The following is a 57,671-nucleotide window of genomic DNA, read 5'->3' as shown; positions in this document are numbered from 1 at the left end:
ATTTATACGCCTCGCTTTGCCAGCCGTATCACTGTAGGGAACCTCGAGGATGATTTATCGAAAATCAAAGAGGTAGATTGGATCATCGAAGTCGTTGTAGAGCGACTAGATATCAAGCAATCTGTTTTTGAAAATATCGAAAAATACAGAAAACCTGGCACTTTAATTACTTCGAATACATCTGGAATTCCCATGAAACTCTTGGTAGAAGGGCGTTCGCAAGATTTCCAACAACACTTCTGCGGGACACACTTCTTTAATCCCCCGCGCTATTTGCCTTTATTTGAAATTATTCCCGGACCACATACTGCTCCTGAAGTACTTAGCTTTTTCCAGGAGTATGCGCGTTTATACTTAGGTAAAACCCCTGTATTGTGTAAAGATACTCCAGGTTTCATCGGAAACAGAATTGGGGTATACTCCATGGCGATGGTGATGCAATTGGCACAGGAAATTGGATTAACTATAGAAGAAGCAGATACACTTACGGGCTCTTTCTTGGGTCGTCCAAAAACGGGAACCTTCAAACTTGGGGATTTAGTTGGCTTAGATACAGCAATTAACGTAACCATGGGGTTAAAACAAAACTGTCCCGACGATGCGATGATTCAAGATATCAAAGACAATAAAGCGCTAAATTTCTTGCTTGAGAACAAATTCTTAGGCGATAAGACAAGAAAAGGATTTTACTACAAAGAGGTGGATAAAGAGGGAAAAACCAATCGTTTTGCCTTAGATCTAAACACCTTAACTTATAGACCGCTTGAGCGCGCGAAAATCGAAGTGATTGAAACGGCGAATCAAGCAGGTGGCACAAAAGCAAAATGGTCAGTAGTTCTTGCTGATCAAGGAAAAGCAGGTGAATTAATGCGCAAGCATTTCGCTTCTTTATTTGCTTACGTTTCTCAACGCGTTCCCGAAATTACTGATACGCTGTATTCTATTGACGACGCTATGCGTACGGGTTATGCGTGGAAATACGGTCCGTTTGAAACCTGGGATGTCTTGGGTATTCAAAAGGGAATTGATTTAGTTGAAAAAGAAGGCTACCAAGTAGCAGCCTGGGTAAAAGAACTGGCAGCTACTGGAGCAACGAATTTCTACAAATTAGAAAATGGCAAAAAACTATTCTACAACCAGCAAGCCAAAGCATATGAGGCTATTCCTGGGCAAGATGCTTTTATTGTTTTAAACAACATCCGCTCAACGAATAAAGTATGGGGCAATAGCGAGGCTACCCTACTCGATTTAGGCGACGGAATTGTAAACTTAGAATTCCACTCCAAGATGAATACGATTGGCGGTGGGGTTTTAGCAGGACTAAACAAAGCGGTTGAAATTGCAGAACAAGACTTCGAGGGATTAGTTGTTGGAAACCAAGGATCTAACTTTTCTGTCGGAGCCAACTTGATGATGATTTTTATGATGGCTGCGGAACAAGATTGGGATGAATTGAACATCGCCATCAAAATGTTCCAAGACACCATGATGAAAATGCGCTATTCAGCTATTCCTGTTGTAGCAGCTCCCCACGGCATGACCTTTGGTGGTGGATGTGAGTTGAGCTTACACGCAGACAAAGTTGTCGCAGCGGCAGAAACTTATATTGGGCTAGTTGAATTTGGAGTTGGTTTAATCCCTGGTGGCGGAGGATCGAAGGAAATGACCCTGAGAGCGTCCGACTTATACCGCAAAAACGACGTTGAACTCAACACCCTACAGGAGCACTTCTTAACGATTGGAATGGCCAAAGTAGCGACTTCAGCGGAAGAGGCCTTCGATTTCAACATTCTTCAGCGCGGCAAAGACGTGGTGGTAGTTAATAAGGACTTGCAACTGGCACAAGCGAAGCGCGAAGCGCTGGTACTTGCACAAGCAGGCTACACACAGCCGGTTAAGCGCAAAGACATCAAAGTGTTAGGTCGTCAAGCGTTGGGTATGTTCTACGTTGGAACAGACAGTATGATGGCTGGAAAGTACATCTCCGAACACGATCACAAAATTGCCAATAAACTGGCGTATGTGATGGCTGGTGGAGACTTGTCAGAAGCTACGTTTGTTTCTGAACAATACTTACTGGACCTAGAAAGAGAAGCCTTCCTATCGCTATGCGGAGAGCGCAAAACCTTAGAGCGTATTCAACATATGCTAAAAACAGGTAAACCTTTGAGAAACTAACTAACCCACTAATTACAAAAACATGAAAACTGCATATATAGTAAAAGGATATAGAACAGCTGTTGGAAAAGCTCCTCGCGGTGTCTTTCGCTTTAAAAGACCCGATGAGCTAGCCGCAGAAACCATCGAATATTTGATGAAGGCCCTGCCTGAATTTGACAAGACACGCATAGACGATGTCATGGTTGGAAATGCAATGCCCGAAGCGGAACAAGGCTTAAATATGGGGCGTTTGATCTCGCTTATGGGATTAAAAGTAGACGATGTTCCTGGGGTAACGGTTAACCGTTACTGTGCCTCTGGAATTGAAACCATCGGAATGGCGGTGGCTAAAATTCAGGCTGGTATGGCGGATTGCATCATCGCAGGTGGTGCGGAAAGCATGAGTTATATTCCCATGGGAGGATATAGACCCACACCAGATTACGGGGTAGCCAAAGCGGGGCATGAGGATTATTACTGGGGAATGGGACTTACAGCAGAAGCCGTAGCCAATCAGTTTAACGTCTCTCGTGCGGATCAGGATGAGTTTGCCTACCACTCCCATATGAAGGCATTAAAAGCAATTGCAGATGGGAAATTTGCCGATCAAATTGTACCTATTACGGTTGATGAAGTATTTGTCAATGAAAAAGGCAAAAGAGAAAGCAAATCCTATACGGTGACCCAAGATGAAGGACCGCGTATGGGAACATCAATTGAAGCACTCGCTAAATTGAGACCTGTATTCGCTGCTGACGGATCTGTAACAGCGGGGAACTCTTCCCAAATGAGTGATGGAGCCGCTTTTGTGATGGTGATGTCAGAAGAAATGGTCAAAGAACTAAATATTGAGCCTATTGCGCGCATGGTCAACTATGCGGCCGCAGGTGTTGAACCACGTATCATGGGAATTGGACCGATTAAAGCTATTCCCAAAGCGCTAAAACAAGCAGGATTACAATTGAAAGACATCGACTTGATCGAATTAAACGAGGCTTTTGCCTCTCAGTCTTTAGCTGTAATCCGAGAGCTCAACATTGATCCGGCTATCGTAAACGTCAATGGTGGTGCTATTGCACTTGGACACCCTCTAGGCTGTACGGGAGCTAAATTATCCGTTCAATTGTTTGACGAAATGAAACGCAGAGGCTCTAAATACGGTATGGTAACCATGTGTGTGGGTACAGGTCAAGGAGCCGCCGGAATATACGAATTGCTATAACCATCTATTAACCCTAAAAAAAATAAATCATGAATACAGCTATAACAAGAGGAGGTCAATACTTAATAAAAGAAACCCAAAGCGAAAATATCTTTACTCCGGAAGATTTTTCAGAAGAACAAATTATGATGCGTGACTCGGTAAAGGAATTTATCGACAAAGAAGTGTGGCCACACAAAGATCGCTTTGAAAATAAAGATTATGCCTTCACAAAAGAATGCATGCAAAAAGCGGGTGAGCTTGGTCTATTAGGCGTTGCTGTACCAGAAGCTTACGGCGGATTGGGCATGGGATTTGTTTCGACGATGCTCGTGTGTGACTATATCTCAGGCGCAACAGGTTCTTTTTCAACGGCTTTTGGGGCTCACACAGGAATTGGAACCATGCCAATTACCTTATACGGAAATGAAGAACAAAAGAAAAAATACGTCCCTAAATTAGCGAGCGGGGAATGGTTTGGCGCATACTGTTTGACAGAGCCAGACGCGGGATCTGATGCTAACTCAGGAAAAACAAAAGCCGTGCTATCACAAGACGGTACCTACTACTCTATTACAGGGCAAAAAATGTGGATTTCCAACGCGGGATTCTGTAATGTTTTCATCGTATTTGCCCGTATTGAAGACGATAAGAACATCACCGGTTTTATCGTAGAGAACGATCCGTCTAACGGGATCTCTTTGGGTGAAGAAGAACACAAGCTGGGAATTAGAGCGTCCTCTACCCGTCAAGTGTTTTTTAACGAAACCAAAGTACCTGTTGAAAATATGCTTTCTGAACGCGGCAATGGATTTAAAATTGCCATGAACGCCTTAAACGTGGGTCGTATTAAATTAGCTGCTGCTTGTTTGGACTCACAGCGTCGTTTAATAACAGAAGCTGTAAAATACGCCAATGAGCGCATTCAGTTTAAAGTGCCTATTTCTTCTTTTGGTGCAATTCGCACAAAAATTGCAGAGATGGTTACTAACGCTTATGTAGGAGAATCAGCTTCTTACCGTGCGGCTGGAAGTATCGAAAAGAGAATTCAACAGCGCATAGCCGAAGGAAATACACACCAAGAGGCTGAATTAAAAGGCGTAGAAGAGTTTGCCATTGAGTGCTCTATCCTGAAAGTAGCGGTTTCGGAAGACGTGCAAGCGTGTACGGATGAAGGAATCCAAATCTTTGGGGGAATGGGATTCTCTGAAGATACACCGATGGAAAGCGCGTGGAGAGATGCTCGTATTTCTCGTATTTACGAAGGAACAAACGAGATCAACCGCATGCTAGCTGTGGGGATGTTAATCAAAAAAGCAATGAAAGGACACGTAGACTTATTGACTCCCGCTATGCAAGTAGCCGATGAATTAATGAGTATCCCTAGTTTTGATACCCCTGATTATTCCGAACTCTTCGCCGAAGAAAAAGAAATGATTGAAAAGCTGAAAAAAGCCTTTTTGATGGTTGCAGGAAGTGCTGTTCAAAAATTTGGACCTGAGTTAGAAAAACACCAAGCCCTGATGATGGCAGCTGCAGACATGATGATCGAAATCTACATGGCAGAAAGTGCCATCCTAAGAACGGAAAAATTGGCAAAAACAAAAGGAGAACAACAAGTGAAAGAGGAAATTGCCATGGCCCAACTCTACTTATACCACGCAGTAGACATTGTTGCACAAAAAGGGAAAGAGGGAATCGCTTCTTTTGCTGAAGGTGATGAACAACGCATCATGCTCATGGGACTAAGAAGATTTACCAAATACGTTAATCTACCAAATGTAAACGCATTGCGCGAATCTATTGCTAAAAAAGTAATAGACGCTAACGAATATGTTTTCTAACGAAAACAAACGATTGGTTTAGTTTGTTAAAAAAAAAGACCGCCTCTTTCCACTTTGTGAAAGGGCGGTCTTTTTGATTTGTTTAATAAACAAACAAACTATTATACTTCATACAATAAACAAAGAATTAATTTACCCAAAAACCCATGCATTATGCATGTTTTTTATAAAAAAATACTAAAATAATCAATAAATCATCTTATTTAAAGCAATAAATTTATCTTTAGCATACTAAATAAAATAGATGAAATGTACAATGGGGTTTTAAACAATCAAGGATTATTTACGAGCAAGGGAGAAAGAAAAGATTTTATTATTAAAAAGCTGCAACACACCTTACAGCATTTGAATAATTATTCGACTAAAATGCATAAGAATGATTTTTTTCAAATTATTTACATCACAGGAGGAACGGGTATACAATACATCGATTTACAAGCGTATGAAGTAAAAAAAGGAGATATTATCTTTTTAAACACATGGCAACAACACAGCTGGACGTATAATACGACCACACAAGGATATGTGCTGAGCTTTACCCCTAGTTTTATCACACAATTTGTATCGGACCACCTCTTTGTGCACGACTTGCCTTTTTTCAGGCGTTTTACTTCCCATCATCTACTCGGCTTAGAGGAAGAACTCAGTACCTGGGTTCAATTGACCATGGATCGCATGCTGCAAGAATACGAAACGGAAAATGGAGAATACATCAATCTCCTTCGCACTTATCTCTTAGAAGTGCTCCTACTCTGCAAAAAAGAAATCGACAAGAACGCAATAGGATCAACCAACAATTTAAAATCCAATGAGCTAATCAAATCATTTGAATCCCTAATTGACAAGCATTTTTATGAATATCGATTTCCTAAGGAATACGCAAAAGTACTCTTGGTTACGCCTAATTACCTCAATGCACTTTGCCAAAAAATAAAAAATAAGTCTGCGGGAGATATGATCCGAGATCGCATCTTGATTGAGTGCAAGCGACTATTAATTCACACCAACCTCTCCGCTAGTGAGATTGCCTATCAATTGAATTTTAAAGACAACTCCTACTTTTCGAGGTTCTTTAAAAAGCATATTGGCGTTGCCCCAGATGAATTTAGAAGAAAATGATTTTAGTGAGTGGTGAGTGGTGAGTGGTGAGTGGTGAATAGTGAGTGGTGAATAGTGAGTGGTGAATAGTGAGTGGTGAATAGTGAGTGGTGAATAGTGAGTGGTGAATAGTGAGTGGTGAATAGTGAGTGGTGAATAGTGAGTGGTGAATAGTGAGTACCACTTACCACTTACCTCTTACCTCTTACCTCTTACCTCTTACCTCTTACCTCTTACCTCTTACCTCTTACCTCTTACCTCTTACCTCTTACCTCTTACCTCTTACCTCTTACCTCTTACCTCTTACCTCTTACCTCTTACCACTTACCACTTACCACTTACCACTTACCTCTTACCTCTTACCTCTTACCTCTTACCTCTTACCTCTTACCTCTTACCTCTTACCTCTTACCACTTACCTCTTACCACTTACCTCTTACCACTTACCTCTTACCACTTACCACTTACCTCTTACCACTTACCACTTACCTCTTACCACTTACCTCTTACCACTTACCACTTACCACTTACCATCCCAATTCAGGATTATACCACAGTTGACCGTTTTTAACTTCCAAAGGCGAATCAAAATTATTGGTATACAGCGCACCTGTTCCCAAACCTTGAGGCATTGGATTGCCTAGGGTAAATGTCCATTGCGCAATGGCGTTCAAACCGATATTACTTTCTAGTGCAGAGGTAATCCACCACTTAATTTGTAGCTTTTCAGCAATATCAATCCACTCTTGACTTCCTTTAAAACCACCAACTAAACTGGGTTTTAGAATAATATACTGGGGGCGTATTGCTTCCAATAGCGCTACTTTCTCTTGGTAGGAAGTCAGGCCGATCAATTCCTCATCCAAGGCAATAGGCAAAGGCGTTGTTTGGCACAAAGCTGCCATTTGTTCGACTTGTCGTTGTTTGATGGGTTGTTCGATACTGTGAAGGTCTAATTGCGCTAATTGCGCTAATTTCCCCGGTGCATCAGCTGCTGTAAATCCTCCATTGGCATCTACGCGCAGTTCGATTTGAGCTGCGGTAAAGTGCTTTCGAATATGGTGTAAAAGATTCAGTTCTGCTTGAAAGTCAATAGCGCCAATTTTTAATTTGACACAAGTAAATCCCTGTGCTATTTTTTCGTCAATTTGCTCTTTCATAAAGCTTTCTTCTCCCATCCAAACTAGGCCATTGATGGGAATTGCCGCTGTGCCATCCACAAAAGCAGAAGGGAAAAGCACAAAGGGATGTGCGCTAGACAGAGACAAAAACGCTTGTTCAAGACCGAATTGAATGGAAGGCCACTCGCGCAGTTCTTCCCAAAGAACATCTTTTCCCAAGTGGATATGCTCTACCACCCATTGCAATTTTGCTTCATAGTTGGGACGATCATCAAAACTAAGAGAGCGCAGTATCCCGCACTCTCCTATTCCGATTTTATCGTTTTCCTCTATTTTAAGCAACCAAGTCTCTTTTTCTGTCATTACCCCTCTCGATGTAGAGGAAGGTCTCTTAAAACGCAAAATATGCTTGCTGTACGTTGCTTTCATCTTTCTCTTATAACGTTAAACTCTCGCCGATTGGCAAAAGCATCAAATCTTTTCCTTTTTCAAAGAAGAGGCGCTTGGCTTCTTCATGGTCAATCTCAATATAGCCAAAGGTGTCAAAATGATACCCTAGCACTTTGTCACACTGAACAAAATCTGAGGCTACAACAGCTTCTTCTACTCCCATCGTAAAATTGCTTCCGATTGGGAATACAGCTAAATCCAAAGATGTAAACAGGGGAATTAACTTCATGTCCATCGTTAAAGAGGTATCTCCAGCGATGTAGACATTTTTGTTTTTGCTTTCAATGACAAATCCTCCAGGCTGACCGCCGTAGCTTCCATCGGGAAAGGAACTCGAATGAATAGCGGGAGTGTATTTTACTTTACCAAAGTCAAACTGCCAACTTCCACCGTGGTTCATCGGGTGTGCGTTGAATCCTTTTGCCTCATAGTGCCCTGCGATTTCCGCATTGGAAACGATAATGGCTTCTGGATTGTTTTTTACAATCAGCTCTACATCTGCAATGTGATCTCCATGGGCATGTGTCAGCAAAATGTAATCTGCTTTTATTTCTTCTACGTTAATAGCTTTTGCCTCAGGCAAAGGATTGCCTGTAATAAAAGGATCGACAACTAAGTGAATATCTTCAATTTGAATGCCTAAGCAAGCATGACCGTAATACGTTATTTTCATAATTTTTATTTTATAGGATTAAAGCTAAGGAAAAAAGTACAGATACCAAAAATGTGCTTAATGCAACAATTTTCATTTGGCTGTCCAAGGCTTTGGGATCTGTGTTGTTTTTGACAAAGACCAAGTGTTTTAGCAGGGGAATATACCCTAAGACAAACGCATATTTCCACAGGGCTATTTCGCTTTGTTGTGCATAGACGACAAAAGCGATCATCGCAAACAAAACGATGAGGTAGTGGTAGCGTTTAGCCTTTGACCGACCTAACTTAACAGCTAGTGTATTTTTACCGACCACTTTGTCCGCATCTAAGTCGCGCATATTGTTGATGTTCAAAACAGCAATACTCAAATTACCAACGGCTATTGCAGGTAAAATTACCCATGGGTTCAGCTGTTGACCATAGAGATAAAAACTGCCCAACACAGCGACCAGTCCAAAAAAGACAAAGACAAATACATCGCCTAATCCCCTATACCCATAGGCAGATTGTCCGACAGTATATTTTATCGCAGCAGCCACACAACTAATACCGAGCACAAAGAAAAACAAGGAGGTAAAAAAGTGATCCTTCCCGAAGGAGAGATAAATTAAAATCAAAGCTGAAATAAGCGATAAGCCCGAAGTAAAGACAATTCCTTTTTTCAACTCTTCTCTGCTTAACAATCCGCTCTGTAATGCACGTTGTGGACCGAGTCTATTTTCGTTATCTGTTCCCTTTACTCCATCGCCATAATCGTTGGCGAAATTAGACAAGATTTGAAACAGCAAAGTCGTCAAAATGGCAAAAGTAAAAATGAGGTAAAAATGGGGGTGATGAGCAAAGTAAGGAAATGCACAAGCAGATCCTACAATGATTCCTGAAATTGACAAAGGTAAGGTGCGCAATCTTGCGGCAGAAATCCATGTTTTCGTTTTAGACATAGGTGCAAACATTCAAAAAAATAAAACAGCCTCTACAGACTAGTTGCGCAAAATTAAGGATAATTAAATTGTAAACAGAAAGGTGATCTAATTTTTAGTTCAATCCAAAAAGCAAAGGATTCAACCAAAGAAAACACAAGCAAACTCCTCAAAATAGAAGTTGTATTATTTAGACATAGAAAATGTTTATTACAACAAAATAAGTGTTAAACTTATACTTTAAATAAAGCTACTTAAACAAGAGAAAGCCTTAAAAAACACCTCTAAAGGGTTAAAAAGTAAACAAGCAAAAAATCACTTAAAGTGATTTAATTCAACCTAAAGCATATATTCACCTAAATAGACTTATATTTTTAACAATCAATAGATTAGTTTTAAGAAATCAAACTCATAACATTTAGTTATGTATTGTTTTTTGCTATTTTAAGGGTTAAAAGGCTGTATCAATCAGGTCAATAACAATAGCGTCAATAAAAAGTTACCTATTGAAGTTAACAAGTTTGAATAGCTTAAAAAAACAACCAAATACAGCACAATAAAGACTTTTATTTTACGAACCACTCCTCTATTTATGTCCTTTGTATCCATATAAAACATCAAATACCAACCTTTTAAATGCAAAAAAAGAAGAGGTAATGGCCCTATTTATCAGGTGAACAACAGCAAAAAAAGAGAAAAAACAAGAGTACATTCCCTTGTTATTTCTCCATCAAAAGGGTCTACTTCCAACGGTATTTACAGTAAAAAATAGTTTGGCATTTGCTGTATATCGAAATGAAAAGAGGAAAAAGAAAACAAAAAACAGTAGTAGTAAAAGGGCAGTTTAGCTTGATATTCTTGGTTTAAAACAAGTGATTTTGCAGGTGAAAAAGGAGACTTATCCAGGCAATTGTAAAGGTAATTTAGCGCATAAATAAGATAAAAAGAAGGCAGTATTGAAGGTTAATTAGCCTAGAATATAGATTTAAATCCGATGAATTAGCGCTTTAAAAAAGATAAAAACTAGGGCGATATTAAAGGTATATCAGTCAAAAAACGGAGGATTAAATCCGATGAATTGGCGCATAAAAAAGATAAAAATGAAGGCGATATATAAAGGTATATCAGCCTAGAATATAGGTTTAAATCCGACGAATTGGCGCATTAATAAGATAAAAACTAGGGCCGTTTTAAAGGTAGATTAGAACAAAAATGTTAGTTTAAATCCGGTAAATTAGCGCTTTAAATAAGATAAAAACTAGGGCGATCTTAAAGGTATATCAATCAAAAAACGGAGGTTTAAATCAGTAAAAGAACACCTAATTTAACTGCTATAGGGGTAAAAAAAAAGAGCAAAACACGGTGTTTTGCTCTTTTATACAGTTTAAATCAATCGATTATTTTTTCATCAAACGGTAGTTTTCTGCTAAAGGTCCAGTAACCGTATTGCCTTCTTTATCTAAAAACAACACACTACCTTCGTGTACTTCTACAAAACTAACTTCCCCTTTTGTAGGTGTTAAAGTCAACTTACTTCCTGTTGAATCCCACTCAAATTTACCTTCCTCTGTAAACTTCTCTCCTTTTCCAACTCCTTTGTATAAACTTGTTTGCTTATACGTTCCGTCTTCTTTGATTTCAAGCGTTGTTTCGATTCCTTCACAATCTGCACAAGGAAGAACACCTGCGTAAGTTCCAGACCAATCTAGTGAAGTTCTAGAATTGTCTTGTAAAGATTCTTCCGCTCCTTCTTTAGTTACTTCTTCTGTTTTAGTCGTTGGATCTGTTGTTTCAGCAGTTCCTTTGTCTGTTTTCTTACAACTTACTAGTGTTGATACACTTAGACCAAGAATAGCTAAGGCTAATACATATTTTCTTTTCATAGCTTTTAAATTTTTAATTATTATTTTACCTCAAAATTACACTTTTTTTTTAACAGATAAACATATTTTGACAGGAAATAAAAATATAATTTAAATATTAACAAAATAGACGAAGTTATTTACTTTTCTTAAATTTTAAATATACTTTTTCGTCTTTTGAGTGTAACAAAAGCGTATCATTTTCAACTTTATACTCTTTTACTTCCCCTAGTACTTGCATGTATACGGTTTGTTTCACCCCTGAACAATACTTTAAGGTGGAGGCGACGCCTTTGTCTAGAATAAAGCGCTGCTCATCTAGCTGCTTGATCGGTCCGCGATACACATTACAACCATTGTTACCGTAAATCATCATTTCTTTGGCATCAACAACCATGAAAGGTATTTTTACTGGGAACAGATCCTCTAGTGTTTCATCAGTCATATAGTGGGATTTCATATCAATTAATACCCATTCTCCTTCGATTTCAAACGTCTTGGTAGGTGTTGTCATTTGGCTTTGATTTTGTTCGCTTTGCACAGCTTGACTCTTACATCCTGCAGTAATCAAAGCACATACTACTGCAATTCCCAATCCTAATTTTTTCATTTTTTCTTGTTATTCTATTATTTTTAATTCTTCGTCATACAGTCCGATTAACACGCTATTTCCCTCTGAATCTATACGTAATCCGCCGTATTTTGCACGGTCAAAAAGGGTATCTTTCCCTTCTTGGAAGAAATAGCTTTCTGCACCCACGGATAGAGTGAATCCGTCCCAATTGAAGTATTTTACTGGGAGGAGTGAATCACCAAGCGGCAGTTCCGCTAGGCTTTTACTGCTAATTGTCTTAAACGTTGCTCTGTGTTGTTGGTCGAGGCTGACGATAACAAAGCCGCGTTTGTTGAGGGTGGTTCGATCGATTCCTGATGCGCGCAATTGTTCGTTAATCGCATAATTAAGCTGCATATAATCGCCTTGCATTAACGATCGCGGATCAACAGGAGCCAATTCGAACAGCACTAATCGGCCTTCTTTGATGGTTTGTTCTTTCTGTTGTATTGCTCTCAAGAAGAATACACCAAACAAAACAAGGGTTACCACCACTACAATATTTCTCTTATTTTTCACGATTTAACCGATTATAAATTACAAATACACTCATAAACAACAGTCCACACCCCATAAGGATGAGGGATTTTACAAGTAAGCTTACTTGCAAATAATAGTAATAGCACACAAGGGAAGACAGCAACATCACTATAGCGACGACGACTCCTTTTTGAAAGCGAAAATGATAGGCCCATACCAATAGAAAAATACTGATGGCTAAAGACATGCCAAATCCGTGCATAAAAAAGGCAAGGCTCAAGATAAAGAGGGCGCATCCACCTGAGAGGAGATTGGGTTGTTTAAACGGAATGTTTCGTCCAATTTGCTTTATGGTAAAATACGTCAATCCCAAGAGTATCACTCCAACAAAAGCGAGGTAGAAGCGATTACCGATCAGGTTAAACTCGACGTATCTCGTGTGATTGATCCAACTTGAAGGTTGAATTAACGCTAAATTATCTAGCATTACTTCAAAAAAGAGAATACAAAACAGGGCATTGGTCAAGGCTGTGTGTTTTTGGGCGAAAAACGTCCCTTTGATTTTGAGTTGTAATTCCTTTGTAAAAAGCAGGAATACGCCAACTAGGACAACCCAAAACAAAGCAAGAGCCATATAGCCTAGGTGGTTAAATTTCAACAGGTAAATCAATCCGTAGTACCCCCCTAAAACAGATAAAAACTGAATAATCTTGCTTTTAAAGGCGACTAGTCCAACGGCACTTAATAGCAGTACAACCAGACAATTAACGGAATCGCTTGTTTGCAAATCGAAGAAAGCCGCTAGAAAACAAGCGAAAGCGCTACAATAGGTAGCTACAAAAACGCCATCTCTCAAAGCGGGTTCACTCTTTTTATTGCCTAAAAAACTAAGCGCATATAAGAGCGTACCAAAGAGGGCAAAGGCTGCAAACCCCAGCCCATCGCCAATAGTTAGAAAGAGGAATCCGAAAAAAAACCCCATAGCCAAGAGGCTACCAACAATAGCAACAATTTTGAGAAACACATATTTGATGGAGTGCTCCTCTTCTATTCGAGCGGTCAATTGTTCCTCAACGACTACGCCTTGTTCTTTTACTTGATGCATCAAGTCTCTCCACGAATTAGTTTTCATGCTTCCACTCTTTTGATTTGGTTGATACCATTTTAATAATAAAGAATATACCGCCAATTGCGTATAACATATAGACGAGGAGTCCTTCTGAACTATCTTTAAAGAGCTTCATCCACAACATGAGTCCACCGCTTATTGCTGCTATTAGGGCATAAGAAAACAAGTAAATTTGCTTTCTCATCCACCCCAACACCAATCCACCCCCGATAAGACCTAGGGAGAGCAATAAAGTCCAAAGTGCTCCTGTCAGTTCTTCTGGGCGATAACTACTGTCATTTGTAAATAGCCAACAGCCAAATCCTACAGTTGCTAAGAGGTACATAGCAACGGATTGAATCTGCGTATAGCTATTCCCTATCTCGAAATTTCGGTATAATACCTTACACAAAGGAAGGAATAATAGCACTACATTTAAGAGGAGTAAAAGGAGAATACCGACAAAAATGGAATCCACCTGTAGGCGTTGAACACAAGCTAAAATAAGAGTTGTATTGGCCAAAATACTGAAAAACAGCCATTGATAGGTCGATTGACCCACAAGAGTTAAGGGCGTTGCAACGATCAACCAGGTTAAAAACAAATCATAAGCATTGGCACCGGTTTGGTAGGTTTGTCCAAAAACAGCCAGCAATACGCCAATTAACACGGTGGTTGCCAACAGACTTATTTTGTTGACAGACTCATTCACACGGGGAGTAATAGCAAAATAGCCACTTAGCACAATGCCTAGCCCCACTAGTGAAAACTTGACTGTTACGGGCATATGATCCCAGTTAAACGCAAAGAAAAATACGATGCCACTGACTAAAAATCCGATTCCACAGACTAGTAAAGCCCAATAGATAAAGTCTTTCCACTGTTTTTCTGACGCTAGTCCATGCTGCTGATAAAGCACTTCAAAATCTTGATCTGCTATGGAGGAGTATGCTTTAAATAAGAACAACTCGCGTTTGTTTAGTTTCTTTTCTTTCATATACAATTTTAAAACAAGCAAAAAAGAGCGTTTAAGCGCTCTTTGGTTTACGACTCTAAGATTTGAGCCGCGTGATCTTTTGTTTTTACTTTTTCAATTAGTTGGACGATCACTCCATTTTCGTCTATAACAAATGTCATGCGATGAATACCGTCATAGGTTCTTCCCATGAATTTCTTAGGCCCCCAAACGCCAAAGGCGTGGAGTACTTCTTTACTTTCGTCGGCTAACAAAGGAAAAGGCAACTTGTTTTTATCAATAAACTTTTGCTGTCTTGTTGCTGAATCTGCACTTACCCCCAACAGTTCATACCCCTTTTCTTTTAGCACCTGATAGTTATCTCTTAAGTTACACACTTCCGCTGTACAACCTGGTGTACTTGCTTTTGGGTAAAAAAAGAGGATTAGCTTCTTGCCTTTGTAATCACTCAATTCATGTTTTACTCCTTCTTGATCTATACCAACAAAATTTGGCGCTTGATCGCCAACTTTTAAATGTGTCATTTTATTTCGTTTTTTGTGATTAGTAAAATTACTTTTTTTTTAGATAGCCCCATCATTTTATGCGTATGGGATTTGCATATATTGCTCAACTACCTATTTTTAAAAGATTTTTTACACGAAGATAACAATTTCGCGTTGACAAAATACTAACGATCAAGCTGTTGTAAATAATCTCAAAAATTACTTAAAATCATTCTAAATAATTCTATATTTGCGAACAATGAATATTATTTTTAATTGATCTAAATAACAATCTAACTATTATAAGCTAAAAACCCGCTATAGAAATGAAGAATCGCATCTATTTTTTATTGCTTAGTTGTTGTAGTTTGCCTGTATTTGCGCAGACAGAAGCACAATTAGACAGTATGTACAACGCAATGAGTACCGATCTTGGAGAAGTTGTGATCCGTGTGAATCGACCTGTTTTTCAACAAAAGGCAGATAAGATGGTGTTCAGTGTTGAGCACAGTGTGTTATCCGAAGGTAGTACAGTTTTAGAAGTATTGGGTCGTGCACCGGGTGTTGTTGTATCCCAGGATGGCGAATTATCGCTTCGCGGCAAGCAAGGGGTTAGTGTGATGATCAATGGTAAGTTGAGTTCGCTATCTTCCAAAGAATTAGCAAATTTACTGCGTTCGACCAATTCGGCTGTAGTAAAGAACATAGAGATTATCGCCAATCCTTCAGCCAAGTACGATGCTGCTGGTCAAGCGGGGATCATCAATATTGTACTCAAGACAAGTCTCTTAGACGGGATAAATGGCAGTGTTTTTGCCAGTGGAGGTCGAGGACGCAAGAATCGTATGAACACGGGATTTACGCTCAATTACGCTCACCAAGCTTGGCGCGTATATGGGGATTACACTCACACCTTTAGAGGAGAAGAAGAGCGCAAGACCTTTGATCAAGACTTTTTTGATGCGGCATCCCCCACTACTCCTCTTCGACATACCCACCAACAATACAAAACGAGTGAACCTTTGACGTCCAACAATTTCAAATTGGGAACCGATTATCAGCTAACGCCCAAAACCTCTATCGGCCTAGTCGTTGATGCCAAGATTGGGCGTTATGAAAACAAATCCGCCGGAATAAGTCAAATCTACGCTCCTATTTCGAGCTTGTATTCTTCGATTGGGACGGATAATTACAATCTAGAGCATTGGTATGATTACACCTACAGCCTACATGGAACCCATGCGTTTTCAGAACAAGGAACAGTGATGGATGTAGATGTGGAGTACGAGCGTTCAAAGTTTAATTCTAAACAGCGCCAGCTACAAACTCCTTTGATTTCCACAGCTGAACGTTACGCCAATCGAAAGGGAGAAATCCCTTCTACACTACGCGTTTTCAATGGGAAGCTCGATTTTACAATTCCGTTTACTGAGCAACATACGATAGAAACAGGTTGGAAATCAACGGTAAAGTCCAACAACAATCCTTCTGTATATCACGTAGAAGAAGGCGACCATTGGATTGTAGATCCCGAAACTACCAACCAGTATGAGTATAAGGAGCAAATTCACGCTGCCTATATCAACTATAAGCTAGCCACAGCACATTGGCAAATTCAAATGGGCTTGCGCAACGAGTATACTGAGCGCGATATTCATCAGAAAACAACAGGTGAACAACACCAAACCGATTACAACAACTTGTTTCCCAGTGCGTCTATCAAATATGAAACAGATCAGGGACATAGTTATTACGCCTCATACAGTAAGCGAATCAATAGACCGAGTCATTTTGACTTAAACCCCTTTCGCTTCTACAACGATCCCTTTAACTATTGGCAGGGAAATGTTCGATTAAAGCCTGAACTTACTCATGCTACAGAAGTAGGCTATATGTGGAGTAATTACCTTATTGCTACGCTTTACTTTAGTCGAACCCAAGACGTGATGACCCAAGTTTACACCTACGAGCAAAATCAAACGATTTTAGTTAAAACACTTGAAAACTTAAGTAAGTCATACCACTATGGCGCTACCCTAACAGCTACCCTAAACCCTACAGACTTTTGGACCATGAGCAGTATGTTTAACTTATTTAACAATCAATATAAAGGAACATACCAAGAAACAAGCATTGACAGCAAGCAAGTTGCATTTACACTCAATGCTCAAAATAGTTTTACGCTACCTAAAGGAATAAAAGCAGAGGTCAATGCGCAGTATTTTTCCAAATCGAATATTGGTTTATACAAAAGAGAAGGATATTTTGATTTGTCTATTGGCGCTTCTAAAACAATACTACAAGAAAAAGGAAGTGTAAAACTAGCTCTTTCTGATGTATTAAAAACAAATCACTTTACCCTGATGGGGACTAATTTTGATTCGAGGATTAAGCAAGAGTACGACTTAGATAGTCGAATTGTCACCCTGTCTTTCCACTACAAACTCTAAGGTAGATTGGGGATGATCATGACAAATTAAAAAGCCAACTCGCGGAGTTGGCTTTCTTTTTTACCATAAAATCTAGACGGGCTACTTGTCCAATTTGATTTTTATTGTTTGTTTTTTTATTTTAAGATCCCATTAGGAGTCATACTATCTAGACCATTCGTTTCGAAGTGGGGACCTCTATGTTGATTTGCGGTGCAAAATAGGTCAAATAAATTGGATGTCAAAACCTTAAAATATTTTTGCCAATTTTTCTAAACAATTACAACAAAACAATAAAACCCTTTTAACTTTAACAAATAACTAATTATAACTCATTGATTTAGTTTTATTCTAAATAATATATCAAGTCATATTCAGTAGAAAATCTTCTATTACCTAGATAAAAGCATTGAATTTCGTTTGATCGGGTTTTATTCGTTGTTCGCAAACGCTCACTTGAGGTTCAACTTCACTCTGATTTGAATTCCTAAAAGTGACATCACCCACCTTTATTTTGCGTATAGCTTCGCACGGAATGGTTTCAAAAACTAAATAGTCAAAAGTATTCTTTGTATGTGTAATCTAGAGATAGACACAGCACAAATGCGCAACAGTTCTGCTGCGCTTTTCTTCCTCCATGGCCTACTTTATGCAAGCGATCTTACTTCGTCTTAGGTTGTGTTAATTGCTTGGCTTTTTCCCAATAGACGTCCATTTGTTCGAGATTCATCTGAGGGAGTTCCTTTTGGTCTGTTTGAATGAGGTCTTCCATCAGTTGGAAACGCGATAAAAACTTTTGGTTGGTTTGAGCCAAGGCGTGTTCAGGATCGATACCTACAAATCGGGCGTAATTCACTAAAGAGAAGAGAATATCGCCAAATTCTTTTTCCATCAAGGCTTTATTTCCCGCTTGTTCTTCAACTTTAAACTCTTGTATTTCTTCTTCTACTTTGGCCCATACATCGGCTTTATCACTCCAATCAAATCCAATTCCACTTGCTTTTTCTTGCATGCGTAGGGCTTTTATGATGGCAGGTAAACTCGTGGGTACACCTTCTAGAACGGATTTTCGCCCTGCTTTTAGCTTTAGTTCTTCCCAATTTTGCAAGACTTCTTGCTCATTGGACACCTTTACATCTCCATAAATGTGCGGATGCCTATAGATTAATTTATCACAAATTCCATCTGCAATAGTTTTTACATCAAACAGCCCTTTCTCACTTCCAATTTTGGCGTAAAAGACAATGTGCATCAGCAAATCGCCTAATTCACCTTGCATTTCTTGGGTGTCTCCACTGGAAATACTATCGGCTAATTCATAAACTTCTTCAATGGTCAAGGAACGCAGTGATTCGAAAGTTTGCTTCTTATCCCACGGACATTGTACTCTTAACTCATCCATGATGGTGAGCAATCGTCCAACAGCTACTAGTTTTTCTTCTTGTGTATGCATTTGGCTTGGTTATATTTGCTTATAAAACTAAAAAAAGCCCGTTAACTAACGAGCTTTTTTATCTATTCTTTTTTCTTATTTGCTTTCTTCAACAGCTTCTTGGAAAGCTTCTTGAATTAATCCTCTTTTTTGTACGATATTATACCAGTTGATTACTTTTTTAATATCAGAGTTGTACACGCGGTCTGCGTCGTAATTAGGTAATACTTCTTGGAAGTAGGCTACTAATTCAGGATCAGAAACACGGTGTGAAATTGCTTCTCCGTTGTTTTCTTTTGTCGCTATATTTTTGAATACGTCAAAAAGTTTAACTTCTCCTTCGTGCGTGTATATTGATATTTCAGATAATAAACTAACGTTGTTTTTTAATCCTACTGTACTTCTTTTCCCGTCAACTAATGATTCTGCGATAAATCCTGTGCGTGTTTGAACAATTAACTCAAATAATCCTGGTTTACCAGAAATAGCTAATACTTTTTCTAAACTCATTTTCTAAAATTTTTCTTTTGTAACAAATATCTTAATTAGTTCTTAATTTCCAACTTTTTATCTACCTTTTTTAGCAGCAAATTTCATTTTATAGTCGGTAAACACTTTGCCTTCCATAATATTTTTTAATCGCTTTGCGATTAATTTCTTTTTTAAGCTTGAAAGCTTGTCTGTAAATAAGATTCCCTCGATGTGGTCGTATTCGTGTTGAATGACACGTGCTGCCAATCCGTTAATGGTTTCCGTGTATTTAGTAAAGGTTTCATCATAATATTCAATTACAATTTGCTCTTTACGCACAACAGCTTCGTGTACATCGGGAATACTTAAACAACCTTCGTTAAAAGACCATTCCGCTCCTTCTTCACTTATGATTTTAGCATTGATAAAGGTTCTTTTATAGGTACTTAAAAACGCTTTTTCTTCTGCTGTATTATCTTCTAATTCTGCAAATGGTGCACAATCAACTACGAATAAACGAATGGGCAATCCCACTTGAGGCGCTGCTAATCCAACTCCACTAGCGGAATACATCGTATCGTACATATTAGCAATTAATTCGTCTAGGTTTGGATAATCTTTGGTGATGTCTTCTCCTACTTTGCGCAAAACAGGATCTCCATATCCAACAATTGATAGTATCATAGTTGTTATTTTGTCTCTTTATTGTATTAAAATGACTGCAAAATTAATCAAATTTATAGTATTCTATAAGACTACAAAACTTTTTTACGTTTAACTTTTGCTGTTCTTCTCTATTCTCTCCTCATTTCTTTGGGTCAATGTATCCATTTATCATTAGTACTAATAATTAATATACTGATTCATAAACGGTTAAAACAGAAAAATAGATAATAGGATCGCTTTGCATATTTTTTGGAAAGGAATACAAATTTCCGTCCTCTTTTGATTTTTCCTTGTTTGGACTTGCCTCAAAGCCCCTTAGTCTTCTTTGTTTTTGAGAAATGCCACCAACTGTGCCACTGCTTTTCCTCTGTGGCTAACTGCATTTTTTTCTTCTAAAGTCAATTCGGCAAATGATTTGCTCATACCTTCTGCTTGAAATAGAGGATCATAACCAAATCCGCCTTCCCCTTGTTGTTCTAGCAAGATTTCACCTGGTATTACTCCTGTAAACAGGTGCTGTTCTCCGTTGTAATGCAGGGCAATTACTGTCTTAAAATTGGCTTTGCGATTTGTTTTGTCGGCTAATTCACCTAGCAACTTTTCGTTATTGGCTTGATCGTTCTTTTCTTCTCCTGCATATCGCGCTGAATACACACCAGGGGCTCCCCCTAAAGCATCGACTTCGAGTCCAGAATCATCCGCAAAACAATTGAATCCGTAATGCCTTTTGATATAATCGGCTTTGAGCAACGCATTTCCTTCTATTGTGTCCGCGGTTTCTGGAATATCAACCATACAACCAATGTCCTCTAAACTCAATATCTCGATAGACGCTGGTAGTTGATTTCTGATCTCTTTGATTTTATTCTTATTGTTTGAAGCAAAAATTAGTTTCATCTTTCTTTTCCTTATGTATTGCTTTCAAAAGTACGAAATGAAATGCAGAAATTGTTTTGAAAAACACCCAAAAAAAAAGAACAAACTCATTACAAGTTTGTTCTTCTCATTCACCTTATCAATTACTAACCTAGTAAAAGAAAATATACGTTTTTACTTAAGAAAGAGAATCAAATAAAATTTAACTCAACCATTTTATATCAAAAATGACTCTCAAACGAAACAACTTAACGTCTATTTTTATTTCCTTCACAAGTTTTAACCTACACAAGAGTACGATTTATTCTCGTACATCAGTAAAAAACAACACTCAAACGCATAAAATAAGATACTCAACCGTGCATAGGGTTGACTCAATTGAAGGGGATTAGGAACTAGGATAAATAAAAAAAGGAATGAACGGTGAGACTGTTCATTCCTTTTTTGCGCTGAGCGTGGCACTTTGTGCTACACTACTTTTTATATTCTTTTACTACTTGATTGATTCGACCGAAGATTGTTTTACCTTCTTTATCCATCATTTCAATTTCGATACGATCACCGAATTGCATGAATGGGGTACTTGGTTTTCCATCTTTTATAGTTTCTAAGCATCTTACTTCTGCTAAACAGCTTGATCCTGTAGGGCTTCCTTGATTAGCAACAGTTCCTGAACCGATAACAGTTCCCGCCATTAACGAACGTGTTTTCGCTGCATGGGCAATCAATTGTCCGAAGTTAAAGGTCATATCTACACCTGCGTTTGGCGAACCTACTAAGGCTCCATTTAGTGTAGAGTGTAAAGGCAAATGCAATTTCCCTTCTTTCCAATCACCTGCTAATTCATCTGGTGTAACAACCACTGGTGCAAAAGCTGTCCATGGTTTAGATTGGTAGAATCCAAATTGTTTACCTAGTTCGGCCGGAATTAAATTTCTCAACGATACATCATTTAAGATGGTGATTAATTTAATGTGTTGTAGAGCCGTTTGTGCATCTACTCCTGGAGGTACGTCGTCTGTGATTACAGCTACCTCAGATTCGAAGTCAATTCCCCACTCTTCTTTTTCTATTTCAATATCATCTGTAGCACCAATAAAGGCATCCGATGCTCCCATATACATCAAAGGATCTGTCCAGAACGACTCAGGCAACTCTGCATTTCTGGCTTTACGTACTAATTCTACGTGAGTTACATAGGCACTTCCATCTGCCCAGTGATAGGCTCTCGGAATTGGCGCCATTACTTTAGCGGTTGTAAAATCAATTGTATTAGATAGTTTTCCTGCATTTAGATTTTCATATACTTCCTTAAGAAGCGCTTCTTTCGTTTCCCATTGATCTAGTGCCTCTTGCATTGTAGTGGCAATATCGCTTACTGCAACTGCTTTTGTCAAATCTCTTGTTACAACGACTAATTGTCCATCTCTTGTGCCATTGTTGATACTAGCTAATTTCATGAATCTATATTTTTTAGGTTTTATAGTTTGGTTTATTGTGTTTATTTCTTCTTGTTCTCGCTTAAACAAAGAAAAGCCGAAGGTATAAAAAAAATGGGGAATAGTATAATTTCCACTACAACACTATTTCTTAGGCCATATACTTTTTTATTTATCGTTTTTCTTCACGACTAATGATGTGTTGTATGGTTTGGGCTACTCCACTTTGATCGTTAGACGGAATCACGTGAGTGGCTTGTGCTAAAATTGCGGGATGTGCGTTGCTAACGGCATAGGTATTAGCAGGTAAGGCCAACATCCCTTGATCGTTTAAATTATCGCCAAACAAGTGCAATTGCTCTGGTTTAAGGTTGTATTCTTGTATGAGGTAAGCAATTCCGTGTTCTTTTGTTGCAGTGGTACTTGAAATTTCCAAAACAAATTGATCAGGGATATATTGATCTTTAAGTAGAAGGCAATTTACTTGATTAGCGGCTTGTTCTTGTAGATATAATTTTAAGGGGACTAACGCCTCATAGCTATCAATAAACATGAGCACAAGTCCTTGAGTATCTGCTGTTATTAGCGCATCACTTATGTTTTCAACTTCCACAAAACGAGGGTCGTTGGGTCGCATGCCCATAAAATAGTGCAAGCCTTTACTTGGATTTTGTTGGTAGAAAATCCCCTCTTCGAATTTTTCGTTTAGCGTAAAAATCAAGGGAGAAAGCCCATGTGCTGAGCCTAATTCGAGGATCATTTGAATCAGTTGTGGGGCAATCCCGTTAATTTTCAGTACTTTTTGGCGTTGCCAATCGTAAATAACAGCACCATTATTCAGCAATACTGGAAAGTTCCACCCTATGTGATGAATCACTTTTTGTGCGCTAGTTAACCCACGTGCGGTTGCAAAAGCAATTTTGTGTTGGGTCAATGCCAGTTGGTTGAGTACTTCTTCGCTTTCCACACTCAAGAACCCATTACTTTGAAGTAAGGTTCCGTCTAAATCGGTAATAAAAATATGCTCCATCTTACTCTTCCTCCAGCATAGAAATGAATACATCTAACATCAATTCGTCCGTTGTCCAGGAGGTAATCAAGCGAACAGCAGCAAATTCAGCGTTGATCGGTCTCCACACATAAAAGTCAAAACGCTCTTGTAAGCGTTGAATCAAGCTAAGTGGTAAAATAGGGAAAATCTGATTGCTCATGGGTTCTACTAAAAAAGTAAATCCCCTATCTTTACATGCACGCGCTAATTTCATTGCCATTTCATTGGCTTCTTTGGCTAATTTGAAGTACAAATCATCTTGAAAGAGCGATAGAAACTGGATTCCCAATACTCTTCCTTTTGCTAAGAGGGCTCCTTTTTGTTTGAGATTATAGTCAAAGTCAACCGCACAAAGGGGGTTAGAAAAAATGATTGCTTCTCCAAAAAGGGCACCATTTTTTGTTGCACCAATATAGAATACATCCACTAAATTGGCTATTTTTTCGAGGGTCAGATCGTTATTTGTTGCGGTTAGTGCATGTCCTAATCGTGCGCCATCCATAAAGAGCGTCAATCCATTGGATTTACAGCAATCGGAAATCCCTTGTAATTCACTTTCAGAATAAATGGTTCCAAATTCAGTCGTATTGGAGATATACACCACTTTGGGTTTGACCACATGAGGGCGCAATTGAAACTGTGCCAAGGTCTGTTCAATTTGAGTAGGTGTAATTTTTCCATCCTTGCTATCTATGGGAATCACTTTGTGTCCGGTGGCTTCGATCGCTCCCGTTTCATTGGCGTAAATGTGTCCTGTACTGGCACTAATCACCGCTTCATGTGGACGTAATAGAGCAGATATAACCAATAGATTGGCTTGTGTTCCCCCCGATACAAAGTAAATTTCAGCAGCTGGTTTATTGATTTTACTGCGCAGAATGGACTGAGCTTCTAGCGTGTACTCATCTGAACCATAACCGTTTTGTTGAATAAAATTTGTTTCTAGTAATTTATCGAGAATAGCTGGATGCGCTCCTTCTGCGTAGTCTATTTTTAAGTTGTACATAGTCTTAGGCTTTACAACAAGTAAAATTAAGACTTTCTCCTTCATTTATCCGTTATCCTCGGGATAAAAAGGTAAAAAAAGTAAAGCAAATAGGTTTTATATGATCGAAAAAGTGTATTTTTAAATAAAAAAAGCAACATATGGAACACAAACAAGTATTTGCCGGAAGCGAAATTATGGTCTTAGCCGTTAGAAACTTACTAGAAGAGAACAATATAGCCTATATCATTCGCGATGATATTGAAGCTGGTCGTGGTGCGGGTTACGGCACTTTAGGCAAGGCTGTTCACGTGCTTGTCGAAGAGAAAGATCTCGATCTAGCAAAAAAATTAATCCAAGAAAATAATATTGAAGAATAATTTTTACTATCTTCATATTACTATTTGAATAGAACGCATCTCAAATTATTCAATACACAAGAATTAGGTTAGAAAGAAAAAGAGGGAAAGTAGCTGCTTTTCCTCTTTTTTGTCTGCCTAATGCAAAGGTACGCTTTGTGGTGCTAAGGGGAGTTTAAACGACTGTAAGGCATTTCTCATTTGTACAAAAAATAGTTTATCCCTGATGACTCAAGGATAAACTAGGAAATTAAAGGATTAAAATTATTTTTTTGGTTGCAGTAAGTGATGGATATTCACTTCCCTTTGTGTTGTTCAACAGTTCATACGCGAATAACTGGCCTCGCTTACCCTTTGGATTTAATTCTACTCAGTGTTTCTTGAGAGACGCCAAGGTAGGAAGCGACAATTTTGTTTGGCAATCGCTGTACAATTTGTGGACTTTGGGACAATAGATTTTGGTATCTCGTGCCTGCATCCATGGTTACCATGGCAAACAATCGACTCGTATTGTTAATATAGGCAAACTCCAAATACTTGCGATAGAATTTTTCCCATTGGGGCAGCAATTCCAAGAGCTGATAAAATTCGTGATGAGCAATGACGTAGACGTCACTGTCTTCAAGGGCTTGCATATATTCTTCCGCACTATTTCCCTGAATAAAGCTAACTAAAGTAGTAGCGAATTGGTTTTCAAAGGCAAAGAAACGCGTGGTATCTTGTCCTGCTTCATTGATATAGAAAACGCGCAAACACCCCTTACACACAAAGTACAATTTCTGTGTTTGACCCACACCCGCATTTAGTTGTTCTCCTTTTTTGAGTTTTTCATAGTTAAAAAAAGGAAAGAATCACATCCAGTTCATCTTCTGTTACTTCAATTCGCTCTTGGATATAGGCGATTAACTGCTTCATTTTCTTTATTTTTCACTTACAAAAGTACGATAATACACAATATCAGCAATGGTAAGTACCGTCATTTTATGTTCTACAGCAAAGTCAATAGCTTGTGGAAGTCGAGCCATAGTACCGTCGTCATTCATAAGTTCACAGAGCACTGCTTCAGGTGGTAAACCAGCTAATTTCATGAGGTCTACGCTGGCTTCAGTATGACCGTTTCGCTCTAATACGCCTCCATTTTTTGCACGCAAGGGGAAGATATGTCCTGGCTTGGATAAGTCCGATTGCTTTGCGTTTTTATTGCTTGCCGCACGCACAGTGGTCAGGCGGTCCGCAGCTGATAAACCAGTGGTTACTCCTTTCGCGGCTTCAATTGTTACGGTAAAAGGCGTCTGAAACTGACTGGTATTTTCGCTAACCATATAAGGCAAATCCAAGGCGTCGGCTTTTTCATTGGTTAAACACAAGCAAATAACACCGCTGCAATAGCGAATCATTAAAGCCATGTCTTGCTCCGACATCAAATGAGCTGAAAAAACAACATCAGCTTCATTTTCTCTATCTTTATCGTCTAATACTAAAACTCCTTTGCCTACTTTTAGGAAACTCAACGCGCGTTCTACTCTTTCTTGACTCGTTTTTCCAAATTCTTGTAGTGTATCTTCCATTTTATTTTTTAATTAATTGTTCTGCATATTTTCTCGCTCTGGGGATAATGACAAAAGCCGATCCATAGGCTACGGGTAACATCACACTCCAGGCTTTTAAAAACAGAAAAAACCACCCTTCTTGAAATCCATAATTTCGAATTAACCCTACAAATGCCATAATTAACGTCATCGGAATGACAACAAATAAGGTATTCACGTACTTGTAATACTTGCTATTCATATGTTGTATTTTTTACTGGAACAAAGTTCTAGTTCCCTCCGATCAAAAACATTGACTTAGGTCAAAAAATTGGTGAGTGGTAAGTGGTGAATGGTAAGTGGTGAGTGGTGAATGGTAAGTGGTGAATGGTAAGTGGTGAGTACAATGTTTATATTGGTTTTGGTGTTCGATGAATCTACGCTACGCTACGATTTGCACGGTTTGTTTAGTTTCTTCATTTGTAAGATAATTGTGCTTTACAACGAGCATCGAACGAAGAGCATCGAACGAAGAGCATCGAACGAAGAGCATCGAACGAAGAGCATCGAACGAAGAACATCGAACGAAGAACATCGAACGAAGAACATCGAACGAAGAACATCGAACGAAGAACATCGAACGAAGAACATCGAACGAAGAACATCGAACGAAGAGCAACGAGCAAAGAGCAACGAGCAAAGAGCAACGAGCAAAGAGCAACGAGCAAAGAGCAACGAGCAAAGAGCAACGAGCAAAGAGCAACGAGCAAAGAGCAACGAGCAAAGAGCAACGAGCAAAGAGCAACGAACAAAGAGCGACGAACAAAGAGCAACGAGCGACGAGCAAAGAGCAACGAACAAAGAGCAACGAACAAAGAGCATCGAACGAAGAGCAACGAGCAACGAGCAAAGAGCAACGAACAAAGAGCAACGAACAAAGAGCAAAGAGCAAAGAGCGACGAACAAAAAAAAGGTTTAATCTACAAAAGACCAAACCTTTTTATCCGAGAATTCCTCGTAAACCGTTAACTGCAAACCAATCTAACCCTCATGTAACGTTTGTGAGATTTTTTCAAGATTCAAACTATTCGCCATGGCAGAGAAGATTTCATAATAGGTTTGTTTATTGTCGTACAAGACTTCGTGAACGCCACTTTCAACGACTTGTCCTTTCTCCATAACCACAATATTGTGTGCATCAATAATTTGAGAGATGCTATGGGAAACGATGATTACGGTTCTATTTTGTTTGATGGCGTCTAAACTTCGTTTAATTTGTTCGGTTGCGATAGCGTCTAAACTAGCTGTTGGTTCATCTAAAAAGATAATGGCGGGATCTTTGAGGAATAGACGCGCAATGGCGATGCGTTGTTGTTGTCCGCCTGATAACAAACGGGCATCGGATTCATAGCCTTGTGGCAAATCGACAATTTGCTCGTGTATATATGCTTTTTTTGCAGCATCTACCACATCCTCAAAGGAAGCGTTTTCATCGCCATAGCGGATATTTTCTGCTATACTGCCTTGAAAAATATGATTTTTTTGCAAAACAAGTCCGATGTGCTTGCGCAACTCTTTGGTATCGTATTCTTTGAGATCTATGCCATCCAAGAGAATCTGCCCATGACTAGGTTCATAAAACTTGTCCAATAAATTGATCACCGTGCTCTTCCCTGCTCCACTCAAACCGACTAAAGCGGTTGTTTTATTGGGTTCGATTAGCATAGACACCTCTTTTAAAGCGCGTGTGCCATTTGGATAGTGAAAGGACACCTGTTTCAATTCGATACGACCCTTAATTTTTTGGGGAATATAGGTCCCTGAGCTTTCTACTTCGTTGGCTTCGATAATTTCAAAGAAGCTTTCAGAATAGATCATTGCATCGTTAACATCGTCGTAAATGCGGTGTAGTTGCCGGATAGGCGCCGTTACGTTGTTAAACAATAGCACGTGAAACATGATGGCTCCAACACTCATTTGTCCTTGTAGGACAAAATAAGCGGTTAGCAGAATCACAACGACAAGGCCAAATTGTTCGATAAAGCTCTTTACGGCATCAAACACAAAACTCATCCTTCGAGTATGCAATTGATTCTCAGTCATATCCACTTGAATATCCTGGTGTTTCTGCGATTCTAAAGGTTCGCGAACAAAGGATTTGATCACGGTAATGGAATTGATCAACGAGATAATACCGTTGTTTTTATTCTCGCGATAACTCCTCATTTTACGTCTGTATCCTTTTAGTTTTTTGGCTTGATTTTGACTGACATAAAAATACAGGGGAATCATTGCTGTACTGACCATTCCTACATATACATTAGCGGAATAAATGAAAAAGAGCGCAACAATCGCATTGGCAAATAAGGGTAAGATATCGATAAAGAAATTTTGTACTAAACGAGTGATACTACTAATTCCTTGATCGATACGCGTTTGCAACTTTCCACTGTCATTTTCTTCGGAGGTATAAAACGCCATTTTAAAGGTCAAAATTCGCTCCACAACAAGTTGAGAAATATCGCGTGAGGTATAAATTCGCAATTTTTCACCAAAAAAGCGCTGTCCAAATTGAATACAGCTAAAGGCGATTTCTTTGATAATCAGAATAAGGCTACACCAAAGCAAGACTTGAAATCCCCAGGCTTCTGTTTGGTCATGGTTGACCACTGCACTTAATGCATCGACCAAATGGCGCAGCACTAAGGCATTGACTTGAACGGCAATGGAACCGATGGCAGTTAACAGTAGTGTTCCAATCACTAAGCTGCGATACGGTCGTATAAAAGGTTTTATTTTTTTTAATATGGCAATTAAATTCATGTGACAAAGGTAGTGTTCTCTTCCCTTATAATTCTTGACTTGGGTCAATAAATACGGGTATGATTCTGTGGTATTCTAAATTTTACTGTACATTTAAAACAAAAATAAATCATGATTATTCGTCCAGCCGTCGTAGAAGACATGGCAGCCCTTCAATTGCTCTACCAAAAGCAATTCGCAGATTTGCAACGCCATCAGCCCTATTCTTTTAAAGCCGATTTCCCAGCGCTTTCTTTTTTACAAGAAACCATTGAGGACGATGAAAGTACGTTTATCCTTGCGGTGGACCAAGACCATCTGGTTGGCATGACAGCCCTATTTATTGAGCGCACCCTGCCCTACGAATGCTTCGTTTCCCACCGCTATCTCAACTTTGCCGATCTGTATGTGGAAGAAGCCTATCGCAATCGAGGAATAGGCAAACAACTCATACAGGCTGTAAAAGCATGGGCATCCCAGAAAAAGGTAGATTATATCGAGCTTATGGTGCTCAAACAAAACACCGAAGCACTAAAACTTTATGTGGAACAAGAATTTGAACCTGTTCATACTACCCTGCGCTACCGCTTAGACTAGATTTTATTCACTTATTTATTTAGAATAAATATAAACAATTATCTTTGCTTATTGTAACAAATAAAGATAAAGAATGAAATTATTGCTTTTGCGTATGTTGTGTGTGGGTAGCCTAGCCTTTACTTCTACTTTCACTAATGCACAAACACCTATTGTTGTAGGACAAGAGTATGAATTATCCTCTGACGTATTAGGGGAAGAACGAAAAATACAAATCTACTTACCCAAGAGCTATGCGGATAGCAGCTTAACACCACAAGCTTATCCGGTAATTTACTTACTTGATAGCGAAAGCAATTTCAACTACTTTACTGCCTATATTGAAAAACTGTCTAAATACCCCTATCCTTCTATACCGGAGATGATTGTTGTTGGGATAGTCAATACCAATCGCACGCGAGACCTAACGCCTTCAACGCGCAAGGAACATACAATGACAGCAGAACAAAAGGCCAAAATCAAAGGCGAAACTGGAGGTAATGCAGCATTCTTTCAATTCGTAGCAGAGGAATTAAAACCTTTTGTGCAACAGCAATTTAGAACAAACGGTTATGCGATACTGGTTGGGCATTCATTTGGAGGAATTACTGCCTTGCATAATTTGCTTCATTATACGGATATGTTTCAGGCTTATATTGTGCACGATCCTAGTATTTGGTGGGATGATACTTTTATACTCCAGCAGTATCAAGCGAACCAACAGCAGGATTTTAAACACCGTAAATTGTTTTTAACCCAAGTGGGCGATAGCGAGAACAAAGGTCATTTAGAGGATCACTACAGTGCTATTAAGGCTTTTAATACCTTTGTGCAAGAGCATTCCCTAAAAGGGTTGACCTACCGCTATGAACAATATGAAGGTGAAAACCATGGAAGTATTCCTATGAAGGGTAATTTGGATGGCTTGCGCTATATTTTCGAGGATTATCCGCTAAACTTTAAGGCCATTCAAAACAATCCCCAACTGGTAGAAACATCTTTTGCACAATTGAGCAAAAACCTGCATTTTGAGTTTCACCCAAGTGAGGCTTATCTCAAGTATATTGTTTCCTACTACGACAAGCAAGGAGCAAGTGAAATTGTCGATTATTTTATAGCGTATACGCTGCGCCTATACCCCAACAGTACGATAGGAAAAGCAAAGTAATTTGCTCCTTCTTAGCAACAAACCTACTGCTCACTCAAAGATTGAGAAGATTCACCCAAAAAAACTAGGTTGCTCAACCTAAATCAAAGTTATTTGTTGTCATTGCCTTTTACAAAAAGTCCCCATTTGATACACAGGTAAAGTTGTTTCCTAGTTTTATGCAGTGTCATAAGGCAAAAAAGGGTGACCTCGTTCTGGTTACCCTTTTTTTATTGTTCAAATGTAAATGATTTTTATTTCTTGAAAAGCATGTTTCTTCCTCCTTTAATTGTACCCTATTGGCAGGATAAGACAAACAGCCTATACATAATATTTTGTCGGTCGTTTATAAACGCAAGAGTAACTTTTCAGTAGCTGCGGCATCAATTCCTTCGTGGGAGGTGTGATAGACCACTTTGCCATCTGCTATGATCAGCAACTGTGGGGATTCATGTTGCACTTGAAAGCGATCCGCAATATCTAGTGAAACCAATCGATCCTTTTTCACATCCACCATATAGCAATCCACTTGTGTTGGATTAGTAAAAGAACGCTCAAAGTTTTTTAGCGCCATTTTGCTAATATAACAGGTGGGGCTACTTTTAAAAATTATATACGGTTTACTTGTTGCATGTGCTACTAATTCCGACAAAGTAGTAGTTTCTGTAAGTTCAATCCAATTCATAAGACATTTTTTCAGTTAAATTGTACGATATCCATTCTCTTTATGACTTTTTGTCACCAATTCATACAAATATAGTGTTTTTTTTGGACAGAAAGTCTTAAATTTAGAATTGGAACGCATCTTGTAAAAAGTAGAGTACAACAACTAAAAAAAAGAAATATGAACTTGAATAATTTTACAATAAAGTCGCAAGAAGCCTTACAGCGCGCACAGGTACTTGTGCAAGGTTTGGGGCAGCAACAAATCGAGAATGAGCACCTTTTCAAGGCTATTTTAGAAGTAGATGAGAATGTGACTCCATTTATTTTAAAGAAGCTCAATGTTAATTTAGATGCGTTTACTGCGGCATTGGATGCGAGTATACAGCGTTTTGCCAAAGTTGAGGGTGGTCAAATTGGGCTATCCAGAGAAACTGCAACTGCATTGACAGAGGCACAAGCTATAGGAACAAAAATGAAAGACGAGTACGTTTCTATAGAGCACTTGCTATTGGCCATCTTCAAATCGAAGAGTACGGTTGCTCAAATGCTAAAAGATCAAGGTGTTACTGAAAAACAATTGGAAGCGGCTATTCTGGAGATCCGCAATGGCGCTCGTGTGACATCAGCATCTGCAGAAGACACATACAATTCACTAAATAAATACGCCAACAACTTAACACAATTGGCGTATGAAGGAAAGTTAGACCCTGTCATTGGCCGTGACGAAGAAATACGTCGTGTGCTACAAATCTTGAGTCGACGCACCAAAAACAACCCGATGTTGATCGGTGAGCCTGGTGTGGGTAAAACCGCCATTGCTGAAGGTTTAGCTCACCGTATTATACAACAAGACGTGCCTGAAAACTTAAAGGACAAACAGATTTTCTCCTTGGATATGGGTGCATTAATTGCTGGTGCGAAATACAAAGGGGAATTTGAGGAGCGATTGAAATCGGTGGTCAAAGAAGTTACAACATCAGAGGGTCAGATTATTTTGTTTATCGATGAGATTCACACCTTAGTTGGTGCTGGAGGTGGTGATGGTGCCATGGATGCGGCAAATATCTTAAAACCAGCATTGGCACGTGGAGAGTTGCGTTCTATAGGAGCGACAACCCTGGATGAGTACCAAAAGTATTTTGAAAAGGACAAGGCATTAGAACGTCGATTCCAAAAGGTGATTGTCGATGAGCCAGATACAGAGAGTGCCATTTCGATATTACGTGGAATTAAAGAGAAATACGAAGCTCACCACAAGGTGCGCATCAAAGACGAGGCTATTATTGCAGCGGTGAATTTATCCGAACGCTATATTACCAACCGTTTCTTGCCCGATAAAGCGATTGACTTAATGGATGAGGCAGCGGCTAAATTGCGCATGGAGATTAACTCAAAGCCAGAAGAACTCGATGTATTAGATCGCAAAATCATGCAATTGGAAATTGAAATCGAGGCGATTAAACGCGAAAATGACGAGGATAAATTAAAGTTGCTTGGCTTGGAAGTGGCTAATATAAAAGAGGAGCGCAATGAGATTTTCGCTAAATGGCAATCAGAAAAAGAAGTAGTTGACCGCGTACAATTCTGTAAGCAAGAGATTGAAACCTTTAAGTTAGAAGCGGAAAAAGCGGAACGTGAGGGGGATTATGGAAAAGTAGCGGAATTGAGATACGGCAAAATAAAAGAAGCCCAAGAAGAGCTAGAAAAGGCACAAGCGCAGTTAGAGGAAAATCAGAAGGGGCATTCGTTAATTAAAGAGGAAGTAACCAGTGATGATATTGCAGAAGTAGTAGCGAAGTGGACGGGCGTACCGGTAACCAAAATGCTACAAAGTGAGCGTGAAAAACTCTTGCACTTAGAGGAGGAGTTACACAAACGCGTAGTAGGACAACAGGAGGCTATTGAAGCGATTAGCGATGCGGTACGCAGAAGTCGCGCGGGCTTACAAGATCCAAAGAAACCTATTGGTTCCTTCCTATTCTTAGGAACAACGGGGGTTGGTAAAACGGAGCTAGCCAAAGCCTTAGCGGTCTATTTGTTTGACGATGAAAATGCGATGACGCGTATAGACATGAGTGAGTATAGCGAACGCCACAGTGTGAGTCGTTTGGTTGGTGCACCTCCAGGATATGTGGGCTATAATGAAGGAGGACAGTTGACAGAGGCGGTACGTAGAAAACCCTATTCTGTTGTATTGTTAGATGAAATTGAAAAAGCCCATCCGGATACGTTTAACATTTTGCTTCAGGTATTGGATGAGGGACGATTAACGGATAACAAAGGGCGTTTAGCGGATTTCAAAAACACCATCATCATTATGACTTCAAACATGGGTAGTCACATCATACAGGAGAAATTCGAGCAAGCGACCTCAATAGAACAAGCGTCAGAAGAGGCGAAAGAAGAAGTGCTGAACGTGTTAAAACAATCGGTACGTCCAGAGTTCTTAAACCGAATTGATGAGGTGGTTATGTTTACCCCGCTTACGCAAGAAAATATCCTTCAAATTGTCGATATTCAATTGCAAGGGGTGATGAAGATGTTGAATGAACAAAGTATTCATTTAGAAGCGACCCAAGAAGCTAAAGCGTTTTTAGCGCGTAAAGGTTATGATCCTCAATTTGGTGCACGACCAGTAAAACGCGTAGTACAACGCGAAGTGTTGAACAAACTATCCAAAGAAATTTTGGCTGGTCATGTCAAAGCCGAGAGTATGATTCTCTTAGATTCCTTTGACGACGAGCTAGTTTTCAGAAATAAATAATATGGAATGAAAAAAGCAGTAAACTTAGGTTTACTGCTTTTTTTTTATGTTTGAGTTTATCGAATTAAGATAAAGCTGCTTTTACTTGATCTGCTGCTTCTTGGAAAGCTACAGCTGATAAAATTGGCATACCTGATTGATCGATCAATTCTTTTGCTAACTCAGCGTTTGTTCCTTGAAGACGCACAATGATAGGCACTTTAATATCGTCACCCATGTTTCTGTAAGCATCTACAACTCCTTGAGCTACACGGTCACAACGAACGATTCCTCCGAAGATGTTGATTAAGATTGCTTTTACGTTTGGATCTTTTAAGATAATACGGAAAGCGATTTCAACGCGTTTAGCGTCTGCTGTTCCTCCTACGTCTAAGAAGTTTGCTGGTTCGAAACCTGCATATTTGATTAAGTCCATCGTAGCCATTGCTAAACCAGCACCGTTAACCATACATCCTACAGTTCCATCTAAATCTACATAGTTTAACCCTGCTTCTTTAGCTTCAACTTCGATAGGACGCTCTTCTGTAATATCTCTGTATTCAGCATATACTTTTTGTCTGTATAATGCGTTGTCATCGATAGTTACTTTAGCATCAACTGCTAAGATTTTATCGTCAGACGTTTTTAATACAGGGTTAATTTCGAACATAGAAGAGTCACTTCCGATGTAAGCATTGTACAATGCGTCAACGAATTTAACCATTTCTTTGAATGCATTACCAGATAAACCTAGGTTAAATGCAATTCTTCTTGCTTGGAAACCTTGTAATCCTACTGCAGGATCGATTTCTTCTTTGAAAATTAAATGTGGAGTTTTCTCAGCAACTTCTTCGATATCCATTCCTCCTTCAGTAGAATACATAATCATATTTCTACCTTTAGCACGGTCTAATAAAACAGACATATAGAACTCACTCGTTTCGCTTTCCCCTGGATAGTAAACATCTTCAGCTACTAATACTCTATTCACTCTTTTCCCTTCAGGTGGAGTTTGTGGAGTAATTAAATCCATTCCGATGATTTTTCCAGCTAGCTCTTTTACTTCATCTAAGTTCTTAGCTAACTTTACTCCTCCTCCTTTACCTCTTCCCCCAGCATGGATTTGAGCTTTTACTACATACCAACTTGTACCAGTTTCTTCTGTAAGTTGTTTTGCTTTTTCAACAGCTTCATCTGCGTTGTTAGCTACTAAACCACGTTGTACTCTAACTCCGTAGCTAGCTAATATTTCTTTACCTTGAAATTCATGTAAATTCATAGTGTAATACGTTTAGCTTTAAAAATAAACAGATACAAAAATAATAATTAGGTTTGAATTTCCCTAATTTAATTCTGCATATGTCCTATTTATTCTTGGATTTGACTTTATTAAATTTAAAAAATATTTGTTTTGTATTCGTATAATTTAGAAAATATCAATCGAACCTTTTCCTTCTCTTATTATTTCTGGTTCAATTCCCGACAAGTCGATTACGGTAGATGCCTGATTATCACCATATCCTCCGTCTATAATTAAGTCAACGATATTGTCCCATTTTTCTTGGATCAATTCAGGATCTGTGGTATACTCTAAAATTTCATCTTCGTCATAGATTGAAGTCGACACAATGGGATTTCCGAGTCGGCGTACGATTTCTCTTGCGATATTGTTATCGGGCACGCGTATACCCACTGTTTTTTTCTTTCTAAACTCTTTAGGCAAGTTGTTATTCCCGGGTAGAATAAAGGTATAAGGACCTGGCAGTGCTTTCTTCAATATTTTGAAGGTTGCGGTATCAATTTGTTTGATATAATCCGATATATTACTCAAATCGTGGCATACAAAAGAAAAATTGGCTTTATCCAATTTGATTCCTTTAATACGTGCAATGCGTTCGAGTGCTTTGGTATTGGTGATATCACATCCCAAACCATATACAGTATCCGTTGGATAGATAATTAAACCGCCATTGCGCAGCACTTCTACTACCTTATTTATTTCCTTTTCGTTCGGATTTTCTGGATATATCTTTACAAACTGTGCCATATCTTTGATTTTTATTGTTTTATACAATTTACGTTAAAACTTGAAGCTTCGCAAATCGCAGTAATAATTTTTTAATTCCCCCGACGTCGAAGTTGATTTCTGCCTTTCGGTCTGCTCCTGCTCCTTCTAGGTTGAGAATGGTACCTTGGCCAAAACGTTCGTGCATGACGCGTTGTCCTTCAACCAGACCGCTGTTAGCGGCATTGCTTGCTTGACTTCCAGCAGCAGATGCATTAACGGGCTTAAGTTTGCGGATATTGCGATCCATCACGGGTTCTTCGTCATTTTTTAAATAGGCTGGTGGTGTTCCTTTCACGGGTTTAGACAAGCGCAATTTACTTTTGTCCACATCGCCAAAGATATCCGCATCTATTTTAGGTGTATAGCGGTAATTCGTTTCTACGGGAGTGAGAAATTCCAAGTATTGATCGTCAATCTCTTGAATAAAACGCGAGGGATCACAATCGACTAGTTTTCCCCAACGGTATCTCGATTGAGCGTAGGTCAGATATGCTTGGTGTTCTGCACGTGTTAAGGCCACGTAAAACAAACGGCGTTCTTCTTCTAATTCTGTTCGCGTGCTGCTACTCATTGCACTTGGAAAGAGATCTTCTTCCATACCAACACAGAAAACAGTTGGAAATTCTAGTCCTTTTGCCAAGTGAATCGTCATCAAAGCCACGCGATCATCATCTCCTGTATCTTTGTCTAAATCGGTTGCTAGGGCAACATCTTCCAAAAATTCAGATAAAGCACCTCTTGCACCGTCGATTTCGCGTTGTCCTTCAATAAAATCCTTAATACCATTGAGCAATTCCTCTATGTTTTCCATACGAGTAATACCTTCAGGTGTAGTGTCTTTGCGCAGTTCTTGTACAAGCCCTGTTTTTTTCACTACATGCTCAACCATTTCATAGGCGTCTTTTGTTTCCTCAAGCGCTTGAAAGGCTTTGATCATGTTGACAAAGTCCGTTAGTTTATTTTTTGTCCCTGCCGTAATTTTCAAGTCAATTTTATCAATATGACTCATCACTTCAAAAATTGAGCGTTTGTAGTGGTTGGCAGCGATTGTTAATTTATCTAAAGTGGTGGCGCCAATTCCCCTTGCAGGATAATTGATCACGCGAACGAGCGCTTCTTCGTCTTTGGGGTTGATAATCAAGCGCAAATAGCTCAATACATCTTTAATTTCCTTGCGTTGATAGAAGGATAATCCGCCGTATATGCGATAGGGAATATCTCTTTTTCTCAAGGCATCCTCCATAGCACGCGACTGTGCATTAGTACGGTATAGAATAGCAAAATCGCTGTTATTTTTTTGATTTTGCATTTTTTCTTCAAAAATAGTAGACGCGACAAAACGACCTTCTTCACCGTCAGTTAATGAGCGGTGTACCTTAATCTTAGGCCCAAAATCGTTATCTGTCCACACGACTTTTTCCAACTTGACTTTATTCTTGTCAATAATGGTATTAGCTGCTTCTACGATATTTCTTGTTGAGCGGTAATTTTGCTCTAAGCGATACAGCTGTACGTTGTCAAAGTCCTTTTGGAAATTCAGGATATTGTTGATGTTTGCCCCGCGGAACGCATAGATACTTTGAGCGTCATCCCCTACCACACAGATATTTTGAAAGCGGTCTGATAAAGCGCGTACAATGAGGTACTGTGAGTTATTGGTGTCTTGGTACTCATCTACTAAGATATAGCGGAAGCGGTCCTGATACTTGGCCAATACGTCGGGAAAACGGGTTAATAGTTCGTTGGTTTTGAGCAGTAAATCATCGAAATCCATGGCACCAGCTTTAAAACAGCGCTCAACATAGTGTTCGTATATTTCACCGATACGCGGGCGTTTGCTCATTGCGTCGGCTTCTTGAAGTTCGGCATCGTTAAAATAGGCTTTAACGGTCACCAAGTTATTTTTATAGGTTGAAATACGGCTTGCTACTTCTTTGGGTTTATAGATGTCTTTATCAAGTTGTAACTCTTTGATAATTTGACCGATTAATCGTTGACTATCTTGAGAGTCGTAAATAGAAAAGTTACTTGGGTATCCCAAATGATCCGCCTCTGCACGCAATAACCGAGCAAAAACGGAGTGAAAGGTACCCATCCACAAATTTTTGGCTTCGCTGCTTCCCACAATTTGTGCGATTCGATTTTTCATCTCTCGCGCGGCTTTGTTGGTAAACGTTAAAGAGAGAATATTAAAGGCATCCACGCCTTGGTGCATCAGATATGCAATTCGCAAGGTCAATACTCTTGTTTTTCCTGAACCTGCTCCAGCAATCACAATCATTGGGCCATCCTTCTGTAATACAGGTGCTCTTTGAGCTTCATTAAGTTGATCAATATAACTTTGCATAGTGTCTATAACCGTAAAAAGCCAAAATTACAACTACTATTACTTTATAACAAGTTTTGTTTCTATTAAAGCGTCTTATCTTAATCAAATAGTATTACTTTTGTTCAAACTTATATTTCATGGATCTAAATATTATTCTTGTATCGCTTCAATATATTGTACCGGCTTTAGTCGTAGCGGGTTTGTCTTATATATTTTTTCAAAATATCGTTGAAAGACAATCCAAACGGGATTACTTTATCATTAAAGAGTTGACCGCAAAAGACACGGGTATTGACAGCAAAGCATTGAAATTGCAGGCGTGTGAGCGCTTGGTGCTCTATGCCGAGCGCAGCGATCTAAAGAAGTTGATTCTACGCGTACAACCAGTGAGTAGCGATCCTCAGGCGTATGCTCATTTGTTGGTTCAACACCTCGAACAAGAATTTGAATACAATGTCACACAACAGCTCTACGTATCCGAAGAGCTATGGGCTATTGTTGTACATACCAAAAACACCCTTATTAGTACGATTCAACAAACGGCAAAGTCACCAGAGGTAACTTCGGCCTTGTTGCTTCAAAATCTCTTGTTGAACGAATCGGTAAATGTCCAAAGCAAAGTGGACATTCTAGTGCGAGCCGTGAGAGAAGAGACCAAACATAACTTATAGTAAATCAATTTAATAATTAGAACAATAATGAGAAGAATTTTGATAAGCGCATGTTTGTTACTTGGTGTTTTAGGTACTAATTACACCGCAAATGCTCAGAGTAAATTAGGTAGTGTATTGGGCAATTTATCCCAAGATCAGATTGGAAAAGGATTGAAAGAAGCGTTAGACAAGGGGATTCAAGAACAAGTGAGTCAACTTGCTAAACCCAACGGATTCTTCAAGAATGAAATGGTAAAGATCATGCTGCCAGATGAATTGCAAAAAGTAGATAAAACCCTACGCTCAATGGGGATGGGAAGTGTGGCAGATCAAGGCTTACAGCTGTTAAACAGAGCAGCGGAAAGCGCGGTAGAAGAAGCAACCCCTATTTTTGTACAGGCAATTAAAGAGTTGACCTTTACGGACGCTGCTAATATTCTCCTTGGCGGACAGTCTTCTGCCACTGCGTATTTAAAGGAAAAAACCTCCAAACAACTCGCTGTTAAATTTGCTCCAATCATTGAGGAGTCCCTATCAAAAGTAGGAGCTACAACTGCTTGGGAAGGCATTTTTACCAAATACAACAGTTTGCCTTTGGTTTCTCCTGTCAATCCAGATTTGACTAATTATGTAACGGAGAAAACCATGGAAGGCGTGTTTACTATGATTGCTGTGGAGGAAAACAATATCCGCGGAAATAAACAGGATGCAAGATCTACAACCTTATTGAAAGATGTATTCAGCAAACAAGACAATACTGCAAATACCACATCCACAAAAACGACGGATTCAGGAAAGAAAACTGCGCCTAAGAAAGAAAAGAAAAAAAGTTTGTTCGATTTATTTGAGTAACGAACTATAACAATCACATAACCTAACCGTAATATGCATTTTGAAAGAAAAACGGACATTTGTGTCATAATATTGATTTCTTAAAGAAGCAGTTAAAGTTAGTTGATAATTAAAGGAGCATTGGAGCACAATGTTCCTTTTTTTATGCAAATACTACAGTAATTTTAATTAAAATCAACTTATTTACACATAGACTTTAATAATTCACTTATTACAGATTTAATCCATTAACTTTTTATTAAGTTTATTATCTTTACTTCCTTTAACACACTTTAACGGATGAAAAAGATTTACTTTCCTTTACTTTTCCTAACGACAACATTTACTGCCTACGCGCAAGAAAAAATCGAACCCACGTACAACGCAGCTTCCCTGGAGGAGCAAGCGCTAGCGTACAAAAACAACAACGAAATTGAAAAGGCTATTGCCGAATACGCCAAAGTAGACGAGCTAGATCCTGTTTACTTCGAAGCGCAATATCAGCGTATCCTGTTGTACTTAACGCTTGATAAGAAGCCAGAAGCTGAAGCTTTATGCAAACAACTAATTGATCAATACGGCAAGGAGATACCAGAAAACTACTTTTTGTCCTACGGTATTTTCCAGAGCGAACAAGGGAAGTACGCTGAAGCTTTAGCATATTTTGCAAAAGCGAAGAAAGAACACAGTCTCAATGTGCTTGCAACCTTTAACGAAGCCCTTGTTTACTATAAAGAGGGCAAAAAGCAACAAGCTTTAGACTTGCTAAAAGAAGTGATCACCCTCGCTCCTAATTACGGACAGGCTTATTACATTCTAGGGCTTATCGCTATTGAAGATGGGCAAACAGCCATCGGCTTGCTTTCGCTATTGTCTTACTTAGCGATTCATCCTGATACGGATGCGGCTAAAGAGTCTTTATATCACCTCAATCGCAATTTAGCTGATATTTATACCGTTACCCCTCAATTGGTATATGGCAATGAAGGAGATGATTTCTCGGAATTGGACATTATTTTAAAAAACAACTTAGCCCAACACAAAGATTATCCGCTCAAGGTAGAGCTCAATCACCGCGTAACAAGAGTTATTCAAGCAATTTTGGAGTATATGAATGAGCACGAGGTTGAAGGGGGATTTTTTGAAAGTCACTATACGCCATGGATGAAAGAAATTGTACAACGCGACTTGCTTTCTCCTTTTACCTACCTTGCGATGATTACCCAAGAGGATTCTTATCCGAAGCTTTTCAAAAAACAAACAACTGCGATTCGCAACTACGTACAAAACGACTTACAAACGCACATATACCCCCTACTTTACCAAGCAACAGTAGAGGGAAAAACCTATACAGTTACGGATACGAACAATGGTTTTTTCTACTACCAAGGCGATCTAGATCACTTGAATGGGGCTGCCTTTCAGGTGAGTAAAAACTACCATAAGGAAAGTGAAGGAACCTTCTTGGATCATCAACTTTCTGGAATGCTCAAACGCTATACACAAAGAGGGAAACTATTGTCTACCGAACCCTATACTGCTGATAAAATAGCGGGTACAAAAACGACTTTTTACAAGACGGGAAAAGTCTTTTTAGAAGAAAATATCAAAGAAGAAAACTACGATGGCAGAACTACTGTCTATCACATTGCTCAAACGAAAAAGGGTACTTTGGATTACAAGGCCGGCGAAATTGACGGAGAAGTTTCTTATTTCTTTCCAACAGGCGAGTTAGAATACCAATACACTACTGTAGACGGGAAAAAAGAGGGCGAGATTGCGATCTATGATGAGAATGGCACCCTAATCAGTAAGTATACGTACAAAGATGGGTTGTTAGAAGGCTTGGGTGTCACCTATTTTCCCAATGGCACCCTAAAGAGTGAAGCGCTCTTTAAGGGAGATGAATATGTGTATTACAAAGAATTTTTCGATCATGGGGTTTTATCCTACTACTATCAGTATGAAAATGGCCAAATGAAAACAAGTGATTCGTACAACATCAAAGGCGAGCATGTGGATCAGTATATGTACGATGCAGATGGCGAGCTAGAAACGGCAATTTCATATGAAAAGGGGCAGATTTACCTGATTGAAAAATACAAAAAAGACAAGTTAACGGAGCGTCAAACGTATAACCCTAAGACACAACAACTAGAAGTTCTCCCTAAGAATGGAACGGTGCAATACTATTTCCCTACTGGTCAGTTGTATGGAGAGGGGAAACTAGTAAATGGTTTACAAGAAGGGCTTTGGACTTACTATTACCCCCATGGTCCGAAGTTTAATGAAACGAACTACGCGAACGGCAAAGCGATTGGAGAGGTTAAAAAATACACCAAAACGGGTCAATTAGACGAGGTATACACCCTAGAGGAAGGTCAAATGTCGGGCTTATATCGCTACTATAGAGGTGATCAGCTCGTGTATATGAATTACTATACTGCAGGCGAACAAGCAGGGCCTTCTACGTCTTTTTACAACTATCCAATCCCTGAAATCAAGCGTTTTTATGTGGATAACGCCCTAGACCACAAAGAGGTCTATTACACCAAAACCGGACTCCCTTATCGCGTGAATCACTATGACGAAGGAGCACTCTATCAAGTTGATTTTAGTCAAGGCAAAGAAATGCACAGCCTTCACTTGGATCAATTTGCGACTAAAGGAACCTTTACCTCTACACTTTTCAACACAAAAACAACCTACACCCTGGAAGGTGGAACTTTTAACGGTCCTGTAAAGCGCACGGATCTATCGTCAGCTATACTGCTAGATACGTATGCCATGCGCAACAATAAGCTTCATGGAACCTATATCAGCTACTACCCTAATGGCGTGGTAAATGACAGTAGTACCTTAATTTTAGACAAGCGCTATGGTTCAAATGAGCACCTAAACCCAGATGGAAAAGTAAGGGTAACAGCATCCTTTATTAGAAATTCAAATCACGGTGGTCGTCAGCTCTACTATCCTGAAGGCAAAGTTGCCATTCACACCAACTACATCATGGATTACACAGATGGTGAGGAAATTTATTCTAATTCACAAGGCACACCACTGCTCGCTTTGGTGTATGACCTAGATGTTTTAGTGGGCTATAGAAAGCTATCAGCAACGGAAGAATTAAGCGATATCCTACCAATTTCAGCAACAGATACTGTGGTGCAATCGCATTATAAATCGGGACAATTGGCAGCGGAAGTTCACCTAAAGCATTACTTCTTAGACGGAGCATTAACACTCTATAATCCAACGGGTAAAGAATCTTATCGCTTAGGTTATACGCAAGGAAAAAAACACGGAGCTGAGCAAATCTATTACAGCAATGGCTCCCTATATTCTAGTGTACCGTATAACTTTCAATCCACTACTGGTGTAAAAACTATTTATGCCTCAACAGGTGAAAAATTGTTTGAACAAACTTTTGACAAAGGAGAACTTCACGGTGATTTTAACCTTTATGAAGCCAATACCCTTAAACAATCTTATTTCTATGATTCAGATTTCCTATCCAATAAAAAGTAGTTTTGTTTACTTCTTCTTGTTGTGCAGTTTCTTGGTGCAAGGACAATCTTTAGCTGAATTATCAGAGAAGTACAAGGGATACAACGAGATTATCTTAGACTATAAACAGACCTATACGCTAACAAAACAGAAAGGTGAATTAGTGGTTATGCGCGATACGTATGAGGAGTATTATTTGTTGCTGAGCGATAAGAACAATCACGCTACATCGGATTTTACTATTTTTTCGGAGTTAAATCCACTGCGTTCGTTTGATGCCTATACACTGAGCTTACAAAATAATAAGTACAAGAAAATAGCGCCAAAAGGAATAACAGAATCTCCTTTTGATCGCAATTCTATTTTCCATTCGGACGTAAAAAAGAAAATAGTGAACTACAGTGGGTTAACGCCAGGATCGAAGCGCATACTTTCCTTTACCCATGAGTTTACAGATCCTTTTTTGTTGATTCCCTTTAGGGTATTATCTCATCTTCCCAATGAAAAAGTCACCTTTGAGATTATTGCAGATTCGGATATTGAATTGGCCTTTCGCACGTTTAATACGGACAATACCTCAATTACCTATACACAAGAAGTAAAACGCGGCAAGAACATTCACCGTTGGACACTGTCGAATCCACCTTTACTACCTTATGAGGAAAACCGTCCAGCGGCGGCGTATTTCAATCCCTCTGTTTATTTTTGGATTACTTCTTTCTCTACCAAAGACAAGGAGGTTTCCCTCTTGGGAGACGTCGATCAGCTCTACGCCTACTATTCGACGTTTATTCGAACACTTAATACTGATTTAGATCCGGATTTTATAGCGTTTACCAAGGCATTGACGCAAGGGTTAGCCACCGAAGAAGAAAAGGTAAAAACCATTTACCAATGGGTGCAACAGAACATAAAATACATCGCTTTTGAAGCTGGATATGACGGCTTTATTCCTCGAAAAGCAGATTTAGTTTTTGAGAGACGCTATGGCGATTGTAAAGACATGACGAGTATTATTACTGCCATGTGTCATTCCATAGGCATAGACCGTGTTTATATCGCTTGGGTAGGTACGCGCAAGATTCCGTATTCCTATAAAGAACTGCCTACACCTCAAGTAGACAACCATATGATTGCCTTTTACGAAACAGGGGAACAAAGCATTTGCTTGGATGCTACGAATTCTTTTTTGCCTTTTGGACTCGTACCTAGTAGTATTCAAACCAAGGAGCTACTCGTGGCTTTAGATGATTCTCAGTACAAAATCCACAAGCTCCCTGTGACAGCTGCTACCAAAAACACCTTGCAAACGGTTGACTCTCTAACAATTAAACAAGCAAAGCTCGAAAGCAAGGCTAGTTTGAAGTTTAGGGGGTATTTTAAATCGTTTGTACACGCCAACCTTACCTATAGTGGGCGAAACTCCAAAGCAGATGTGGTGGAAGCTATTGTCAACCGACATATTTCCAACTTAAAACTAACGACACTTCACTCGATTGAACAGCTGGATCTATCGGATAAACCGACAGAAATTCGCTTTGATTACCATATCCCCAATGCGGTTATTGTTGCGGGAAATGAGTTGTATGTCGACCTAAATTTGTACAAACCATTTCAAAAAGACAATATTGCACTCCCTCGACAAACACCCTATGAGGTAGATGAACTAGAAGCCTATGACAACACCGTTATTTTGAACATCCCTCCAGGGTATCGCATTAAGTATATACCTGAGAATCAAAAGCTGTCTAATGCCTACTTCGAGGCCAGTTTTATCTGTAGTGCCGACCAAAACACCGTTGAATTGCGCTATGCCATTGCGTCCAAGAAGCTAACCTTGTATCCCGATGATTTCGAAGGGTGGAATGAAACTATTAAAAAACTAAACACCAATTACTTAGAACCTATTATCTTAGAAAAAATATGAAGAAAATAATTCCATTTATTCTAGTGGTACTTCCCCTATTTCTATGGGCACAAGAACCTGCGTATAAAGCCTTTCAATTTGACGACACCCCCTTTACCCCTACCAAAGAATTAGAGGCTGAAAAGGAAATCATCCTCATTCAACACACTCAAGTTGAATATATAGCAGAAGGCAATCAATCCAATGAAATCTTGTCTTATTACTCCAAGAAATACATCAACTCACAGGAGGCAATTGAGTACAACAACAAAACCTATATACCGCTAAATAAGGGTGTAAACCTTTTGGATGTCCAATTGAGGGTGACCCATAAAAACGGTAAAGTAACGACGCTAAACGAGAAGTCTATAGAAAAGGAACACAATTCCCAAACTGGAGTAGACTACAACTACTTTCCGATTGACGGGTTGGAGATTGGTGCTGTAATTGACTTACACTATGTGTTAAAAGGGCCTGCGGACGTAACAGGGCGCATTTTTTTAATGCAAGGCGAGTCCTATATTCAGCGACGTTCCATTGAGCTCATTTACCCCAACCACTTAAAATTTATCAGTCGTTCCTACAACGGAGCTGCAACATTGACAGAAGACAACGAGACCTATAGCGATCGCATTGCCCTTGTAGGCGTGAATACTAATGTTCCAGGGATTGCTAACGATGAAAGCTATTCGAATTGGCATAAAAACATCCAATACATTCACACCCGCTTCTACAACAATATACATGCAAGTACAGCGGATCCCTATGGCGAAAAAGAATTTACGGCTAGGGCCCATGCCAATTTACACCGAGACTTGGATAAAAACGAACAAAAAGCACTAGCTGCATTTGTGAAATCCATCCGCAAAGAAAGTGATGCCTTAGCTCAAATTAGAGCCATAGAAAGTGTTGTAAAAACGACTATTCAACACAACAGTTATATTGAAAGCAGCTCAATTACTGAAGTTTTGCGCTCTAAACAAGGAACGTTAAACGATTTGACAACGCTGTATATCAACTTGTTTAACGCCTTTGAGATTCCGTACGAAATTGTCTTCACAGCCAATGCCTATCGCTATCCATTTGATCCGAAATTCGTGAGTTATCTCAGCTTAAATGATGTGTTGTTTTATTTTCCTACTAGTAAGGGTTACATGGATCCTACAACGATGCACACGCGTACACCTGTTATTGATTTGGCCTACCACGATCAGTACGGATTATTTATTCAGAACAAGCTTTACGCTGGGGTTAAAATGGGAATTTCTGATTTTAAAAAGATTGAACTTCCATACTTCTTTTCTAAAGACCTTGCGGATATTCACGTAGATTTATCTCAATTGGATCGTCCCATTGTTCGTTCACATATAACGTTTACAGGAGATATGGCGTATAGCTCACAAGCGTATCTGTATTTCTCTTCACCGAGAGAGCGGGAACAGATCGAAAAAGACCTGTTTAAAAGCTACAACATTCAAACAGATTTCATTACTGCCACAGTTAAAAATATTGACGTAGAACGCATCGGACTGGATCCTTTTATTGTTGAAGCGAGCTACCTTGCCACCGATTTACTCAAAAAAGCAGGTGGTAACTATATCTTTGAAATTGGCGCTGTCATTGGTAAACAGATGGAGTTTTATTCGGATAAACCGCGCAAACTTCCCATTCAACTGAACGCTGCCCGTTCCTACGAAAGAACTATTACCCTCGAACTTCCGCAGGGCTATCGCATTAAAAATATAGAAGATCTCGATAAAGCTTATTATTTAGATCCGGAGAACAAAACCTTGGCGTACTTTACCATTACGCATGACAAAAAAGACAACACGATCACAATCAAAAACTTAGAAGGGTATAATTTTGTAGAATTGCCTGTTACTTACTGGGATCAGTATCGCCATATAATCAATGCAGCCGCGGATTTCAACAAATTCGCTATCATTTTAGAAAAACAGTAAATCAAAAGCTAGCTACAAATAAAAGAATGCCATAAAAAACCTGTAAACGATAGCCTTTATACCTAAGAAGAGCGTTGACTATTCAACGCTCTTCTTCACTTTTACACCATTCTACTCTTGCATCACCCCCAGGTGCTTGAACGTAAGCCTTTCTTTTTTATCCGTGATTAAATTCTTCCATGCGCACGAAAAAATGCAGTTGCTCTTCTTCGCCTGCGTGTGCAATAAGACTGGCTTCGTTTCCGCATTGATCAAATAGGGAAAAATACATTTCTCCTCCCCATTCGTAATAGGACCATACGAGCCCTTCCCATGCTTGGTATACCCAAAAGCACAAGCCTTCTACCTCGTGGTTCTTCGCCATAACTTTTCTGAACTTACTAGAGGTAAACTCAAATTTAGCTGTAAATACTGCATTGTCATCCGCCGAAAAGCTGTGATCTGTAGATATGGTACAGCCTTTGTATATTCCCAATTGTCTGTAGTGAAACCACTTCCTCGGAATACAAGAGCTATGTCGAATAAACAAACCATCTTGTGCATTAAACTGTACATAGTATTTCGTTAGCTTGGAGTTTGGGATGCCGTTAACGTCTAGTTCAGTAAACGTTTGTACGCGTATATTTTCTTGGGTAAATTGTCGTTTAGGCAGTACTTTAACGGCAATGTAATCCGGTGGGATCGCACTGTAGTTAAACTCCTTAGAAGTGGTATATTCCACGCGTTTGATTCTTTGTATATTCTGATCTTGCGACCACTGTTTGATCTTCGACCGCACACAGAGTCTAAATTCTTTGGTGTATTCGTGTATAGCGAGATAAAGTACAGCAGACGAAACTGGGCCCGTCCTTTGTTGTATGAGCTCTTCTGTTGGGGGATAGACGTACAATCCCGCCTGATCAGAATAGCTTAGCTTGAGTTGAATGGGGTTATTCTCCTCATCGACAAATTCGATATGTTCCATAATTTCTTTAGCGGGTATGCCAATGGAAAACCCCGCTTTGTCTCGGGCCTCTAAACTAATTTTAATGGCAACTTGATGTTTTCCATTCGCGTAAAGCACTGCCGTTTTACTGCCGTCTACCATACTTATTTTCAACATTGACAAGGCATTGACATCCTCCCAATTGTATAGATTTTCTCCTACGCGTTCGTTATTAGACACAATGGTGTTTCCCTTGACGTGGGCATCTTTGTAGAGGTAGGCGCGGTCTTTAATTGTTGCATGCCCATACACATGTACATTGTCATATATTTGGGCTGAGCCTTCGACAGAAGCATAATCATATACTTTGGCGTAGGCAGAAACTAAGGCATTGCCACAAATAGTAGCATTGCCATATATCTGAGCTGAATCTTCTACTGATGCCTCGTCGTAGACCTGAGCACTAGCCGTGACAATGGCATAATCCGAAACCACAGCATTGCCGTATACTTGTGCCTCTGCCGTAATTCGCGCTGCACCAAATACCTCAGCATTCCCGCTGACAACGGCATTGTCTAATATAGCCGCTTCACCATATACCTTGGCGTTGTCAGCAATCCACGAACTTCCTGTCTGACTTAAATTTAACTCACTTTCAACCCACCCTCCTTTTCTACGCGTTTTCAAACACTCTATACGCCAAAGCAGGTAGCCATTATACTCCATGGATTCATTGGTTATTTTGTACTTACTCATCTCCATAACTTTTTGAATTTCACCTTATTTCGCTCTAATAGAAAAACATCTCTTTTTTAGATTAGTTACAAAATACTTGTATCATTTTAACAACCTAAATATCCTCCACAACCAAGACAGCCTCAGTAAAGGGCTGTACCTCCACTTAGAAGACAAAGTAAAAATATTTCAAAAAACAGTTCAAATCCACCATATATCGTTAAAACAAAGATCACCCAATAAAATAATTAACAAAAAGACAATACATTTAAAAAAATGGAATACTTGATAGATTATTGAAGTGTTTATCATCCCTTGAGGCAGCAAAAAAAAAGAGCTCTCCAAAACAGACAGCTCTTAATCTTATAGTTAGATCACTTTAAACAGACCGGGGTATTCCGTTACAAAGCCCTCCTCATCGAGGGTAATGGTCGCTTCGAAATCACTCCAAATATTTTTATAGTGGTAGGTATTTTCGGATAGTTTAGTATACTCTTGTTGAACGAGGGTAAAATTCTCTTCTAAAGGATTAATATAGAGTACGGGAATTATTTTTGATTCGCCCACAGCCATATTCAATCGATTGATAGGCAATGTATTGGTAAAAGGAGTTACAGCAATATCAATATCGAGGCATTCTTTGAAATGAGGGTATTCTTGTTCATCAATAATCCATTGGTCATTCAATTTATGACCACTTAATTGAAAATGGCGATGCCCTTCTTGACAGCGAATATCAAAGAAACGAGTCTCCCATTGGGAGGTAGTAACCACCTGGTACTCTACGCCGTAAATGCGATTGTTTTTATTTCCTACTAATTCACCTTTACAGTGAAAGCTTCCTTCTTTTTCGATGGCAGTAAAATGTTCCACGGATATAGAATCAATACCTAACCAACTGCGTTTTTTTTCCATATGCTTCAAGAAACTATAAATTATTTAATTTTACACTAAGCGTTGCAATAAATGTGGGAATAAATGTATCTATTGTAAATCGCGGATTGGGTTGCCAGGCCTCGTCATAGGCGGTAATAGCAAATCCGGCACGCGTTTGTCCTCCGATCAAGTCTTTGAGGGAGTGGCCAAACACAAGGGCCTCACCTTTCTCCATTTTTTGCTGTAATTCAGCGGGAGACAAATCGGTTTGATCAGCATAAGGGATTTTGTATTTGGGTTGGATCAATCCTTGTGCTTTTACGGCTGCTTGTCGGTCTTCTACAAACACGACGGGATTGTAAAAACTACTGATAAGTTTTCCGCCAGTTTTTAACACGCGATAACATTCTTCCCAAACTTTTGTAACATCATCGACATATAAATTAGAAATTGGGTGAACAATTAGGTCAAAATAGTCGTTTTCAAATAGGTGAAGATCACGCATATCCCCTTGTATGGTTTGTATATCTAACTGATCTCTTTCCGCCACTTCTCGATCTTTCTGCAATTGTTCTTCTGATAAATCATAGACGGTTACTTCTGCACCTAAGGCAGCTAGTATAGGGCCTTGTTGGCCACCAGCCGATGCTAAACACAGTACTTTTTTTCCTTTGACATCGCCTAACCAATTTTTGTCTAGGCTGGTAGGTAGGACATACAAGTCCGCTATTCCTTGTTTAGCTTGTTTTACTAAGGCACTGCTGACTGGCTGAGACCAAGGAGCATTTGCTTTGGCTTGGCTGTCCCAGGCTGCTTGGTTGTGTTTTATAAAATCTTTCAATGATAGTTCGAATAAACAGCAGTTAATTTAGTTCAACCGCCATTTAAAATTATCCTTTTTTATTATATAAATCAAATATTTTTTTCGCACTTCGTCATATTTACACGTCTTTTTCTCCTTGAACTACTCGCTTAAACAACGGTAATAGGCTGGTTGTAAGCCCTATTATAATCAAAAAAAGAGGAGGCAAAAAACAAAAAAAGGGAGGGTGCAAGTCGACCTTGTACCCTCCCTTATACATATATCTTTTCCTTGGATTAGGTTAACATTCCCCCATCCACATTGATTACTTGTCCTGTAATATAAGCAGATAATTCTGAAGCTAAGAACACACATGCATTCGCAACGTCTTCTGGTCTTCCCCCTCGTTTTAAAGGAATGGCATCTGTCCATCCTTTTACTACATCTTCTGCTAATTTGCCTGTCATCTCTGTTTCGATAAATCCTGGTGCAATAACGTTACAACGAATATTTCTTGATCCCAATTCTAAGGCAACTGATTTAGAGAATCCAATTACCCCAGCTTTTGATGCTGCATAATTTGCTTGTCCTGCATTTCCTTTTACCCCTACAACTGAACTCATATTGATAATAGAACCCTTTCTATTTTTCAACATGGTGCGTTGTACTGCTTTGGTCATGTTAAATACAGACTTCAAGTTTACTTCAATTACTGCGTCGAAGTCTTGTTCAGACATTCTCATCAATAAGTTATCTTTTGTGATACCTGCATTATTAATTAAAACATCAATATTACCAAAGTCTTTTAAAACTTCTTCCACCAATTGTTCAGCTGCATTGTATTCAGCTGCATTTGATTGATATCCTTTTGCTTGAACACCTAAAGCTACGAGTTCACTTACTAATTCATCCGCTGCTTGTACCGATGAACTATAGGTAAATGCTACGTTAGCGCCTTGTTCAGCAAATGCTAAAGCTACACCTCTTCCGATTCCACGTGTAGCACCGGTAATAATTGCTATTTTTCCTTCTAATAATTTCATGTATGATTCAATTTTGTTTTGACAAAGGGCAAATATAAACAATTTGTAATTCGAGACTGAATTTTTTAAACTGTTTGTACTTCTTTTCTAAAAAAGACCATATAAAACAAGGTAGTTAGAAGCAGAAAGAGGAAGTAATATCCATGAGTGACTAGTTCAATAAAGCCTAATTTTTTTTCTGTAAAGCCCAATAAGATCAGGATTTGCGCTCCATATGGCAGGATTCCTTGAATAATACAAGCGAAGATATCGAGGACGGAAGCCACATAGGGGCGATTGAGCTTATATTCATCAGCTACATCATTGGCGAGATTTCCGACTACGAGGATGGACACCGTATTATTGGCCATACAGATTCCCACTCCTGATACGAGGGAAGCGATGCCAAATACGGCACCTTTTGAGGTTTTAATTTTGCTTCTCATGCTGCTTAAAATCCACGCCAATCCTCCTTGACGCTCGATCATACGCGCCAATCCACCTGTCAACATAGACAAAAGGAAGATTTCGGTCATAGAAGTAAATCCGAGATAGGTGTGATTAGCCAATCCGACTAGGTCAAAATCAGTGCGAACTAAACCGATGATTCCCGCCCCTAGGATACCCATAAAAAGCGCGATAAATACATCTATACCGACCAAAGCCAATACAATGGTTAGTATATAGGGAATCAACAAGATATAATTGGTCTTTTCACTCAAATCCAAGGCGACATTAGTTGCATCGTTTTTCATAAAAAAGAGCACCCCAACGGTTAATAGTGCTGCAGGTATGGCAAGTTTGAAGTTGGCTCTAAACTTATCTTTCATTTCACAGCCTAATGTTTGTGTAGCGGTGATGGTTGTATCGGAAATAAGGGACAAATTATCGCCAAACATAGCTCCCCCTAATAGGGCACCACAAAGCAGTCCCATAGAGCTACCCGTTTTCTCTGCTAATCCAACCACAATAGGTCCCAAAGCTACAATAGTACCCACAGAAGTACCAATAGAAAGAGAAAGAAAACAAGCAATAATAAAGATTCCTACACCTAAATAAGCCACAGGAATAAAGTGTAGGCCAATATTAACCATCGCCTCTACCCCACCAATCGCTTTGGTGATAGCAGCAAAGGCACCGGCTAAGAGATAAATCAAACACATGGTGATGATTTTACTATCACTACATCCATCAATAAGTGCAGTGATGCGATCTTTCATTGGGGTTTTATAAAACAAGACAAAAGCCGTAATTATTCCTACGCTAATAGCAATAGGTGATGGCAATTGATAAAAGTTGTCTAAGGCTATTCCACTTCCTAGAAAAACAGCGACAAAAACAAAAAAAGGAATGAGGGTGTACAATTTGTTTTCTGACATATATTTAGTTTTTATATCTAAAAACAAGTAATGGTAAGATATCCATTGAAAAAATATAGTACAGCAAGTATACCCACGAGAGGTAGATCAACATTTTTTCCATGACTGGCTTATCCTTTGGAGCACCTTGCTTGTTGTTGCAGGTTGCTATTTTTCTACTTGTTTTTAGAAAAATTCCTGATAATTGAGTCACAAAAGTAAAACCATTATTTAAAACTGACAACAGAAAAGATATATTTTTTCTTTTTATTCAATTTATGTGGCCTTTTTTTTAATCCTACTAGATATTACTTACTTTTGTTGCCCTAACAAAAAAATACAATACGAAATGAGAAAACTACTGCTTACACTGGGATTAGCGGGATTATTAACGACTGCTTCTCTTGCGCAGTCTGGACCTAAAAATGCGATAGGATTGCGCTTTGGCGGAAACGCTGGATTGGGTACTGAGATATCATACCAACGCAATTTATCCAAAAACAATCGTTTAGAGTTGGATCTAGGTTTTAGAAACAACGATGACTATAACGCCACAAAGATTACGGGTATATACCAATGGGTGTGGAATATTGAAGGTAACTTTGATTGGTATGCAGGTGTTGGTGCAGCTGTAGGAAATTACAGTTATAAGTATTACGGTCGCTCTGGCAAGCGATACAAAGACAATGGTACATTTGGTTTGATTACAGGTACAGTGGGTATAGAGTATACCTTTGATGAAATTCCCTTGCAACTTGCTTTGGATGCCCGTCCTGAACTGTACTTAAACGACTCGTATCGCGACGGACTCTACATCGACTTTGGTGTAGCTGTACGCTATAAATTCTAATAAATAGTTTTCTCTTTTCTCTTAGTAACGATATGAAATAGCGAGGTTTTCCTCGCTATTTTAGTTTACAGTTTACGGTTTACGGTTGACGAGCCGATTAAAGATGAGCCAATACGATGAGCCAATACGATGGAATGATCTAAATAAACACATTGTATCCCCCCCATCAGCGACTTTTAGTATATTGAATCATCTCCCTATACTTATTTTTGAGGGGTGTAGGTTCTAAGATAAACGCTCGAGTATATTGGAATCCGAATTTCTCACAGAGGTTGATACTGCGTTGGTTTTCTTTTTCGACCGTATAAAGAATCTTTTTGGTAGGAATACTTGCTGCTATAATAGACAGTACTTGTTGTAACAAATGTGTTCCATAGCCTTTTCCTTGTTGTTTTTCAGTAACCCACAATCCAATTTCAGCCGTATGTAGATTGATATCATTAATGGTTACACAACCAATGAAGGCGTTTCCTTGTTTTTCAAAAACCAACAACACCAAGCAACTTCCTTCTTTCATTTCCAATTGAGATTGTCGGATGTATTCGGCGACCAACAAGGGATGTGCAAAGGAATCTATACTCAAATATTGTCCTACTGCGGGAGTAAAATGGCGCTGTAGCAATGGCGCATCTGCTGTTGTAATCTTGCGGAAGCACAAATCTTGATGCTCCCATTGTTGGGTTTCGGGAAATACCGTTCTCTCCTGGGGCTCGAGCATATTCAAAATTAAGAGTACTTCTTGCTTTATCCCTTCTTGAATGAGGTTGAACGTTTGTGCTTCTTCTATCTTCTCTCTATCAATAAGTAAGATATGCAGCAGTTGAACCCAGGCGTACTTTGCTACCTCTTCTTTATCTCCAATTTGAGTTTTTGTCTCACTTTCCGGCCATGGATAAGCCTTTAGGGAAGTTTCCTTTCGATATAGGTTCCAATCTTTCCCCATGAGCTGTACATAGGCCCGCAAGAGTCGCAATTGCACCTCGCGTTCAAGTACAGTTGTGGTTTGATGGTAGTCTTCCAACAAGAGCGGTAGAATATAAGAATCTAAAACAGCTATTTGCGAAGCTGTTTCCACGGAAAGCAATAGATTAGACCAATTGCATTCTCCACGGGTAATGGCTAAAAACAAGTCACCTCTTTCTCTTTCTTCGGCTGTTAAAACAGGCTGGTTTAGGTAGTTTTCTACCTCAGCTATGGGATTATTTTTCATCTGTTTAGGCGATTAATACAAAAAAGTTCAGTTTAATTCGATGAATCAAGCTGAACTTTTACAAAATACTGTTTTTATTTGAGTATGTTACTTCTTTGAGGGGTTATCTTTGCGATACTGTAGCATATTCAATATTTTTTCTTCGCTAATATTTCGCACAAAACTATGATGATAGACATAGCCTAATTTTTCAGCAATATTGATGCTTCCTTTATTGTCTTGATCTACATTATAAATCAAGTACTCCACCGTCATATGATCAGATACAAACTGCTCTAGGGCTTTGATAATTTCTTTACCGTACCCTTTGCCGCTTGCGCTTTCTTTCAACCAGATACCCAGTGAAATGGATTCTTCATTGATGTCGTGGATTCCACAGCAGCCAATAAATTCTCCAGTTTGGCGATCAGTTGCCAACAAGGTAATATCTTGTTGTTTTTCTAGTTGCCCTAAGCTATAGGCGACAAAACCGAAGGTATCTTCTTTTTTTTGTGTGGGAGTAAAAGGTAAATATTTTGCTACAGTAGGCGTTAATTCTCTAAAAATATCGTCTACATATTGTTCATTTACGATGATGAACTTCAAGCGATCACTTGAAAAAGTCAGGGTTGTATCAAATTTCATATACTGTTTGATTCAATTGGGCTAAAAATTAGGTTCAATAATCAGCTTTATTTAATTTCAGATACAAATATAAGTGATAATTTAAAGAGAAAGGCGGTTCTTCCCTTTAAAATTACCGTTCTTTTCGGTCGTCAAGCCCCTTAAATTGACAGATAAGAAAAAAAATGTTTTTTTTGTACGCTTTTTTTTTATTCCTAGTAGGCTCATACTTAATGCAGTAAAAAAAAGGAGTGCTTTACCTCCTATTTTCTCTCTATTTTTATTTGCATAAAATAAAAACTAATAGTATGTTTGCTCCAGTAAAAATGAGGAATACCTCAGTTTTCAGGAGAGGTGCCGGAGTGGTAACGGAGCAGATTGCTAATCTGTCGACTGGTAACGGTCGCCAGGGTTCGAGTCCCTGTCTCTCCGCTTTTCGGGGTGTAGCGTAGCCCGGTCATCGCGCCTGGTTTGGGACCAGGAGGTCGCAGGTTCGAATCCTGCCACCCCGACTTTTTCGGCATCAGAACGTGCCTAAATCCGTAAGTATCAATTACTTACGGATTTTTTTATTTTTAAATATATCATAATAATCCATTGTAAATCAATCTAAATGTGAGCTATTAGGTGAGCTATTTTTAAAAGGTAAATTAGCTCACCGAATCGAGTTTAACTAATTGTATTTCAATAAATTAAATACAATTTATTTTAGTTTAATTCAGTGCTTTTTGGTCTTGTTTGAGTACTATTCAGGTGAGTAGTTTTTTAAAACCATATCAAAACAGTTCGGTTAACATTAAAATAGATTGATATGAAAACAAAAAACACATTTGGAATACACTTCATTATACGTATTTCTAATTCAAACAAAACAGTCCCATCCCTTATATACGCAAGGATAACGGTAAATGGGCAACGAACAGAAATTTCTTTAAAACTAAAAATATCCCCTACTTCTTGGGATAACATTAAAGGAAAAGCAAAAGGAAAAAGTGAGGACACGGTTCGAATCAATGCACATATTGAGCGAGTACGTTCTCTCATTACAGATGCCTATCACCAATTAGTTCAACAAAAAAGAGTTGTCTCTATTGGAGCTGTTAAAAACATCTTTCTTGGACATGATGATACTGAATCATCTCTTTTAAAGCTAATAGACTATCACAGAGAGATAGCTACAAGTAAATTAGCTTATGGTACACTAAAGAACTACTTCTCTACGGAAAAGTACCTTAAAAGCTATTTGCGTAAAGTACACAATCGAACTGACATTTATTTAAGCGAGATTAACTACAAATTTATTTTTGACTTTGAAAACTTCTTGAGAAACTGTAAACCGATTCACAAACATCAACCATTAAATAACAATGGTATTATGAAACACATTGAAAGGTTTAAAAAGTTAATCAACTTAGCTATCACCATGGAATGGATGGAAAAAGATCCCTTTACCAAATATAAACTTCAATTTGAAAAGACAGAAAGAGGATACCTAACTAAATCTGAACTTGAAATCCTTGTAAACAAAAATTTTGCTATTGAAAGATTACAAGCTGTTCTTGATATGTTTTTGTTTAGTTGTTATACTGGCTTAGCTTATATAGACATTTTTCACTTAGTACCTCAAAATATAGCCAAAGGAAGCGATGGAAAAGATTGGATTATATCAAGCAGAGAGAAAACTAAAATACCTGTAAGGGTTCCACTATTACCTGAAGCTTTAGAACTAATTGAAAAATACAAGGACCATCCAGTGGCTTTTGCCTGGAGAATCTGGAGAAATTGACCACCTCATTCTGGCAAAAGTGACCACCTGATTCTGGTTTAACTTGACCACCTGATTCTGGTGAAAGTGACCAGTTAAAAAAAATGATTTTTAGAACATATCAAAA

48 protein-coding genes, 2 tRNA genes, 1 pseudogene and 1 riboswitch (1 of these 52 running past the window's edge) are annotated in these 57,671 nt (G+C 39.0%); of the genes and pseudogenes, 20 read left to right on the top strand and 31 right to left on the bottom strand.

Translation table 11 applies throughout. The features are described from left to right. The 5 genes from H4K35_RS13535 to H4K35_RS13515 all read left to right on the top strand — a co-directional run. Positions 1-2,178: the 3' portion of a 3-hydroxyacyl-CoA dehydrogenase/enoyl-CoA hydratase family protein gene (locus H4K35_RS13535; protein WP_182628493.1), read on the top strand. 228 nt of this gene lie to the left of the window's left edge; only the last 2,178 of its 2,406 coding nucleotides appear in the window; the start codon falls outside the window, past its left edge; the stop codon is at positions 2,176-2,178. 22 nt (positions 2,179-2,200) lie between these two features. Then, entirely contained in the window at positions 2,201-3,382 is a 1,182-nt protein-coding gene (locus tag H4K35_RS13530; protein WP_182628492.1) for an acetyl-CoA C-acyltransferase, read from the top strand. Positions 3,383-3,411: 29 nt separating this feature from the next. Further along, positions 3,412-5,205: an acyl-CoA dehydrogenase family protein gene (locus tag H4K35_RS13525; protein WP_182628491.1), complete on the top strand. Its 1,794-nt coding sequence runs from the start codon at positions 3,412-3,414 to the stop codon at positions 5,203-5,205. Positions 5,206-5,454: 249 nt separating this feature from the next. Next, complete coding sequence (locus tag H4K35_RS13520; protein WP_182628490.1) at positions 5,455-6,324, top strand: helix-turn-helix domain-containing protein; 870 nt, start codon at positions 5,455-5,457, stop codon at positions 6,322-6,324. A 145-nt stretch (positions 6,325-6,469) separates the two neighbouring features. After that, positions 6,470-6,874, top strand: coding sequence for a hypothetical protein (locus H4K35_RS13515; protein WP_182628489.1), 405 nt, complete (start codon positions 6,470-6,472; stop codon positions 6,872-6,874). On the opposite strand, the gene H4K35_RS13510 is transcribed toward H4K35_RS13515, so the two are convergent. From H4K35_RS13510 to bcp, 9 genes are all read right to left on the bottom strand, one after another. Next, the gene (locus H4K35_RS13510) at positions 6,831-7,853 is read right to left on the bottom strand and encodes an o-succinylbenzoate synthase (protein ID WP_182628488.1); all 1,023 of its coding nucleotides are present in this window, start codon (positions 7,851-7,853) and stop codon (positions 6,831-6,833) included. The two genes, H4K35_RS13515 and H4K35_RS13510, sit on opposite strands and share 44 nt — an antisense overlap. 7 nt (positions 7,854-7,860) lie before the next feature. Then, the gene (locus tag H4K35_RS13505) at positions 7,861-8,547 is read right to left on the bottom strand and encodes a metal-dependent hydrolase (protein ID WP_182628487.1); all 687 of its coding nucleotides are present in this window, start codon (positions 8,545-8,547) and stop codon (positions 7,861-7,863) included. A gap of 10 nt (positions 8,548-8,557) precedes the next feature. Beyond that, the gene (menA, locus tag H4K35_RS13500; protein ID WP_182628486.1) at positions 8,558-9,469 is read right to left on the bottom strand and encodes a 1,4-dihydroxy-2-naphthoate octaprenyltransferase; all 912 of its coding nucleotides are present in this window, start codon (positions 9,467-9,469) and stop codon (positions 8,558-8,560) included. Between the two features lie 1,376 nt (positions 9,470-10,845). Then, complete coding sequence (locus tag H4K35_RS13495; RefSeq protein ID WP_182628485.1) at positions 10,846-11,331, bottom strand: copper resistance protein NlpE; 486 nt, start codon at positions 11,329-11,331, stop codon at positions 10,846-10,848. Between the two features lie 115 nt (positions 11,332-11,446). Further along, positions 11,447-11,920: an META domain-containing protein gene (locus H4K35_RS13490; RefSeq protein WP_182628484.1), complete on the bottom strand. Its 474-nt coding sequence runs from the start codon at positions 11,918-11,920 to the stop codon at positions 11,447-11,449. Between the two features lie 9 nt (positions 11,921-11,929). Beyond that, positions 11,930-12,442 (bottom strand): GDYXXLXY domain-containing protein, encoded by a 513-nt coding sequence (locus H4K35_RS13485; protein ID WP_182628483.1) that lies wholly within the window; start codon positions 12,440-12,442, stop codon positions 11,930-11,932. After that, on the bottom strand, positions 12,432-13,535 hold the full coding sequence (locus H4K35_RS13480) for a DUF4401 domain-containing protein (protein WP_182628482.1): 1,104 nt from the start codon (positions 13,533-13,535) through the stop codon (positions 12,432-12,434). The genes H4K35_RS13485 and H4K35_RS13480 overlap by 11 nt, the downstream gene beginning before the upstream one ends. Beyond that, the gene (locus H4K35_RS13475) at positions 13,525-14,508 is read right to left on the bottom strand and encodes a DUF2157 domain-containing protein (protein ID WP_255492478.1); all 984 of its coding nucleotides are present in this window, start codon (positions 14,506-14,508) and stop codon (positions 13,525-13,527) included. The genes H4K35_RS13480 and H4K35_RS13475 overlap by 11 nt, the downstream gene beginning before the upstream one ends. Positions 14,509-14,555: 47 nt before the next feature. Then, the gene (bcp, locus tag H4K35_RS13470; protein ID WP_182628481.1) at positions 14,556-15,011 is read right to left on the bottom strand and encodes a thioredoxin-dependent thiol peroxidase; all 456 of its coding nucleotides are present in this window, start codon (positions 15,009-15,011) and stop codon (positions 14,556-14,558) included. 287 nt (positions 15,012-15,298) lie between these two features. Here bcp and H4K35_RS13465 point away from each other — a divergent pair, with 287 nt between their 5' ends. Further along, positions 15,299-17,422 (top strand): TonB-dependent receptor, encoded by a 2,124-nt coding sequence (locus H4K35_RS13465; protein WP_182628480.1) that lies wholly within the window; start codon positions 15,299-15,301, stop codon positions 17,420-17,422. Between the two features lie 640 nt (positions 17,423-18,062). Here the strand turns inward: H4K35_RS13465 and mazG are convergent. From mazG to H4K35_RS13430, 7 genes are all read right to left on the bottom strand, one after another. After that, positions 18,063-18,854 carry a nucleoside triphosphate pyrophosphohydrolase gene (gene mazG, locus H4K35_RS13460; RefSeq protein ID WP_182628479.1) on the bottom strand — a complete coding sequence of 264 codons (792 nt, stop codon included), beginning with the start codon at positions 18,852-18,854 and terminating at the stop codon, positions 18,063-18,065. A 75-nt stretch (positions 18,855-18,929) separates the two neighbouring features. After that, complete coding sequence (locus H4K35_RS13455) at positions 18,930-19,343, bottom strand: DUF5606 domain-containing protein (RefSeq protein WP_182628478.1); 414 nt, start codon at positions 19,341-19,343, stop codon at positions 18,930-18,932. Between the two features lie 57 nt (positions 19,344-19,400). Further along, positions 19,401-19,988, bottom strand: coding sequence for a peptide deformylase (gene def, locus H4K35_RS13450; protein WP_182628477.1), 588 nt, complete (start codon positions 19,986-19,988; stop codon positions 19,401-19,403). A gap of 297 nt (positions 19,989-20,285) precedes the next feature. Next, entirely contained in the window at positions 20,286-20,867 is a 582-nt protein-coding gene (locus H4K35_RS13445; protein WP_182628476.1) for a non-canonical purine NTP diphosphatase, read from the bottom strand. A 452-nt stretch (positions 20,868-21,319) separates the two neighbouring features. Continuing rightward, a complete protein-coding gene (locus H4K35_RS13440) occupies positions 21,320-22,306 on the bottom strand; it encodes a fumarylacetoacetate hydrolase family protein (RefSeq protein ID WP_182628475.1) in 987 nt (328 codons plus the stop codon). 151 nt (positions 22,307-22,457) lie between these two features. Then, positions 22,458-23,315: an HAD-IIB family hydrolase gene (locus H4K35_RS13435; RefSeq protein ID WP_182628474.1), complete on the bottom strand. Its 858-nt coding sequence runs from the start codon at positions 23,313-23,315 to the stop codon at positions 22,458-22,460. A gap of 1 nt (position 23,316) precedes the next feature. Next, positions 23,317-24,342 carry a low specificity L-threonine aldolase gene (locus tag H4K35_RS13430; protein WP_182628473.1) on the bottom strand — a complete coding sequence of 342 codons (1,026 nt, stop codon included), beginning with the start codon at positions 24,340-24,342 and terminating at the stop codon, positions 23,317-23,319. Between the two features lie 140 nt (positions 24,343-24,482). Here H4K35_RS13430 and H4K35_RS13425 point away from each other — a divergent pair, with 140 nt between their 5' ends. Beyond that, the gene (locus tag H4K35_RS13425) at positions 24,483-24,701 is read left to right on the top strand and encodes a DUF2007 domain-containing protein (protein ID WP_182628472.1); all 219 of its coding nucleotides are present in this window, start codon (positions 24,483-24,485) and stop codon (positions 24,699-24,701) included. 326 nt (positions 24,702-25,027) lie between these two features. Here the strand turns inward: H4K35_RS13425 and H4K35_RS13420 are convergent. The 3 genes and pseudogenes from H4K35_RS13420 to H4K35_RS13410 form a co-directional block, all read right to left on the bottom strand. Then, a pseudogene (locus H4K35_RS13420) lies at positions 25,028-25,595 on the bottom strand (Crp/Fnr family transcriptional regulator). A 5-nt stretch (positions 25,596-25,600) separates the two neighbouring features. Further along, positions 25,601-26,248: a 3,4-dihydroxy-2-butanone-4-phosphate synthase gene (gene ribB, locus H4K35_RS13415; RefSeq protein WP_182628471.1), complete on the bottom strand. Its 648-nt coding sequence runs from the start codon at positions 26,246-26,248 to the stop codon at positions 25,601-25,603. 1 nt (position 26,249) lies between these two features. Beyond that, entirely contained in the window at positions 26,250-26,471 is a 222-nt protein-coding gene (locus H4K35_RS13410) for a DUF2798 domain-containing protein (protein WP_182628470.1), read from the bottom strand. A gap of 144 nt (positions 26,472-26,615) precedes the next feature. Between H4K35_RS13410 and H4K35_RS13405 the strand changes: the two genes are divergently transcribed. Further along, on the top strand, positions 26,616-27,188 hold the full coding sequence (locus H4K35_RS13405; RefSeq protein WP_182628469.1) for a hypothetical protein: 573 nt from the start codon (positions 26,616-26,618) through the stop codon (positions 27,186-27,188). 62 nt (positions 27,189-27,250) lie between these two features. Here H4K35_RS13405 and H4K35_RS13400 read toward each other — a convergent pair whose 3' ends face one another. Next, positions 27,251-29,032 carry an ABC transporter ATP-binding protein gene (locus tag H4K35_RS13400; protein WP_182628468.1) on the bottom strand — a complete coding sequence of 594 codons (1,782 nt, stop codon included), beginning with the start codon at positions 29,030-29,032 and terminating at the stop codon, positions 27,251-27,253. A 111-nt stretch (positions 29,033-29,143) separates the two neighbouring features. On the opposite strand from H4K35_RS13400, the gene H4K35_RS13395 reads away from it, so the two are divergent. Next, the gene (locus H4K35_RS13395; RefSeq protein WP_182628467.1) at positions 29,144-29,608 is read left to right on the top strand and encodes a GNAT family N-acetyltransferase; all 465 of its coding nucleotides are present in this window, start codon (positions 29,144-29,146) and stop codon (positions 29,606-29,608) included. Positions 29,609-29,681: 73 nt separating this feature from the next. Beyond that, the gene (locus H4K35_RS13390) at positions 29,682-30,755 is read left to right on the top strand and encodes an alpha/beta hydrolase (protein WP_255492477.1); all 1,074 of its coding nucleotides are present in this window, start codon (positions 29,682-29,684) and stop codon (positions 30,753-30,755) included. Positions 30,756-31,080: 325 nt separating this feature from the next. Here H4K35_RS13390 and ytxJ read toward each other — a convergent pair whose 3' ends face one another. Further along, a complete protein-coding gene (gene ytxJ, locus H4K35_RS13385; protein ID WP_182628466.1) occupies positions 31,081-31,419 on the bottom strand; it encodes a bacillithiol system redox-active protein YtxJ in 339 nt (112 codons plus the stop codon). Positions 31,420-31,578: 159 nt separating this feature from the next. On the opposite strand from ytxJ, the gene clpB reads away from it, so the two are divergent. Beyond that, positions 31,579-34,164, top strand: coding sequence for an ATP-dependent chaperone ClpB (clpB, locus tag H4K35_RS13380; protein ID WP_182628465.1), 2,586 nt, complete (start codon positions 31,579-31,581; stop codon positions 34,162-34,164). A gap of 64 nt (positions 34,165-34,228) precedes the next feature. On the opposite strand, the gene sucC is transcribed toward clpB, so the two are convergent. From sucC to H4K35_RS13365, 3 genes are all read right to left on the bottom strand, one after another. Beyond that, a complete protein-coding gene (gene sucC, locus H4K35_RS13375; RefSeq protein WP_182628464.1) occupies positions 34,229-35,422 on the bottom strand; it encodes an ADP-forming succinate--CoA ligase subunit beta in 1,194 nt (397 codons plus the stop codon). Between the two features lie 147 nt (positions 35,423-35,569). Continuing rightward, positions 35,570-36,190, bottom strand: coding sequence for an L-threonylcarbamoyladenylate synthase (locus H4K35_RS13370; protein WP_182628463.1), 621 nt, complete (start codon positions 36,188-36,190; stop codon positions 35,570-35,572). 28 nt (positions 36,191-36,218) lie between these two features. Then, positions 36,219-38,558, bottom strand: a complete 2,340-nt coding sequence (locus H4K35_RS13365; protein WP_182628462.1) for an ATP-dependent helicase — start codon at positions 38,556-38,558, stop codon at positions 36,219-36,221. A gap of 119 nt (positions 38,559-38,677) precedes the next feature. Here H4K35_RS13365 and H4K35_RS13360 point away from each other — a divergent pair, with 119 nt between their 5' ends. From H4K35_RS13360 to H4K35_RS13340, 5 genes are all read left to right on the top strand, one after another. Next, on the top strand, positions 38,678-39,211 hold the full coding sequence (locus H4K35_RS13360; RefSeq protein WP_182628461.1) for a hypothetical protein: 534 nt from the start codon (positions 38,678-38,680) through the stop codon (positions 39,209-39,211). A gap of 27 nt (positions 39,212-39,238) precedes the next feature. Next, entirely contained in the window at positions 39,239-40,045 is an 807-nt protein-coding gene (locus tag H4K35_RS13355) for a DUF4197 domain-containing protein (protein WP_182628460.1), read from the top strand. A 279-nt stretch (positions 40,046-40,324) separates the two neighbouring features. Further along, positions 40,325-43,552 (top strand): tetratricopeptide repeat protein, encoded by a 3,228-nt coding sequence (locus H4K35_RS13350; protein ID WP_182628459.1) that lies wholly within the window; start codon positions 40,325-40,327, stop codon positions 43,550-43,552. Further along, a complete protein-coding gene (locus tag H4K35_RS13345) occupies positions 43,521-45,458 on the top strand; it encodes a transglutaminase family protein (protein WP_182628458.1) in 1,938 nt (645 codons plus the stop codon). The genes H4K35_RS13350 and H4K35_RS13345 overlap by 32 nt, the downstream gene beginning before the upstream one ends. Further along, the gene (locus H4K35_RS13340; protein ID WP_182628457.1) at positions 45,455-47,398 is read left to right on the top strand and encodes a DUF3857 domain-containing protein; all 1,944 of its coding nucleotides are present in this window, start codon (positions 45,455-45,457) and stop codon (positions 47,396-47,398) included. The genes H4K35_RS13345 and H4K35_RS13340 overlap by 4 nt, the downstream gene beginning before the upstream one ends. Before the next feature lie 157 nt (positions 47,399-47,555). Here the strand turns inward: H4K35_RS13340 and H4K35_RS13335 are convergent, their stop codons facing one another. From H4K35_RS13335 to H4K35_RS13315, 5 genes are all read right to left on the bottom strand, one after another. Next, complete coding sequence (locus H4K35_RS13335) at positions 47,556-49,079, bottom strand: transferase (protein ID WP_182628456.1); 1,524 nt, start codon at positions 49,077-49,079, stop codon at positions 47,556-47,558. A 348-nt stretch (positions 49,080-49,427) separates the two neighbouring features. Next, a complete protein-coding gene (locus H4K35_RS13330; RefSeq protein ID WP_182628455.1) occupies positions 49,428-49,973 on the bottom strand; it encodes a putative glycolipid-binding domain-containing protein in 546 nt (181 codons plus the stop codon). Positions 49,974-49,986: 13 nt separating this feature from the next. Continuing rightward, positions 49,987-50,775: a class I SAM-dependent methyltransferase gene (locus H4K35_RS13325; RefSeq protein WP_182628454.1), complete on the bottom strand. Its 789-nt coding sequence runs from the start codon at positions 50,773-50,775 to the stop codon at positions 49,987-49,989. Positions 50,776-51,032: 257 nt separating this feature from the next. Further along, positions 51,033-51,779 (bottom strand): 3-oxoacyl-[acyl-carrier-protein] reductase, encoded by a 747-nt coding sequence (gene fabG / locus H4K35_RS13320; RefSeq protein WP_182628453.1) that lies wholly within the window; start codon positions 51,777-51,779, stop codon positions 51,033-51,035. A 65-nt stretch (positions 51,780-51,844) separates the two neighbouring features. Then, complete coding sequence (locus H4K35_RS13315) at positions 51,845-53,137, bottom strand: Na+/H+ antiporter NhaC family protein (protein ID WP_182628452.1); 1,293 nt, start codon at positions 53,135-53,137, stop codon at positions 51,845-51,847. Positions 53,138-53,220: 83 nt separating this feature from the next. Continuing rightward, positions 53,221-53,326: riboswitch (SAM-I-IV-variant riboswitch) on the bottom strand. Between the two features lie 139 nt (positions 53,327-53,465). Here H4K35_RS13315 and H4K35_RS13310 point away from each other — a divergent pair. After that, positions 53,466-53,966, top strand: coding sequence for an outer membrane protein (locus H4K35_RS13310; protein WP_182628451.1), 501 nt, complete (start codon positions 53,466-53,468; stop codon positions 53,964-53,966). Positions 53,967-54,132: 166 nt separating this feature from the next. Here the strand turns inward: H4K35_RS13310 and H4K35_RS13305 are convergent, their stop codons facing one another. Together H4K35_RS13305 and H4K35_RS13300 are read right to left on the bottom strand one after the other, a co-directional pair. After that, positions 54,133-55,176: a GNAT family N-acetyltransferase gene (locus tag H4K35_RS13305; protein ID WP_182628450.1), complete on the bottom strand. Its 1,044-nt coding sequence runs from the start codon at positions 55,174-55,176 to the stop codon at positions 54,133-54,135. A gap of 87 nt (positions 55,177-55,263) precedes the next feature. After that, positions 55,264-55,800, bottom strand: coding sequence for a GNAT family N-acetyltransferase (locus tag H4K35_RS13300; RefSeq protein WP_182628449.1), 537 nt, complete (start codon positions 55,798-55,800; stop codon positions 55,264-55,266). Between the two features lie 327 nt (positions 55,801-56,127). Between H4K35_RS13300 and H4K35_RS13295 the strand changes: the two genes are divergently transcribed. From H4K35_RS13295 to H4K35_RS13285, 3 genes are all read left to right on the top strand, one after another. Beyond that, positions 56,128-56,211 (top strand) — tRNA-Ser (locus H4K35_RS13295). Positions 56,212-56,216: 5 nt separating this feature from the next. Next, positions 56,217-56,291, top strand: a tRNA-Pro gene (locus tag H4K35_RS13290). A gap of 299 nt (positions 56,292-56,590) precedes the next feature. Beyond that, a complete protein-coding gene (locus H4K35_RS13285; protein ID WP_255492476.1) occupies positions 56,591-57,565 on the top strand; it encodes a site-specific integrase in 975 nt (324 codons plus the stop codon). Positions 57,566-57,671 lie beyond the last annotated feature (106 nt).

Source organism: Myroides sp. NP-2, from assembly GCF_014145665.1.
Lineage (GTDB): Bacteria > Bacteroidota > Bacteroidia > Flavobacteriales > Flavobacteriaceae > Flavobacterium.
Note: the sequence above shows the minus strand (reverse complement) of the source record. Positions and strands in the feature narration are given on the sequence as shown.

What these genes read in the sequence shown, in the direction of transcription:
- H4K35_RS13430 (WP_182628473.1), bottom strand. Translation starts at nt 24,342, where the DNA reads ATGTACAACTTAAAAATAGACTACGCAGAAGGAGCGCATCCAGCTATT.
- H4K35_RS13510 (WP_182628488.1), bottom strand. Translation starts at nt 7,853, where the DNA reads ATGAAAGCAACGTACAGCAAGCATATTTTGCGTTTTAAGAGACCTTCC.
- ribB (WP_182628471.1), bottom strand. Translation starts at nt 26,248, where the DNA reads ATGGAAGATACACTACAAGAATTTGGAAAAACGAGTCAAGAAAGAGTA.
- H4K35_RS13505 (WP_182628487.1), bottom strand. Translation starts at nt 8,547, where the DNA reads ATGAAAATAACGTATTACGGTCATGCTTGCTTAGGCATTCAAATTGAA.
- H4K35_RS13495 (WP_182628485.1), bottom strand. Translation starts at nt 11,331, where the DNA reads ATGAAAAGAAAATATGTATTAGCCTTAGCTATTCTTGGTCTAAGTGTA.
- H4K35_RS13340 (WP_182628457.1), top strand. Translation starts at nt 45,455, where the DNA reads ATGAAGAAAATAATTCCATTTATTCTAGTGGTACTTCCCCTATTTCTA.
- H4K35_RS13410 (WP_182628470.1), bottom strand. Translation starts at nt 26,471, where the DNA reads ATGAATAGCAAGTATTACAAGTACGTGAATACCTTATTTGTTGTCATT.
- H4K35_RS13330 (WP_182628455.1), bottom strand. Translation starts at nt 49,973, where the DNA reads ATGGAAAAAAAACGCAGTTGGTTAGGTATTGATTCTATATCCGTGGAA.
- H4K35_RS13405 (WP_182628469.1), top strand. Translation starts at nt 26,616, where the DNA reads ATGTTTATATTGGTTTTGGTGTTCGATGAATCTACGCTACGCTACGAT.
- def (WP_182628477.1), bottom strand. Translation starts at nt 19,988, where the DNA reads ATGATACTATCAATTGTTGGATATGGAGATCCTGTTTTGCGCAAAGTA.
- clpB (WP_182628465.1), top strand. Translation starts at nt 31,579, where the DNA reads ATGAACTTGAATAATTTTACAATAAAGTCGCAAGAAGCCTTACAGCGC.
- H4K35_RS13490 (WP_182628484.1), bottom strand. Translation starts at nt 11,920, where the DNA reads ATGAAAAAATTAGGATTGGGAATTGCAGTAGTATGTGCTTTGATTACT.
- H4K35_RS13350 (WP_182628459.1), top strand. Translation starts at nt 40,325, where the DNA reads ATGAAAAAGATTTACTTTCCTTTACTTTTCCTAACGACAACATTTACT.
- H4K35_RS13520 (WP_182628490.1), top strand. Translation starts at nt 5,455, where the DNA reads ATGTACAATGGGGTTTTAAACAATCAAGGATTATTTACGAGCAAGGGA.
- H4K35_RS13425 (WP_182628472.1), top strand. Translation starts at nt 24,483, where the DNA reads ATGGAACACAAACAAGTATTTGCCGGAAGCGAAATTATGGTCTTAGCC.
- H4K35_RS13440 (WP_182628475.1), bottom strand. Translation starts at nt 22,306, where the DNA reads ATGAAATTAGCTAGTATCAACAATGGCACAAGAGATGGACAATTAGTC.
- H4K35_RS13305 (WP_182628450.1), bottom strand. Translation starts at nt 55,176, where the DNA reads ATGAAAAATAATCCCATAGCTGAGGTAGAAAACTACCTAAACCAGCCT.
- H4K35_RS13390 (WP_255492477.1), top strand. Translation starts at nt 29,682, where the DNA reads ATGAAATTATTGCTTTTGCGTATGTTGTGTGTGGGTAGCCTAGCCTTT.
- H4K35_RS13315 (WP_182628452.1), bottom strand. Translation starts at nt 53,137, where the DNA reads ATGTCAGAAAACAAATTGTACACCCTCATTCCTTTTTTTGTTTTTGTC.
- H4K35_RS13300 (WP_182628449.1), bottom strand. Translation starts at nt 55,800, where the DNA reads ATGAAATTTGATACAACCCTGACTTTTTCAAGTGATCGCTTGAAGTTC.
- H4K35_RS13335 (WP_182628456.1), bottom strand. Translation starts at nt 49,079, where the DNA reads ATGAGTAAGTACAAAATAACCAATGAATCCATGGAGTATAATGGCTAC.
- sucC (WP_182628464.1), bottom strand. Translation starts at nt 35,422, where the DNA reads ATGAATTTACATGAATTTCAAGGTAAAGAAATATTAGCTAGCTACGGA.
- fabG (WP_182628453.1), bottom strand. Translation starts at nt 51,779, where the DNA reads ATGAAATTATTAGAAGGAAAAATAGCAATTATTACCGGTGCTACACGT.
- menA (WP_182628486.1), bottom strand. Translation starts at nt 9,469, where the DNA reads ATGTCTAAAACGAAAACATGGATTTCTGCCGCAAGATTGCGCACCTTA.
- H4K35_RS13395 (WP_182628467.1), top strand. Translation starts at nt 29,144, where the DNA reads ATGATTATTCGTCCAGCCGTCGTAGAAGACATGGCAGCCCTTCAATTG.
- H4K35_RS13455 (WP_182628478.1), bottom strand. Translation starts at nt 19,343, where the DNA reads ATGAGTTTAGAAAAAGTATTAGCTATTTCTGGTAAACCAGGATTATTT.
- H4K35_RS13285 (WP_255492476.1), top strand. Translation starts at nt 56,591, where the DNA reads ATGAAAACAAAAAACACATTTGGAATACACTTCATTATACGTATTTCT.
- H4K35_RS13360 (WP_182628461.1), top strand. Translation starts at nt 38,678, where the DNA reads ATGGATCTAAATATTATTCTTGTATCGCTTCAATATATTGTACCGGCT.
- ytxJ (WP_182628466.1), bottom strand. Translation starts at nt 31,419, where the DNA reads ATGAATTGGATTGAACTTACAGAAACTACTACTTTGTCGGAATTAGTA.
- H4K35_RS13480 (WP_182628482.1), bottom strand. Translation starts at nt 13,535, where the DNA reads ATGAAAACTAATTCGTGGAGAGACTTGATGCATCAAGTAAAAGAACAA.
- bcp (WP_182628481.1), bottom strand. Translation starts at nt 15,011, where the DNA reads ATGACACATTTAAAAGTTGGCGATCAAGCGCCAAATTTTGTTGGTATA.
- H4K35_RS13355 (WP_182628460.1), top strand. Translation starts at nt 39,239, where the DNA reads ATGAGAAGAATTTTGATAAGCGCATGTTTGTTACTTGGTGTTTTAGGT.
- mazG (WP_182628479.1), bottom strand. Translation starts at nt 18,854, where the DNA reads ATGCATACACAAGAAGAAAAACTAGTAGCTGTTGGACGATTGCTCACC.
- H4K35_RS13475 (WP_255492478.1), bottom strand. Translation starts at nt 14,508, where the DNA reads ATGAAAGAAAAGAAACTAAACAAACGCGAGTTGTTCTTATTTAAAGCA.
- H4K35_RS13530 (WP_182628492.1), top strand. Translation starts at nt 2,201, where the DNA reads ATGAAAACTGCATATATAGTAAAAGGATATAGAACAGCTGTTGGAAAA.
- H4K35_RS13370 (WP_182628463.1), bottom strand. Translation starts at nt 36,190, where the DNA reads ATGGCACAGTTTGTAAAGATATATCCAGAAAATCCGAACGAAAAGGAA.
- H4K35_RS13445 (WP_182628476.1), bottom strand. Translation starts at nt 20,867, where the DNA reads ATGAAACTAATTTTTGCTTCAAACAATAAGAATAAAATCAAAGAGATC.
- H4K35_RS13365 (WP_182628462.1), bottom strand. Translation starts at nt 38,558, where the DNA reads ATGCAAAGTTATATTGATCAACTTAATGAAGCTCAAAGAGCACCTGTA.
- H4K35_RS13465 (WP_182628480.1), top strand. Translation starts at nt 15,299, where the DNA reads ATGAAGAATCGCATCTATTTTTTATTGCTTAGTTGTTGTAGTTTGCCT.
- H4K35_RS13345 (WP_182628458.1), top strand. Translation starts at nt 43,521, where the DNA reads ATGATTCAGATTTCCTATCCAATAAAAAGTAGTTTTGTTTACTTCTTC.
- H4K35_RS13400 (WP_182628468.1), bottom strand. Translation starts at nt 29,032, where the DNA reads ATGAATTTAATTGCCATATTAAAAAAAATAAAACCTTTTATACGACCG.
- H4K35_RS13525 (WP_182628491.1), top strand. Translation starts at nt 3,412, where the DNA reads ATGAATACAGCTATAACAAGAGGAGGTCAATACTTAATAAAAGAAACC.
- H4K35_RS13310 (WP_182628451.1), top strand. Translation starts at nt 53,466, where the DNA reads ATGAGAAAACTACTGCTTACACTGGGATTAGCGGGATTATTAACGACT.
- H4K35_RS13435 (WP_182628474.1), bottom strand. Translation starts at nt 23,315, where the DNA reads ATGGAGCATATTTTTATTACCGATTTAGACGGAACCTTACTTCAAAGT.